This is a genomic window from Massilia niabensis (assembly GCF_042655085.1).
In the GTDB taxonomy this organism is placed as follows: Bacteria; Pseudomonadota; Gammaproteobacteria; order Burkholderiales; family Burkholderiaceae_D; genus Telluria; species Telluria niabensis.
In genome coordinates, this window is record NZ_JBHSMU010000013.1 from 173,883 (window position 1) to 231,553 (window position 57,671).

The 57,671-nt window shown below is 65.8% G+C and carries 46 protein-coding genes (2 of these 46 cut by a window edge); 16 read left to right on the forward strand and 30 right to left on the reverse strand.

The window, feature by feature from the left end:
• Both ACFPN5_RS12680 and ACFPN5_RS12685 read right to left on the reverse strand, forming a co-directional pair.
• Positions 1-891, reverse strand: partial view of a sensor domain-containing protein gene (locus ACFPN5_RS12680; RefSeq protein WP_379783728.1) — the 5' portion only. It extends 1,515 nt beyond the left edge of the window; 891 of the gene's 2,406 nt are visible here — the first part of the coding sequence; the start codon lies at positions 889-891; its stop codon lies off the left edge, out of view.
• A gap of 109 nt (positions 892-1,000) precedes the next feature.
• Complete coding sequence (locus ACFPN5_RS12685; protein WP_379783730.1) at positions 1,001-3,409, reverse strand: penicillin-binding protein 1A; 2,409 nt, start codon at positions 3,407-3,409, stop codon at positions 1,001-1,003.
• Between the two features lie 142 nt (positions 3,410-3,551).
• Between ACFPN5_RS12685 and ACFPN5_RS12690 the strand changes: the two genes are divergently transcribed.
• The gene (locus tag ACFPN5_RS12690) at positions 3,552-5,834 is read left to right on the forward strand and encodes an OPT family oligopeptide transporter (protein WP_379783732.1); all 2,283 of its coding nucleotides are present in this window, start codon (positions 3,552-3,554) and stop codon (positions 5,832-5,834) included.
• A 55-nt stretch (positions 5,835-5,889) separates the two neighbouring features.
• Here the strand turns inward: ACFPN5_RS12690 and ACFPN5_RS12695 are convergent, their stop codons facing one another.
• From ACFPN5_RS12695 to ACFPN5_RS12705, 3 genes are all read right to left on the reverse strand, one after another.
• Positions 5,890-6,366 carry an Hsp20/alpha crystallin family protein gene (locus ACFPN5_RS12695; RefSeq protein ID WP_379783734.1) on the reverse strand — a complete coding sequence of 159 codons (477 nt, stop codon included), beginning with the start codon at positions 6,364-6,366 and terminating at the stop codon, positions 5,890-5,892.
• Between the two features lie 33 nt (positions 6,367-6,399).
• Positions 6,400-6,837, reverse strand: coding sequence for an Hsp20/alpha crystallin family protein (locus tag ACFPN5_RS12700; protein WP_379783736.1), 438 nt, complete (start codon positions 6,835-6,837; stop codon positions 6,400-6,402).
• 190 nt (positions 6,838-7,027) lie between these two features.
• Positions 7,028-8,533, reverse strand: coding sequence for a peptide MFS transporter (locus tag ACFPN5_RS12705; protein ID WP_379783738.1), 1,506 nt, complete (start codon positions 8,531-8,533; stop codon positions 7,028-7,030).
• A gap of 282 nt (positions 8,534-8,815) precedes the next feature.
• Between ACFPN5_RS12705 and ppnN the strand changes: the two genes are divergently transcribed.
• A complete protein-coding gene (gene ppnN / locus ACFPN5_RS12710) occupies positions 8,816-10,186 on the forward strand; it encodes a nucleotide 5'-monophosphate nucleosidase PpnN (RefSeq protein WP_379783740.1) in 1,371 nt (456 codons plus the stop codon).
• 57 nt (positions 10,187-10,243) lie between these two features.
• Here ppnN and lysS read toward each other — a convergent pair whose 3' ends face one another.
• The 3 genes from lysS to prfB form a co-directional block, all read right to left on the reverse strand.
• Positions 10,244-11,800 (reverse strand): lysine--tRNA ligase, encoded by a 1,557-nt coding sequence (lysS, locus tag ACFPN5_RS12715; protein ID WP_379783742.1) that lies wholly within the window; start codon positions 11,798-11,800, stop codon positions 10,244-10,246.
• Positions 11,801-11,825: 25 nt separating this feature from the next.
• Complete coding sequence (locus ACFPN5_RS12720; protein WP_379783744.1) at positions 11,826-12,500, reverse strand: HAD family hydrolase; 675 nt, start codon at positions 12,498-12,500, stop codon at positions 11,826-11,828.
• A protein-coding gene (gene prfB, locus ACFPN5_RS12725) for a peptide chain release factor 2 (protein WP_379783746.1) occupies positions 12,497-13,604 on the reverse strand; the annotation gives its coding sequence in 2 pieces (ribosomal slippage) (positions 12,497-13,522 and positions 13,524-13,604; 1,107 coding nt in all). Before prfB ends, ACFPN5_RS12720 begins: the two co-directional genes overlap by 4 nt.
• Before the next feature lie 120 nt (positions 13,605-13,724).
• Here prfB and ACFPN5_RS12730 point away from each other — a divergent pair.
• Both ACFPN5_RS12730 and ACFPN5_RS12735 read left to right on the forward strand, forming a co-directional pair.
• Positions 13,725-15,731: a bifunctional 2',3'-cyclic-nucleotide 2'-phosphodiesterase/3'-nucleotidase gene (locus ACFPN5_RS12730; protein ID WP_379783748.1), complete on the forward strand. Its 2,007-nt coding sequence runs from the start codon at positions 13,725-13,727 to the stop codon at positions 15,729-15,731.
• Complete coding sequence (locus ACFPN5_RS12735) at positions 15,728-16,123, forward strand: tetratricopeptide repeat protein (RefSeq protein WP_379783750.1); 396 nt, start codon at positions 15,728-15,730, stop codon at positions 16,121-16,123. Before ACFPN5_RS12730 ends, ACFPN5_RS12735 begins: the two co-directional genes overlap by 4 nt.
• A 72-nt stretch (positions 16,124-16,195) precedes the next feature.
• Here the strand turns inward: ACFPN5_RS12735 and ACFPN5_RS12740 are convergent, their stop codons facing one another.
• The 5 genes from ACFPN5_RS12740 to ACFPN5_RS12760 form a co-directional block, all read right to left on the reverse strand.
• Positions 16,196-16,939 (reverse strand): GAF domain-containing protein, encoded by a 744-nt coding sequence (locus ACFPN5_RS12740; protein WP_379783752.1) that lies wholly within the window; start codon positions 16,937-16,939, stop codon positions 16,196-16,198.
• 220 nt (positions 16,940-17,159) lie between these two features.
• Positions 17,160-18,785, reverse strand: a complete 1,626-nt coding sequence (locus ACFPN5_RS12745) for a methyl-accepting chemotaxis protein (protein ID WP_379783754.1) — start codon at positions 18,783-18,785, stop codon at positions 17,160-17,162.
• A gap of 190 nt (positions 18,786-18,975) precedes the next feature.
• Entirely contained in the window at positions 18,976-19,296 is a 321-nt protein-coding gene (locus ACFPN5_RS12750; protein WP_379783756.1) for a DUF2288 domain-containing protein, read from the reverse strand.
• 16 nt (positions 19,297-19,312) lie between these two features.
• A complete protein-coding gene (locus ACFPN5_RS12755; protein ID WP_379783758.1) occupies positions 19,313-19,996 on the reverse strand; it encodes an RES family NAD+ phosphorylase in 684 nt (227 codons plus the stop codon).
• Between the two features lie 2 nt (positions 19,997-19,998).
• The gene (locus ACFPN5_RS12760; protein ID WP_379783760.1) at positions 19,999-20,448 is read right to left on the reverse strand and encodes an antitoxin Xre/MbcA/ParS toxin-binding domain-containing protein; all 450 of its coding nucleotides are present in this window, start codon (positions 20,446-20,448) and stop codon (positions 19,999-20,001) included.
• 109 nt (positions 20,449-20,557) lie between these two features.
• Here ACFPN5_RS12760 and ACFPN5_RS12765 point away from each other — a divergent pair, with 109 nt between their 5' ends.
• Positions 20,558-21,040: a YybH family protein gene (locus ACFPN5_RS12765; RefSeq protein WP_379783762.1), complete on the forward strand. Its 483-nt coding sequence runs from the start codon at positions 20,558-20,560 to the stop codon at positions 21,038-21,040.
• Between the two features lie 26 nt (positions 21,041-21,066).
• Here ACFPN5_RS12765 and recJ read toward each other — a convergent pair whose 3' ends face one another.
• Complete coding sequence (gene recJ / locus ACFPN5_RS12770) at positions 21,067-22,761, reverse strand: single-stranded-DNA-specific exonuclease RecJ (protein ID WP_379783916.1); 1,695 nt, start codon at positions 22,759-22,761, stop codon at positions 21,067-21,069.
• The gene (locus ACFPN5_RS12775; RefSeq protein ID WP_379783764.1) at positions 22,761-23,810 is read right to left on the reverse strand and encodes a hypothetical protein; all 1,050 of its coding nucleotides are present in this window, start codon (positions 23,808-23,810) and stop codon (positions 22,761-22,763) included. The genes recJ and ACFPN5_RS12775 overlap by 1 nt, the downstream gene beginning before the upstream one ends.
• A 187-nt stretch (positions 23,811-23,997) precedes the next feature.
• Between ACFPN5_RS12775 and ACFPN5_RS12780 the strand changes: the two genes are divergently transcribed.
• The 8 genes from ACFPN5_RS12780 (at position 23,998) to ACFPN5_RS12815 (ending at position 36,941) form a co-directional block, all read left to right on the forward strand.
• Entirely contained in the window at positions 23,998-25,293 is a 1,296-nt protein-coding gene (locus tag ACFPN5_RS12780) for a lipoprotein-releasing ABC transporter permease subunit (RefSeq protein WP_379783766.1), read from the forward strand.
• A gap of 7 nt (positions 25,294-25,300) precedes the next feature.
• A complete protein-coding gene (locus tag ACFPN5_RS12785) occupies positions 25,301-26,566 on the forward strand; it encodes a lipoprotein-releasing ABC transporter permease subunit (protein ID WP_379783768.1) in 1,266 nt (421 codons plus the stop codon).
• Positions 26,559-27,272, forward strand: coding sequence for a lipoprotein-releasing ABC transporter ATP-binding protein LolD (gene lolD, locus ACFPN5_RS12790; RefSeq protein WP_379783770.1), 714 nt, complete (start codon positions 26,559-26,561; stop codon positions 27,270-27,272). Before ACFPN5_RS12785 ends, lolD begins: the two co-directional genes overlap by 8 nt.
• Before the next feature lie 5 nt (positions 27,273-27,277).
• Entirely contained in the window at positions 27,278-28,078 is an 801-nt protein-coding gene (locus ACFPN5_RS12795) for a TatD family hydrolase (protein WP_379783772.1), read from the forward strand.
• A gap of 173 nt (positions 28,079-28,251) precedes the next feature.
• Positions 28,252-31,053: a type VI secretion system Vgr family protein gene (locus ACFPN5_RS12800; RefSeq protein ID WP_379783774.1), complete on the forward strand. Its 2,802-nt coding sequence runs from the start codon at positions 28,252-28,254 to the stop codon at positions 31,051-31,053.
• Positions 31,054-31,076: 23 nt separating this feature from the next.
• Complete coding sequence (locus ACFPN5_RS12805; protein WP_379783776.1) at positions 31,077-32,816, forward strand: esterase/lipase family protein; 1,740 nt, start codon at positions 31,077-31,079, stop codon at positions 32,814-32,816.
• Complete coding sequence (locus ACFPN5_RS12810; protein WP_379783778.1) at positions 32,813-34,546, forward strand: T6SS immunity protein Tli4 family protein; 1,734 nt, start codon at positions 32,813-32,815, stop codon at positions 34,544-34,546. The genes ACFPN5_RS12805 and ACFPN5_RS12810 overlap by 4 nt, the downstream gene beginning before the upstream one ends.
• 49 nt (positions 34,547-34,595) lie before the next feature.
• Positions 34,596-36,941, forward strand: a complete 2,346-nt coding sequence (locus ACFPN5_RS12815; protein ID WP_379783780.1) for a DNA internalization-related competence protein ComEC/Rec2 — start codon at positions 34,596-34,598, stop codon at positions 36,939-36,941.
• 13 nt (positions 36,942-36,954) lie between these two features.
• Here ACFPN5_RS12815 and ACFPN5_RS12820 read toward each other — a convergent pair whose 3' ends face one another.
• Positions 36,955-38,475, reverse strand: coding sequence for a sensor histidine kinase (locus ACFPN5_RS12820; protein WP_379783782.1), 1,521 nt, complete (start codon positions 38,473-38,475; stop codon positions 36,955-36,957).
• A 2-nt stretch (positions 38,476-38,477) separates the two neighbouring features.
• Positions 38,478-39,173: a response regulator gene (locus tag ACFPN5_RS12825; RefSeq protein ID WP_379783784.1), complete on the reverse strand. Its 696-nt coding sequence runs from the start codon at positions 39,171-39,173 to the stop codon at positions 38,478-38,480.
• Positions 39,174-39,356: 183 nt separating this feature from the next.
• Between ACFPN5_RS12825 and ACFPN5_RS12830 the strand changes: the two genes are divergently transcribed.
• The 3 genes from ACFPN5_RS12830 to ACFPN5_RS12840 all read left to right on the forward strand — a co-directional run bounded on the left by ACFPN5_RS12830 (position 39,357) and on the right by ACFPN5_RS12840 (position 41,563).
• Positions 39,357-40,187, forward strand: coding sequence for an alpha/beta hydrolase (locus ACFPN5_RS12830; RefSeq protein WP_379783786.1), 831 nt, complete (start codon positions 39,357-39,359; stop codon positions 40,185-40,187).
• A gap of 95 nt (positions 40,188-40,282) precedes the next feature.
• A complete protein-coding gene (gene dcd / locus ACFPN5_RS12835; RefSeq protein WP_379783788.1) occupies positions 40,283-40,849 on the forward strand; it encodes a dCTP deaminase in 567 nt (188 codons plus the stop codon).
• Between the two features lie 54 nt (positions 40,850-40,903).
• Entirely contained in the window at positions 40,904-41,563 is a 660-nt protein-coding gene (locus tag ACFPN5_RS12840; RefSeq protein ID WP_379783790.1) for a cation efflux transmembrane domain-containing protein, read from the forward strand.
• A gap of 165 nt (positions 41,564-41,728) precedes the next feature.
• Here the strand turns inward: ACFPN5_RS12840 and ACFPN5_RS12845 are convergent, their stop codons facing one another.
• The 13 genes from ACFPN5_RS12845 to wrbA all read right to left on the reverse strand — a co-directional run.
• Positions 41,729-43,984, reverse strand: coding sequence for an Orn/Lys/Arg family decarboxylase (locus tag ACFPN5_RS12845; protein WP_379783792.1), 2,256 nt, complete (start codon positions 43,982-43,984; stop codon positions 41,729-41,731).
• A 368-nt stretch (positions 43,985-44,352) separates the two neighbouring features.
• A complete protein-coding gene (locus tag ACFPN5_RS12850) occupies positions 44,353-44,838 on the reverse strand; it encodes a dihydrofolate reductase (protein ID WP_379783794.1) in 486 nt (161 codons plus the stop codon).
• A gap of 118 nt (positions 44,839-44,956) precedes the next feature.
• Positions 44,957-45,631 (reverse strand): MOSC domain-containing protein, encoded by a 675-nt coding sequence (locus ACFPN5_RS12855; protein WP_379783796.1) that lies wholly within the window; start codon positions 45,629-45,631, stop codon positions 44,957-44,959.
• 29 nt (positions 45,632-45,660) lie between these two features.
• Entirely contained in the window at positions 45,661-46,455 is a 795-nt protein-coding gene (gene thyA / locus ACFPN5_RS12860; RefSeq protein WP_379783798.1) for a thymidylate synthase, read from the reverse strand.
• Positions 46,456-46,488: 33 nt separating this feature from the next.
• Positions 46,489-47,571, reverse strand: a complete 1,083-nt coding sequence (locus ACFPN5_RS12865; protein WP_379783800.1) for a threonine aldolase family protein — start codon at positions 47,569-47,571, stop codon at positions 46,489-46,491.
• Positions 47,572-47,667: 96 nt separating this feature from the next.
• Entirely contained in the window at positions 47,668-49,695 is a 2,028-nt protein-coding gene (locus ACFPN5_RS12870) for a methyl-accepting chemotaxis protein (RefSeq protein WP_379783802.1), read from the reverse strand.
• An 89-nt stretch (positions 49,696-49,784) separates the two neighbouring features.
• Positions 49,785-51,644, reverse strand: coding sequence for an ABC transporter transmembrane domain-containing protein (locus ACFPN5_RS12875; RefSeq protein WP_379783804.1), 1,860 nt, complete (start codon positions 51,642-51,644; stop codon positions 49,785-49,787).
• A gap of 40 nt (positions 51,645-51,684) precedes the next feature.
• The gene (locus tag ACFPN5_RS12880) at positions 51,685-52,767 is read right to left on the reverse strand and encodes a lipocalin-like domain-containing protein (protein ID WP_379783918.1); all 1,083 of its coding nucleotides are present in this window, start codon (positions 52,765-52,767) and stop codon (positions 51,685-51,687) included.
• Between the two features lie 5 nt (positions 52,768-52,772).
• Positions 52,773-55,334, reverse strand: coding sequence for an FtsX-like permease family protein (locus ACFPN5_RS12885; protein ID WP_379783806.1), 2,562 nt, complete (start codon positions 55,332-55,334; stop codon positions 52,773-52,775).
• On the reverse strand, positions 55,322-55,765 hold the full coding sequence (locus ACFPN5_RS12890; protein WP_379783808.1) for a DUF4124 domain-containing protein: 444 nt from the start codon (positions 55,763-55,765) through the stop codon (positions 55,322-55,324). The genes ACFPN5_RS12885 and ACFPN5_RS12890 overlap by 13 nt, the downstream gene beginning before the upstream one ends.
• 13 nt (positions 55,766-55,778) lie before the next feature.
• Positions 55,779-57,188, reverse strand: coding sequence for an FAD-binding oxidoreductase (locus tag ACFPN5_RS12895; RefSeq protein ID WP_379783810.1), 1,410 nt, complete (start codon positions 57,186-57,188; stop codon positions 55,779-55,781).
• A gap of 6 nt (positions 57,189-57,194) precedes the next feature.
• On the reverse strand, positions 57,195-57,593 hold the full coding sequence (locus ACFPN5_RS12900; RefSeq protein WP_379783812.1) for a DUF2069 domain-containing protein: 399 nt from the start codon (positions 57,591-57,593) through the stop codon (positions 57,195-57,197).
• Positions 57,593-57,671, reverse strand: the end of a protein-coding gene (gene wrbA, locus ACFPN5_RS12905) for an NAD(P)H:quinone oxidoreductase (protein ID WP_379783814.1). Its footprint extends 554 nt past the window's final position; only the last 79 of its 633 coding nucleotides appear in the window; the start codon falls outside the window, past its right edge; its stop codon occupies positions 57,593-57,595. The genes ACFPN5_RS12900 and wrbA overlap by 1 nt, the downstream gene beginning before the upstream one ends.

Consider the following 57,671-nt stretch of genomic DNA (forward strand, 5'->3'; position numbering starts at 1 on the left):
CGCGGGGCGCCTGTTGAGCCACTCGCCCGCCTTAGCGTTCATGTAGGTGCAATTCCACCCCCGGTCGAGCGAAAAACATCCTTCGGTAATGCTGCCGAGGATGGAAGCTACCTGGGCATTGGCACGGGCGGCCTCGCGTTGCGCCACCTGCTTTGCGGTGATGTCACGGCCGACGAGCAACAAGTGGTCCTTTGCTTCGGTTCGGGTTGCGGTCCACTCGATCGTGATCCTGTCGCCAGCCCTGCACGTATATTCGGCGTTAAACCTGCTTGGCTCGTTTTGCAATAGCAGCGTCCGGAACTGCATTCGGGCGTCGGCGAGACGCTCGGGCGGGATAAGCATGACGGCGTTTTTCCCGACCAGCTCAGCAGCCGACCATCCGGATATGGCCTCGAAAGCACCGTTGACCTGGACGATTGTCAGGTCGGCGGCGACCTTGAGATACACATCGGGAGACGTGTCGATAAAAGCCTGCTTTTCCTTCAGCGCATGAACAAATTCCGTCTCGGCCGTGACCTCGTGCTGGATACCCACGAAATGGGTAATGTCACCGCGGGAATCGGTCACCGGAAACATGTAGATGCGTATCCAAAACATCTGGCCATCTTTCCGGTAGTTGCGAAGCAGCGCATCGCATGAGGTGCCGGTGCGCACGGCGTTCGCGATGACCGTGCGTCCGGGCTGCTGCCGGTCATCGTTCTGAAGAAGCCGGCAATTGCGTCCAAGCACCTCCTCGGCACGATATCCCGTTGCGCGCTCGAATGCAGGGTTCACGAGGATGATGGGATTGTCTCGCGCTTTCGCATCGGTAATCAGGATCGGAGAATTGCTGAGCTGTAGCATCGTACGAAAAAATCTTTCGCTATCGTTGCCTATGGCACTAAGGTCCATCTGTCAGCTCCTCCCTTGTCTTTACGCCATATTACTGGTCAGCGCAGTTCGTTGTCGCACTTGACACAGCTCAACGGACTGAAACGCGGGGCGCGGACCCCGGCCGCGCTTACTGCGCCGGGATAAAGACGGGGTTGGCTGGGTGGGCCGCGGGCTGCACGATGCTGTCCGCACGCGGGTGGAATTCACCCTCCGCCTCCGGCTCCGGCTCGTCTTCTTCCGGCATTGGTGCCGCCGGCAGCGCCGCCACGTCGACGTCGATCGTCCGCAACTGCGGCATCTCCGCGAACTCGGCATAGATCCAGTCGTCGTTCTCGCGCAGCATGCCTTCCGGCTCGGGACGCTCGGTTTCCGGGCGCTTGGCCAGCGCCACCTGCATGTAGTCGAGCCAGATGGGCAGTGCCAGCGTGGCGCCGAACTCGCGGCCGCCGAGCGAGCGCGGCTCGTCGTAGCCCATCCAGGCCACCCCGACCACGTTCGCGCCATAGCCGGCGAACCAGCCGTCGACGGCGTCGTTGGTGGTGCCGGTCTTGCCGGCGATGTCGCTGCGGCCCAGGCGCTTGGTCGCAGCCGCGCCGGTGCCGTACCGTGTGACGTCGCGCAGCATCGAGTCCGTGATCCAGGCGTTGCGGGCGTCCAGCACGCGCGCGCTTTCCTGGCGCGGCGTCGGCGGTTCGGCGCGGAACAATACAGTGCCGTCGCCGTCCTCGATCTTCGCGATCAGGTAGGGCTTGACCGCAAAGCCGCCGTTGGCGAACACCGCGTAGGCGCTCGCCATCTGTTCCGGCGTGACGGCGCCGGTGCCGAGCGCCATGGTGAAGTTTTGCGGATGGCGTGCGCCGTCGAAGCCGAACTTGCCCAGGTAGTCGTGGGCGTAGGGGACTTCGATTGCGCGCAGCAGGCGCACGGTCGGCACGTTCTTCGAGTGCGCCAGCGAGTAGCGCATCGTGATCGGGCCGCTGAACACGCCGTCGTCGTTTTGCGGCGACCAGGTGGCGCCGGCGTTCTCGCCTTCCATGTCGAGCGGCGCATCGAGGATCAGGGCGCCCGGCGAATAGCCTTTCGCCACCGCCGCCGAGTACACGAAGGGCTTGATCGCGGAACCCGGCTGGCGCCAGGCCTGGGTGACGTGGTTGAACTTTTGCAGGTTGTAGTCGAAGCCGCCGACCAGTGCCTGGTAGGCGCCGGTGTCGGCGTCGAGCGCCACGAAAGCGGCGGCGACCTGCGGCACTTGCGTGATGCTCCATTCCGCCTTGGCGACGGTTTTGCCATTTTTCGTGATGCGCACGATCGCGCCGGGCGCGATGCGTTGCGATTCCTTCGCCTTGCCCGACAAGCCTGCGGCGGCAAATTTCAGCCCCGCGCCGCTGATCGTGATGCTGTCGTCGTCGAGCGTGGCGACCTTCACCGACTTACTGGAGCTCGACAGCACCATGGCCGGAATCAGGCCGTCGCTCGACGGACGCTTTTGCAGCGCTTCGACGATGGCTTCCTCGCGCTCCGTCTCGTCGCCCGGCAGTTCAATCCGGGCTTCCGGGCCACGGTAGCCGTGGCGCGCGTCGTAGGCCAGCACGTTGCGGCGCACCGAGTCGTAGGCCGCTTCCTGGTCGGCCGACACGATGGTGGTCGTGACCTTGATCCCGCGCGTGTACGACTCTTCGGCGTACTGGGCGAATACCGCCTGGCGCGCCAGCTCCGCCACGTACTGGGCGTGGGTGCCGAATTCCTTCGGGCGTGTGTGCACGCGCATGGTCTCGCCGACCGCCTGCGCGTACTGCGTCTCGTCGATGTGGCCGAGGTCGCGCAGGCGGCGCAGCACCTGTTCCTGGCGCGCCTTGGCGCGCTTCATGTTCACCGCCGGGTTGTTGCGCGACGGGTTTTGCGGCAGCCCGGCCAGCATCGCCGTTTCCGCAATCGTCAGCTCGCCCAGCTTCTTGCCGAAGTAGCTGCGCGCGGCGCTGGCGAAACCGTAGGAGCGCTGGCCGAGGAAAATCTGGTTCATGTAGAGCTCGAGGATCTGGTCCTTGGTCAGCGCGTCCTCGATCTTCTTGGCCAGCAGCACTTCGTTGAACTTGCGCGAGACCGATTTTTCGCGCGACAGGAAGAAGTTGCGCGCCACCTGCATCGTGATGGTCGAGGCGCCGCCGGAGCCGAAGCCGCCGCGCACGTTCGACACCACTGCCCGCGCCGCGCCCATCCAGTCAACACCCTTGTGCTCGTAGAAGCGTGCGTCCTCGATCGCCAGCACGGCGTTTTTCATCATCGGCGGGACCTGCGCGATCGGCACGAAGTCGCGGTGCTCTTCGCCGAATTCGCCGATCAGGACGTTGTCGCTGGTATAGACGCGCAGCGGGATCTTCGGCTTGTAGTCGGTGACGGCATCGATCGAGGGCACATTCGGCAGGATCGCGAACAGGAACCAGACGCCGACTGCGGCAATCGCCAGGACAATACCGGCGACGATGAAAAAGATGAAACCGCCTTGCGGTTTCGGAGGGCTGCGGCGGGGCGTGATCAAGACGATTCTCCTGCTGTGGCCCACGCAAAAAGGCGAGCCGGGCGGGGCATTATAATCCGCTTTTCTTCCCGTCAAGCGTATGCCATAGTCTCGCCTCAGCCACGCTTAAGTTGCCCCGACAGTTGCCCCGACAGGAACCCCGATGCCCTACGATCCGAATCCCGCCGTTGTGAAACCCTACATCCCGGCCAACGCACAGCTGCCCGAGATGACGATCCGAGCCCTGGTGATGGGCGTCGTGCTGGGCATGATCTTCGGCGCCTCCTCGCTCTACCTGGTATTGAAAGTCGGCCTGACGGTGAGCGCCTCGATTCCGGTGGCGGTCATCGCGATCACCCTGTTCGGCGTGTTCAAGAAGATGGGCGGGCGCGAATCGAGCATCCTGGAGAACAGCATCACCCAGACCGCCGGTTCCGCCGGCGAATCGCTGGCCTTCGGCCTTGGCGTCACGATGCCGGCGATCATGATCCTCGGCTTCGACCTGGAAATTTCGCGCGTGATGCTGGTCGGGGTGCTGGGCGGCCTGCTCGGCATCCTGATGATGATCCCGATGCGCCGCACCATGATCGTCGAGCAGCACCGCGAACTGAAATACCCGGAAGGCACGGCCTGCGCCGAAGTGCTGAAGGCTGCCGCCACCGAAACCTCCCGCGCCGCCGCCGGCGAAGTACGCGAAGCCGGATCAAGCGCCGCACGCGACGCCAAACGGCGCGCCGCCATCATCTTCGCCGGTTTCGGCATCGGCCTGCTGTACAAGGTGGCCAACGTGTCGCTCAAGGGCTGGAAGGATGTCGCCAATTTCGAGTTCGGCGCACCCCTGAAAGCCGGGTCGGCCGGTGCGGAAGTGTCGCCGGAGCTGGTCGGCGTCGGCTATATCATCGGCCCGCGCATCGCCTTCACGATGGCGGCGGGCGGCGTGCTGTCCTATCTGATGCTGATCCCGATGATCAAGTTTTTCGGCGAACTGCTGACCGTGCCGGTCTCGCCGGGGACCATGCTCATCAAGGACATGTCGCCCGACGACATCCGCGACGCCTATGTGCTCTACATCGGCGCCGGCGCCGTCGCGGCGGGCGGCCTGATTTCGCTTGTGCGCTCGCTGCCCTCGATCTGGAATGGCCTGAAGGGTGGGCTGGCGGGCATGGGTAAAGGCAAAACTGCAGCGGCGGGCACCACTTCAGTTACTTCTCCTTTGCGCACCGACCAGGACATTCCTTTCAAATGGGTCGCGATCGGCTGCCTGGCGATCATCGCCATCATCACCTTCGCCACGCCCCTGCACATGAACCTGCTGGGCGCCTTGTTGATCCTCGTGTTCGGCTTCCTGTTCGCGACCGTCTCCTCGCGCCTGACCGGCGAGGTCGGCTCTTCCTCGAACCCGATTTCCGGCATGGCCGTGGCCACGCTGCTGTTCACCTGCCTGATCTTCCTCGCGCTCGGCTGGACCGGCGGCCAGTACTACGTGACGGCGCTGTCGGTCGGCGCCATCGTCTGCATCGCGGCCAGCAACGCCGGCACCACCTCGCAGGACCTGAAGACGGGCTTCCTGGTCGGCTCCACCCCGCGCCTGCAGCAGTACGCGATCCTGTGCGGCGCGTTTGCCTCGGCCCTGATCCTCGGGCCGATCCTGCTGAAATTGAACGACGCCGGCACCGTGTATGTGCCGGCCGCCCAGGTGGCGCCGGGGCTGGTGGTCGATGCGTCGAAACTGGTCGAAACCGACCGGCTGCAGGGTCCACAGGCCGAGGGCGACAACAAGACCTATAAGGTGTGGCGCAAGCCGGACACGGTCGGCGGCCCGGCGGGCAAATACCTGGTCGGCGACGATGGCCGCCTGGTTTACCTGGTCGACCCGGGCATCAACGGCAAGTACGACAAGCGCCCGGACGGCACCGAAGTCAAGAAGTACGATGCGCCGAAAGCGGTGCTGATGTCCTACATCATCAAGGGCATCCTCGACCAGCAGCTGCCGTGGAGCCTGGTGCTGTTCGGCGTGATGATCTCGGTCGTACTGGAACTGGCCGGCATCCAGGCGCTGGCGTTCTCGGTGGGCGTCTACCTGCCGCTGGTGTCGACGCTGCCGATCGCCGTCGGCGGCGCGGTGCGCTGGCTGGCCGACCGCCGCAACAACGGGTTGCCGCAGTACGCCAAACTCAACGCCGAGGAACGCACCGCCGCGGGCGACCGCAGCTCGGGCACCTTGCTGGCCTCCGGCTATATCGCCGGCGGCGCCCTGGCCGGCATTGTGATTGCGATCACGGCCGGCGTAATGACCAATTTCGACAGCATGATGGCGAAATGGGCCGAGGGGGCGAATCCCTTCGTGTCGGGGCCGAATGCGGACTTGCTGTCGCTGATTCCCTATGCGGTGATCATCCTGCTGCTGTACTGGGTGGCGCGCGAGAAGGCGGCGGCGCCGAACTAGGGCGGTGTTCACCGGGCAGCCGGGCCGCAGCCGGCCCGGCTGTGCCCGAACGGCACTAAGCGACGGTGATCTCGATTTTCCTTGGCTGTGCATGCTGCGCTTTTGGAATCCGCAGCTTCAATACGCCATTTTTGAGCTCGGCGCTGGTCTGCTCGCCGTCGAGTTCGTTCGACAATGCAAATACCCGGCGATAGCGCTCCAGCCTGACCTCGGCAAAGTTCGACTGCATTTCCTGCGGCATGTCGAGCACAACGCGGCCCTCGATGGTGAGCCGGTCGCGCTCGAGCTGCAGCGACAGGTTTTCCTTGGGTACACCGGGCAGGTCGGCATACAGCGTGATGCCGCCGGTGTCTTCGATGACATCGACTGGCGGCACCAGTGCCGGCTCATCCTGGCCGGCGTCGCCCTGGCCGGAGGCTTCGGCCGGAACATTGCCCGCGCCGGAGGCGGCATTGCTCCCTGCAGCGACAACGCTACCGTCCTGCGCGGCGCCCGTGTCCTGTCCGGTGTCCTGGCCAGTTTGTGTGGCCATATTGCTTTCGTCTCCCATGTTGCTCTCCCTTGATTACTGGACGCTGATGCGGCGACGCTGCGCTTCCTGGCGCCGCTTGACGCTGATATGCAGCAAGCCATCCCGGCACTGGGCCGTGACCCCGTCCGGATCGATGTCGTCGGACAGGCTGATCACCTTGCGGAACCGCCCGGAGAAGCGCTCGTTGACATGCACGTTGTATTGCTCAGCTGCACCGGCGAATTCCGGCTGCCGTTCCCCGGACAAGGTCAGCACACCGCGCTCGAGGTTGACGTCGATGGTATTCGGGTCAATGCCGGGTATGAACGCATACATTTCGATGGATTGTGGCGTGCTGCCGATGTTCATGGTCGGAAAACCGCCGCGTACGAGACCCCGGATGTCGGGCTCCATTCCAAACACCTGCTGCATCTCTCGCTGCAGCCTGTCCATTTGCGAAAACAGGTCGCCGCGTAACATCGATGGAATCATGGCTATCCCTCCTTCTATCGTCTGGCCCAAGAGATTGGACGCGTATGCCCAGCATGGTTCGGGAGGAAGCGGTGTTTATAAACAGTAGGTCTGATGTAAATCATGCATGTTGCGACTGAACCTGGAGGCGACTCAGGCATAAAAAAAGGCAGCCGAAGCTGCCGTTTTTCTGTTGAGGCGAAGAAGCGGTTTACTTCACGCCGTGCATCAGCTTCTGGATCAGCGGTGCCAACAGGAACAGCAGCACGCCGCCCGCCATCAGCGACCAGAAGCCGAAGGTGTAGCCGTCCAGCGCCGAAGCGATCGACATGCCCGACTCGCCCGACACGTGCGACGCGAAGATGCCGGACAGGTTGTTGCCGATACCGGTCGACAGGAACCAGCCGCCCATGCCCAGGCCGACCAGGCGCACCGGGGCGAGCTTGGTGACCATCGACAGGCCGATCGGCGACAGGCACAGCTCACCGACCGACTGGATGAAGTAGACCGTGAACAGGGTCCAGAACGGGATCTTGTTGTCCATGTCCACCAGGCTGCCCAGCGCGAACATCAGCAGGCCGAAGGCGAGGGCGTTGAAGATCAGGCCGAGGCCGAACTTGCGCGGGATCGACGGGTTGGCGTTGCGGCGGCCCAGCATCACCCAGATGGCGGCGATGATCGGTGCGAACAGGATGATGGCGACCGAGTTCACGCTCTGGAACCAGGCGACCGGGAAGATCCAGCCGTTCAGGTCGCGGTCGACGATCTGGTCGGCCAGGAAGGTGAACGAGCTGCCTGCCTGCTCGAAGAACATCCAGAACAGGATGTTGAAGGCGAAGATGATCATCATGGCGATGGTCTTGTCGCGCGCGACCTTGCCGTTGCGGATACCTTCGATCATCAGCATTGCCGCCAGGGCGACGAACAGCACGGTCAGGATGACCTGCAGGGTGCCGGCGCCCAGTTTCAGCAGCAGGTACACGCCCGGGATCACCACGATGCTGCCGAGGATGACGGCGATCGAGCGGCCGCGGCCCTGGGCCTGCGGCTCGGGGGCGCCAATGCCGGCCAGGGTCTTGCGGCCGATGTAGAACCACACCAGGCTGATCAGCATGCCGATGCCGGACACGAAGAACACGACCTTGTAGGCCGGAGTCGTGCCGTCGCCGAATTCCTGGGCCAGGATCTGGGTCAGGATCGGAGCGATGAACGCGCCGGCATTGATGCCCATGTAGAAGATGGTGAAGCCCGAATCGCGGCGGGTGTCGTTCAGCGCATACAGCTTGCCGACCATGGTCGAGATGTTCGGCTTGAACATGCCGTTGCCGACGATGATGGTGGCCAGGCCGAGCTTGAAGATGTCCTGGTCGGGCAGGGTAATCATGAACAGGCCGGCCGCCATGAAGACGGCGCCGATCAGGATCGAGCGCTGGTAGCCGATGACGCGGTCGGCGATCAGGCCGCCGAAGACGGCGCCGGCATACACCAGCGCAAGGTAGGACCCGTAGGTCAGGTTGGCGTCGGCCTGGCCGACGGCGGCGCCGCCGTAGAACTGGGCGACGATGTAGAGCACGAGGGCCCAACGGATACCGTAGAAAGCGAAGCGCTCCCAGAATTCCGTCATGAACAGCATCCACAGCGGTGCCGGGTGGCCCATGATCTGCTTGAATTCTGGAATGGCAACTTCTTTGCCAGGTGTTACAGCTGCACCGCTCATGCGGGTCCTCCCGAAATGGTGTTTTGAGAATAACTGTTTTGATGGAACGCAGGTTTTGCCCGAATTTCCAGTTGGGACGCATTTTAGTGGAAATTGCTAACTGCAAGAAAATTTTTTGCCAATGTGCTAGACATTGCGCGCAGTGGTGGTCTGTAGTTGCTTTGTGGTTCTTGCGCATCCGGGCAAGCATGTCCCTGCCACTTGTCGTATATTGGTGAAACAGCCAGTTTCGTTGCCGGGCGCTACCTCGCCCCGGCGCACTAGAAGAAAGGGAATCCCCGCATGAACTATGAAGTCGTCGATACGCTCATTTCCCCGGAAGGCCGGCTTGAAGTATTGTCGAAGGCCGAAGTGGCCAAACTCCTCGACACCAGCAAAGGTGGCCTGTACAACATTTTCCGCAAGTGCGCGCTCGCCGTGCTCAACTGCGGCAGCTCGATCGACGATGGCAAGGAACTGCTCGAGCGCTACAGCAGTTTCGACATCAAGGTGATCCAGCGCGAACGCGGCATCAAACTCGACATCCGCGGCGCGCCCGCGATGGCTTTCGTCGACGGCAAGATGATCAAGGGCATCCACGAACACCTGTTCGCCGTGCTGCGCGACATCGTCTACGTCCACTTCGAAGTCACCGAGAACCCGAAATTCAACCTCGCGAGCCCGGAAGACATCACGGACGCGGTGTTCCACATCCTGCGCAACGCCAACGTGCTGCAGCCGCAGCGCAACCCGAACTTGGTCGTCTGCTGGGGCGGGCACTCGATCAACCGCATCGAGTACAACTATTCGAAAGAAGTCGGCTACGCGCTCGGCCTGCGTGAACTCGACATCTGCACCGGCTGCGGCCCGGGTGCGATGAAGGGGCCGATGAAGGGCGCCGCGATCGGCCACTCGAAGCAGCGCCGCGACGGCGGGCGTTACCTCGGCATCTCCGAGCCGGGCATTATCGCCGCCGAATCGCCGAACCCGATCGTCAACGACCTGGTCATCATGCCGGACATCGAAAAGCGCCTCGAGGCCTTCGTGCGTACCGGTCACGGCATCTGCGTGTTCCCGGGCGGCGCCGGCACCGCCGAAGAGATCCTGTATATCCTCGGCATCCTGCTCCATCCGGACAACGCCGAGATGCCGTTCCCGCTGATCTTCACCGGCCCGGCCACGGCGAGCGAATACTTTGAGCAGATCGACGGTTTCATCGCCCAGACCCTGGGACCGCGCGCGCAGGCGCGCTACAAGGTCATCATCGACGACCCGGACGCGGTCGCCAAAGAGATGCAGGCCGGGATCAAGCAGGTGCGCGAATTCCGCAAGGCGCGCAGCGATGCCTACTACTTCAACTGGCTGCTCCGGATCGACCCGGAATTCCAGAAGCCGTTCAAGCCGACCCACGAAAACGTGCGCAACCTGAAGCTGCACAAGAACCAGGACACGCACCTGCTGGCAGCGAACCTGCGCCGCGCATTTTCGGCCGTGGTGGCCGGGAACGTGAAGGAAGAGGGCATCCGCGCGATCGAGGAATTCGGCAAGTACGAGATCCAGGGCGAAAGCGAGATCATGGGCCCGATGGACGCGCTGCTGGCGTCGTTCGTCGAGCAGAGCCGGATGAAGTTGCCGGGCAAGGCGTATGTGCCTTGTTATACGATCGTGAAATAAGACAGGCATGGACAAAAAAACGGGGCGCCTTATTGTTAATTTGGGCGCCCCGTTTTTTTAGTCTTCTTTCCGCAAGTGCGGGAACAGCAGCACGTCGCGAATGTTCGGCGAGTCCGTCAGGATCATGATCAAACGGTCGATGCCGATGCCGCAGCCGCCGGCCGGCGGCATGCCGTATTCCAGCGCGCGGATATAGTCGGCGTCGTAGTACATCGCCTCCTCGTCGCCCGCGTCCTTGGCTTCGACCTGCGACAGGAAACGCGCCGCCTGGTCTTCCGGATCGTTCAGCTCCGAGAAGCCGTTGGCGATTTCGCGGCCCACCATGAACAGCTCGAAGCGCTCGGTGATGCCGGCACGGGTGTCCGATGCGCGCGCCAGCGGCGACACTTCTACGGGATAGTCGATGATATAGGTCGGTTCCCACAGTTGCGACTCGGCCGTCTCTTCGAACAGCGCCAGTTGCAGCGCGCCCAGGCCGGCGGTGGCGAACGGCTTCACGCCGAACTTCTTCAGTTCAGCCTTGATGAATTCCGCATCCTCCAGCTGCTCAGGGGTGTAACCCGGCGCATACTTGTTGATGGCGTCGACGATGGTCAGGCGCTGGAAGGGCTTCGACAGGTCTAGCTCGCGCCCACCGTACGACAGCACGGCCGTGCCCTGGGCGTCGACCGCCGCCTGGCGAATGATCGCCTCGGTGAAGTCCATCAGCCAGGTGTAGTTCGTGTAGGCCGCGTAGAACTCCATCATCGTGAATTCAGGGTTGTGACGGATCGACACGCCCTCGTTGCGGAAGTTGCGGTTCACTTCGAACACGCGATCGAAGCCGCCGACCACCAGGCGTTTCAGGTACAGCTCGGGCGCGATACGCAGGAACATCTGCATGTCGAGCGCGTTGTGGTGGGTGGTGAACGGTTTCGCAGCGGCGCCGCCCGGGATCGGGTGCAGCATCGGCGTTTCGACTTCCATGAAGTCGTTCTTTTCCATGAAGCGGCGCATCGACGACAGGGCGGCAGTACGCGCCTTGAAGGTGCGGCGCGTCTCTTCGTTCATGATCAGGTCGACGTAACGCTGGCGGTATTTCGTTTCCTGGTCGGCCAGGCCGTGGAACTTGTCCGGCAGCGGGCGCAGCGACTTGGTGATCAGGCGCAGCGTGGTGACCTTGATGGTCAGCTCGTCGACCTTGGTCTTGAACAGGGTGCCTTCGACGCCCAGGATGTCGCCCAGGTCGTACGTGCGGAAGTCTTCCATCGCTTGCGCGCCGGTCGCGTCGAGCGTGACGTAGATCTGGATGCGGCCGTCGGCGCGTACGCCCGAAGCGTCCTGCAGGGTCGCAAAAGCGGCCTTCTTGCCGGCTTCGCGCTTGAGCATCATGCGGCCGGCCAGCACCACGGGGATGGCTTTTTCTTCCAGCTCTTCGCGGGTCAGGGCGCCAAACTGCTCGATCAGCTCGGCAGCCTTGTGCTGCGGCTTGAAGTCGTTCGGAAAGGCGACGCCTTTTTCGCGGATCGCGGCCAGCTTGGCGCGACGCTCGGTCATGATCTTGTTTTCGTCGGCCGCCGCAGTTGCAGTTGCCACTGCCGGCGCCGACGTGTTCTCTTGGTTTTCCGTAGTCATGGTGAATCCAGTTTTTTTGATTTGATCAGGCGAACAGTGCGTCCAGCGACAACTCCGAGAAATCGGAGACGATGGCGATCACGTTGTCGAATTCGGCAAAGGCCTCGGCGGGCAGGGTGGTCGTGATGACTACGGTGCGCATGCCGGCGCGGCGCGCTGCTTCCACGCCCAGCGGCGCGTCTTCGAACACGATGCAATCCCCAGGCGCGGCGCCGCAGCGGCGCGCCGCTTCCATGAATACGTCCGGATGCGGCTTGCCGCGCGCAACATCGGTGGCGCCGACGACGGTGTCGAAATGGTGGCGCAGGTCGAGGCCGCCCAGGGTGAACTCGACGTTCGCCGGCGGCGCGGCGGTGCCGACCGCCAGCGCGATGCCCTGGGTGCGCGCATCGGCGATCAGGTCCTCGAAGCCGGCGACGCTTTTCAGGTGCGGCGCATACAGCTCGCGGTAGACCGCTTCCTTTTCGTGGTTGAGCACGGCGACTTCGTCGTCAGCCAGGTGCTCGCCCATGTGCGAACGGATGATCTCCTTGCCCTGGCGGCCGGCCGTCGTGCGGAAGAATTCGTCCGCATCGATGTCGCGCCCGCGCCGCTCGAAGAAGGTGACCCACGACTGCGTGTGGAAGGCCATGTTGTCGACGATGGTACCGTCCATGTCGAAGATCAGTGCGCGTTTAGCCGGGTTCAAAAACTGCGTCATGCCACGCCCTGCTTCAGGGAGGCCGAAATGAACTCGTCCAGGTCGCCATCGAGCACGTTCTTGGTGTTGCCGGTCTCGAAGCCGGTACGCAAGTCCTTGATGCGCGACTGGTCGAGCACGTACGAGCGGATCTGGTGGCCCCAGCCGACGTCGGTCTTCGAGTCTTCCAGCTTCTGCTGCTCGCTCATGCGCTTGCGCATTTCCAGCTCGAACAGCTTCGCGCGCAGCATGTCGAAGGCCTCGGCCTTGTTGCGGTGCTGCGAACGGTCGTTCTGGCACTGCACGACGATGCCCGACGGCGCGTGCGTCAGGCGCACCGCGGAGTCGGTCTTGTTGATGTGCTGGCCGCCCGCGCCGGATGCGCGGTAGGTGTCGATGCGCACGTCGGCCGGGTTGATCTCGACCTCAAAGGACTCGTCCACTTCCGGGTACACGAACAGCGAGGTGAACGAGGTGTGGCGGCCGTTGGCCGAGTCGAACGGCGACTTGCGCACGAGGCGGTGCACGCCGGTTTCGGTGCGCAGGTGGCCATAGGCGTACTCGCCCTCGACCTTGATGGTCGCGGTCTTGATGCCGGCGACCTCGCCGTCGGACTGCTCCAGGATTTCGGCCTTGAAGCCCTTGCGTTCGCAATAGCGCAGGTACTGGCGCAGCAGCATCGAGGCCCAGTCCTGGGCTTCGGTGCCGCCGGCGCCGGCCTGGATGTCGATGAAGCAGCTGGCGTGGTCCATCGGGTTGCTGAACATGCGGCGAAATTCCATGCCCTCGATGACGGCCTTGATGCCCTCGAGGTCGGCGGCGACCGCTTCCATCGTGTCCTCGTCGCCTTCTTCGCGGCCCATCTCGAACAGGTCGGCGGCGTCCGCGAGGTCGGCTTTCGCTTTCTCGAGCGTCAGCACGACGCCTTCCAGCGCTTTTTTCTCTTTACCGAGATCCAGCGCCCGTTTCTGGACGTTCCAGACGGTCGGATCTTCGAGTTCTTCGTTGACCTGCTCTAGTTTCTCTGACTTCCGATCGAAGTCAAAGATACCTCCGAAGTTCGGCCTCACGACCGGTCAGGTCGTTCAGCAGGGCGGAGATGGCGTTGATGCGTTCAGCTTCCATGATCTTGGCATTTTGAGTGAGTTGAATCGAACCTTCGATTATACCCCAGTCGCCCAAAGCTTCTTGCCCCCGTTCCGGCCGCTGCCGTATCATCGCGCGGTTCCCATCCCGAGATCCCGCATGCGCCCTTCATTCCCTTGCCAGCTTGGCATCGTCCTCATCGCCCTCGGCGCGCCTGCGCTTGCCGCCCCTTCCGCACCGAAGGGCGCGAGCGCCGTGCTGGCCGTGCTCGAAACCACCGACCTGCATTCGAACGTGGTCGGCTACGACTATTTCAAGCTGGCCCCCGAGCCATCGATCGGCCTGGACCGCACGGCCAGCCTGATCGCCCAGGCGCGCGCCGAATTTCCAAATACGGTCCTCTTCGACAATGGCGACACCATCCAGGGCAATGCGCTGGCCGACTATCAGGCGCTCGTGAAGCCGCTGCGCTGCGACCAGACGCTCGGCATCTACAAGGTGATGAACGCGCTCAAGTACGACGGCTCCTCGATCGGTAACCATGAGTTCAACTACGGCCTCGCATTCCTGAGCCAGGTGACGGGGCGGCGTTTGCAGGTTGCCGGCGTAGACCAACCCCGGCGTTGCGCCGGGCCGGCCTTCCCGCAGGTGCTGGCCAACGTCTACAGCGTCAAGACCAAAAAGCCGCTGTTCGAGCCCTACCGCATCATCGAAAAGCGGGTCACGGCGCAGGATGCGAACGGCCGCCCGGTCACGGCGACGGTCAGGGTAGGCATCATCGGTTTCACGCCGCCGGCCATCATGTCCTGGGACAAGCGCCACCTGGAGGGCAAGCTGACCACGACGGGTGTGGTGGAAGCGGCACGCAAGTACGTGCCCGAGATGCGGCGCAAGGGCGCCGATATCGTGGTCGCGATCTCGCACGGGGGCCTGGACGCCAGCCCCTACACGGCGCAGATGGAAAACGCGAACTGGTACCTGGCGCAAGTGCCGGGTGTCGATGCGATGCTGCTCGGGCACTCGCACCAGCTGTTCCCGAACGCCGCCAGCACTGCGCCGCAGTTCGCCTTGCCCGGCGTGGACAAGGCGAAGGGCCTGGTGCATGGCGTGCCGACCGTAATGGCCAACCTGTGGGGCAAGCACCTGGGCCTCATCGCGCTGCATCTGCGCGCGGACGGGCGCCGCTGGCGCATCGACAAGGACAAGACGGTGGTCGAGGCGCGCAGTGCGCAGAACGTGGACAAGAGTTTCGTGGCCGCCGACCCGAAGGTGCTGGACCTCATCCGCGAAGAGCACGAGGCGACGATCCGGTATGTGAAGACCCCGGTCGGCAGCAGCGACTTTCGCATGACGACCTATTTTGCCGACGTGGGCGATACCTCTGCCATCGCGGTGGTCAACGCCGCGCAAACACGCTATGTGAAAAAATACGTGGAGGCCAATCTGCCGCAGTACGCGAAGCTCCCGGTGCTGTCGATGTCGGCGCCGTTCAAGAGCGGCTCGGCCGGCGCCTTCGACTTCACCGATGTCCCGGCCGGCAAGCTGGCGCTGAACAACGCGGCCGACCTCTACCTGTATCCGAACGCGCTGTATGCGGTGAAGGTCGACGGCGCGGACCTGAAGGCCTGGCTGGAGACCTCGGCGCGGCGCTTCAACACCATCGACCCGGCGAAAACCGAACCGCAGGAGCTGGTCAACCCGACGGTCCCGAGCTACAACTTCGATACCCTGACGTCCACCGAGATCAGCTACGAGATCGACGTCACCCAGCCGCCGGGTCAGCGCATCCGCGGGCTTGCCCTGCGCGGGGTGCCGGTGACGCCGCAGCAGGAATTCATCGTCGCGACGAACAACTACCGTGCCAGCGGCGGCGGCAACTTCCCCGGGCTCGACGGCAGCAAGACCGTGCTCGCCTCGCCGGACACCAGCCGCGACGTGCTGATCGGGTATATCCGCGACGTGAAGAAGCTCACGCGCAGCGAGCATGGCGCGGTGCGCAGCTGGCGCTTCGCGAAGGTGGCAACCAAGGGGCGGGTGGTCTTCCATTCGGCACCCGGCATGCTGGACCTGGCGCACCAGGCGGGGCTGGACAATGTCAGCCTGCTGCGTGCAGACGATGGCCTCGGCAAGGGGTTTGCGCTGTACGCGGTCGACCTGTCGAAATGATGCGGGCGGTGCTGTTGCTGGTGGCGGCCCTCCTGGGCGGGCCGGTTGCGGCCCAGCCGCAGCTCGATGCCAGGGAGGCCTACCGGTTGGGGCTGATGCACCGCAATGGGGCGGGTGTGCCGAAGGACGCAGTGCTTGCCGCTTCCTTGATCGGGATTGCGGCGCAGGGGCAGGTGCCGGCGGCGATGTTTACGCTGTCGAACTTGCTGGCTGCGGGGGAGGGCGTGGCGCGCGACGCGCTTGCTGCGCGGCGCTGGCTGGAAACGGCTGCGGCGCTGGGTTATCCGGCGGCGCTGCAGCAACTGGCCTTGACGGAGCCGGATCCGCGCAAGGCAGAGCTGCTGATGCGACAGGCGGGGCATGCGCTGCAGCACACGGTGCCAGGCCAGTAAAGCGTGAGCTTGACCCGTAGGGTCTGTGCGTCGCTATCGACGGGTTCGGAGCATGGATGCCGCTTACCCGCCCTAGGCAGGCGTCGACATCTCATCCGCCGCAATCGCCGCCAGATCCACCAGCGCCTGCAGCTCGGCCGCACGCAGCTTGCGCGGCTCGCGGTCGATCACGCACAGGGTACCCATGGCCATGCCCGAGCTGTCGCGCAGCGGCACGCCCGCGTAGAAACGGATGTGTGGGTCGGCCAGCACCAGCGGATTGCCGGAGAAGCGGGCGTCGGCCATCGCGTCTTCGACGACGAAAGGCGCATCGTTCAGGATCGCGTGCGAGCAGAAGGCCCATTCGCGCGGCGTCTGCTGGGCTGCCAGGCCGATGCGCGCCTTGAACCACTGACGCTTCGAGGTCAGCAGCGAAATGAGCGCGATCGGCGAATCGGTCACCATCGAGGCGAGGCGCACGATCCGGTCGAAGCGTTCTTCCCCCGGACTGTCGACCATGTTCGAGGCCGCCAGGGCGGCCAGGCGCTGCGCCTCGTTCGCCGGCGAAGGGTAGGACGCATCGGCCAGTGGCAGGTATTCGGGATCCGTGGGCGTCGGCGGCGCGCGCCGCTCGTCGCCCCCGGCCTGTCCGCTCACCTTGTTCATCAAGGCACGAATGTGGCTCTGACGCGTGCGGCGATGGCCACCCGGCGTTTTCCACGACTCGATGGCGCCGCTTTCCATCCAGAGCTGGACCGTACTGGTCGCCACGCCAAGCATGCGCGCGGCCTCGCTCGTGGTCAGGATCGGGTCCTCTTCTATGAAATTGCTGTTCATCAATATTCCTACGGTTTCTCGGAGTATAGCTGATTTGATGAATGTAACTAAAACTCGATGCTTACGGACAGAAAGTCATGTGAATATCGGCGAATGGCTCAATTTTAATTGCAATCTATAAAGAGTATTCCGTGTTTAGTTAGCGATTTTGTCAAATATTGCTATTAGTCATGTTCCATATTAAAGAGCAGTCCCGGACAGGCCGGGGTTGCCGACTCGATCAGGCGCCCGCCAGCGCCAGGCGCGTGGCCGCGGCCTGGCTGGTTGCCGCTTGCCGCGTGCCGCCGGCGCGCGCCGCCGCGTTCACGTCGTCGAGCTTGAAGGTGCTGACCACCTCGGCCAGGCGCTCGGCCTGCTCCTGCATCGATTCGGCGGCGGCTGCCGCTTCCTCGACCAACGCGGCGTTCTGCTGCGTGACCCGGTCCATGTCGACGATGGCGCTGTTGACCTGCTCGATGCCGGCGCTCTGTTCCTCGCTGGCGTTGGCGATGTCGGCCATGATGGTGGTGACGTGCTCGATGCTGCGCACGATCTCGTTCATGGTGGCGCCCGCGCGGTCGACCTGCTTCGCGCCGGCGGCGACGTTGTTCACCGAGTCGTCGATGAGCGTCTTGATTTCCTTCGCCGCGGCGGCCGAGCGCTGCGCCAGGTTGCGCACTTCGCCGGCGACGACCGCAAAGCCGCGGCCCTGTTCGCCCGCGCGCGCCGCTTCCACGGCAGCGTTCAGCGCCAGGATGTTGGTCTGGAAGGCGATGCCGTCGATGACGCTGATGATGTCGACAATCTTGCGCGAGGAGTCGTTGATCGAGCCCATCGTGGTGACGACTTCGGCGACCACCGCGCCGCCCTGGCCGGCAATGGCGGCGGCGCTCTGCGCCAGCCGGTTCGCTTCGCGCGCATTGTCGGCGTTCTGGCGGACGGTCGAGGTCAGTTCTTCCATCGAGGAGGCGGTTTCTTCGAGCGAGCCGGCCTGCTGCTCGGTACGGACGGACAAATCCGCGTTGCCGCTGGCGATTTCGTTGGCCGCCATGCCGATCGAGCCGGTCCCTGTGCGTACGTGGCCGACGATTCCGGCCAGCGCCTGCGTCATGCTGGCCAGCGCGCGCAGCAGGTCGCCAGTTTCGTCGCGCGACTCTTGCGCCGCGCGGCTGGTGAGGTCGCCGCGCGCCACGCGCTGGGCGAAGCCGACGGCCTGGCGCAGCGGCACGGTGATCGAGCGGGTGATGAACCAGGCGCAGGCAACGCCCAGCAGCAGGGCGACGACGCCCAGGCTGATCAGGAGCGCGCGGGTATCGTCGTAAGAGGCGAGGATGCCGGCGGCGACGCCATCGGCGGCCTCGATCTGCATCGCGGCCAGCTTGTTCATCTCGGCCAGGAAAACGGTGCTGTTCGGCAGCAACTGCTCGTTGTAGATCCTTTCGACGCCTTCGACGTCGCCTTCATTCTTGGCCTTGAACAGCGCCGCGCGGGCAGCCAGGTACGGATCGCGTCTGGCTTTGACGACCTTGAACTGCTCCACCACGGCCGGGTTGCGCAGCGAGGCCTCGATGGCGTTCTGCAGTTCGGTCGAACGGGCTGAAATCTGCTTCATGCGGGCTTCAACAGTCTGGATGACCGCGGTGTCGGACGAGACATACACCGTCTGGAGCATGGCACTGTTCACCTCGACCAGCTTGCCCCACTCGGCGACGTTGCGCTGGTTCTTGATGCTGGTATCGACCAGGCGGTGCGTCAGGTCGCCGGCGGCCTGCATGCGCACGATCGCGGTGACGGTCACGGCCAGCAGCAGCGCCAGGACGATGGAAAATCCGATGCCGAGGCGGGCACCGATCTTGAGGTTCTTCACGTGGGTTTCCTTCCGGGTGGCGGGGCGGCGCCTCGCACTTGACTAGGGATGCGCCTGGGTGACAGTCACGGCGGCAGCGATACCCGGAGTATAGCAGCGGGGAGACTTAAAAAAATGCCATGCGGCAAATATGCAACATTCATGCGTTATGAATCTTGCAATGCCCGCCCACCAGCGGAAGAGGACTGCTTCAGTGCAGCTGTTTCTTCTCCGGCTGCACCAGGATGAACGGGTGCACCACCGAGGCCCACAGGGCGATGTCGCCGACGGCCCAGGTCTCGGCTTGCAGGTCCGACACCTTCGCCACCTTGCCCTCGCGCATCCAGCGCGCGATGCTCTCCTTGTCGTCGTGCGAAATGCGCATGGCGACATCGATCAGGTCGAGCTCTTCGCTGACATAGATCACGTTGCCTTGCGCGAAGTGGCGCTCCAGCTCATCCCAGCGGATACGGCCGGTTTCGCGGTTGATCTTGTCGTGCAGTTCGGTGTCGTTCTCGGGCTTCGTTTTCATGCTTTTTCAATGTGGTTCAGATGAGGTCGACCGTCGGGACGGGCGAACCCGCCCATGTTAACCGATAGGCCGGACCCTTGCGCACGTTACCTACCAGCGCCGGGCGGAAGCAGGCGAGGTTGGTGCCCTCGGGCCGCCGCACGCTCGGGTAGATGATGCCCATCGAGCCGGCCTCCAGCAGCTCGGCCGCCAGCGACTGGGACGCCACATAGCTGCCCGGATCGAGGCATTTGGCGAGCCCGCGCACGCCGCGGATGTCATGGAAGCTGCCGTTGAAGTCGGCCAGCATCGTCTGGTAGGTGACGCTGTCGTCGAAGCGCTTGATTTCCTGGTATTCGACCGCCTTGTGGAAGCACACCTCGGCCAGTGCCGTCTCGGCCTCGAAAGCGCAATACCAGGCGCCGCGCTCGCCGTCGTTGAAGCGGCTGCCTTCCGGACGCGCATAGGTGTAGGCGGCATTGATGATCCGGAACTGCGGGACACCGAAGACGAGTTCGTCCATGCCGATGCCGGGCAGCAGGTCTGCCTCGCCGCGCAGGCGCTCGTTGGTGGCGTTATCGAGGTCGAACAGGTCGCGCAGGGTGGCGTCGTCGTCGGCCAGGGGTGCCAGCACCGAATCCTCGAGGTCGGCGAAGCGCGACGGGATCAGGCGGCAGGTGTCGAACTGGCGCAGGCTGGTGAGTTTTGGAGCGGCCGGCAAGGTCAGAGGCCTCCGCGGCGCGCGTCCAGCAGCTTGCGCACCGTTTGCATGGCCAGCAGCCCGCCGCCCAGCATGCAGGCGAGCGGCGTGCGGCCGCCGAAAATCACGTTGCTGTTGGGGAGCATCACCCATTCGTCGGCGAGCTTGTCGTCGTACAGGATATGCAGGGCCTTGTAGATGCCGAGCAGGTAGGAAATGCGCGTGATGCGGTCGACTTCGAGGACCCGGTCCGGGTTCTTTTTCCAGTCGTAGTAGCTCGATGCCGACAGGCCGCCGAGCAGCTCGCGCGCATCGTCGTCGCGCAGCTGCCAGGCAGCGGCCAGCTTGAAAAAGCCGGTCAGGGCCGCTTTCGACAGGCGCTCGCGCTCGACGCGGGAATTCAGGTCTACCAGGACCGCGGGCTCGAAGCGGCTTTTCGGGTAGGAGTAGGCAAGATTCGTAGCGTGGCTCATGGAGTCCTCCGTTTCTGGAGTATTTATACTCCGTTTCCGTATCCGATGCAATTGATATTCGCGCTACTAGTTGTCAAGGCTGCGGGCGCATGCCAGAATCGGTGCCGAATTGCTAAAAGGAAAAGGTTATTCCATGCGTTGGCACTCGGTGGGTCTTGTTCTGGTAGGGGCGATGGTCGTCGGCGCCGCGGCGCTCGGGCTTGCGCGCGGCTCGCGCGTCGGCCCGGTCGAGCTGCGCCAGCAGGTGATGCAGGCCGAACGGGCCTTCGCCGCGACCATGGCGGCGCGCGACTTCGAGGCCTTCACGGGCTTCCTCTCGCGCGAGGCCGTGTTCATGAACCCGGCGGGACCGCAGCGCGGCAAGGACGCGGTGGCCTCGGGTTGGCGTGCTTACTTCGACAAGCCGGCGGCACCGTTTTCGTGGGAGCCGGATGAAGTCGAGGTGCTGGCATCGGGCACGCTGGCCTACAGCAGCGGGCCGGTGAAGGATGCGGCGGGCAAGCAGGTCGGGCGGTTCAATTCGGTGTGGCGGCTGGAAGGGCCGGGAACGTGGCGGGTGGTGTTCGATCGCGGCTGCGATTGCGGGAGGTAGCACCGCACACCACATCACGCCGCGCATCAGATTGGTTCCGCGTGCTCCACCAGCAATTGCACCTTCGTCACGCCGTTGTATTCGTTCGCATCCAGCCGGAACGCCACCCGGGCCCGGTCGCCGAGCCCATCGGTATGCCCGAACCAGATCGCGTCGTAGCGCCGGCCGTTCTTCTCCAGCAGCAGCTTGAGGTGCTTTTCCTTCAGGATACGCTGGCTCAGCACCCGGAATTCGTCGCAGAACACGGGCGGCGCGAAGCCCTGGCCCCACACCTGGCCATCCATCAGCTCGATGAAGCTGGTGCAGTAGAACTCGTCTTCGAGCGGGCCGTCGGTTTCGACCACGCGTTCCAGCTGCGCCTGGGTCAGCCAGGCGCGCCCGACCGCCTCGAAGGCCTGCGAGAACGCGTCGAACGATTCCGCCTTGATGGTCAGGCCGGCCGCCATCGCGTGGCCGCCGAACTTGTCGATCAGGCCCGGCACGCGTTTCGACACCAGGTCGAGCGCGTCGCGCATGTGAAAGCCCGGGATCGAGCGTCCCGAACCCTTGATCAGGCCCAGCCCGCCCGGCGCGAACGTGATCGTGGGCCGGAAGAATTTTTCTTTCAGGCGCGACGCGACGATGCCGATCACACCCTGGTGCCAGCCTTCGTCGAACACGGCAATGGTGCTGCTGTCGGTGGGCTCGAAGGCGTCCAGGTGCAGCAGCGCCGTGTCCTGCATCTCGGCTTCGATCTCGCGCCGTTTCAAATTGATCTCGTTGAGCTGCTGGGCGATGGCCCAGGCGCGGCCCTCGTCGTCGGTGGTCAAGCATTCGATCCCGAGCGACATGTCTTCCAGTCGCCCCGCCGCATTCAGGCGCGGGCCGACGGCAAAGCCCAGGTCGAAGGGCGAGGCGCAGCGCGCTTCGCGCCCGGCGACCCGGAACAGCGCCGCCACGCCGGCATGCATGCGGCCGGCGCGCATGCGCTTGATGCCCTGGGCGACCAGGATGCGGTTGTTGGCGTCGAGCTTCACCACGTCGGCCACCGTGCCCAGCGCCACCAGGTCGAGCAGGTTGTCCAGCTTCGGCTGGGTGGCGGCGTCGAACACGCCGCGCCGGCGCAATTCGGCGCGCAGCGCCAGCAGCACGTAGAACACGACGCCGACGCCGGCCAGGTTCTTGCTCGGGAAGCCGCACTCGGGCTGGTTCGGGTTGACGATCACGCGCGCAGGCGGCAGCGCGTCGCCGGGCAGGTGGTGGTCGGTGACGACGACTTCGATCCCGCGCCGGTTAGCCTCCAGCACACCGTCGATGCTGGCGATGCCGTTGTCGACGGTGATGATGATGTCGGGTGCCTTTTCGCGCGCCGTCAGTTCGACGATCTCGGGCGTGAGGCCATAGCCGTATTCGAAACGGTTCGGCACGATGTAGTCGACCTGCGCGCCCATCGCCCGCAGGCCACGCAAGGCGACCGCACAGGCGGTGGCGCCGTCGCAGTCGTAATCGGCGACGATGGTCATCTTCTTGCCGGCGCCAATCGAATCGGCGAGGAACACGGCGGCGGCGTCGATGTGGCGCAGGCCGCTCGGCGGGACCAGCGCCGACAGCTCGCTGGCGAGTTCGCGCGCGTCAATCAGGCCGCGCGAGGCATAGATGCGGGCCAGGACGGGGTGCACGCCGCCCTGGCGCAGCATTTCGGACTGGCGGAACGGGCAGGGGCGGGTGGAAATACGCGTAATCAAAGCAGTCGGTCCAGGGTAGGGCGGCGCCAGAACTTGCGCTGGGCCAGGGCATTGGTGGTGCAGGCGGCGTGCGCGTCGCGGTGGCTCAGCACCAGGCTCACTGACCGCACGCGGTTGTCAAGCAAGGCTTTCAAGATGGGTGCGAACAGCGCAGCTTCAAGCTGTCCCATCTGCGCAATCCAGATGCCCCAGTCGGCGCCGATGGCGCTCGCCGCGGCACTGCCGCACACCAGGATGGTATCGCGGTCCAGGCCGGCCACGAAAGCCGGCAGGTCGGTCACTGGCGTGTCCGCCAGCGCATCGACCCAGGGGGCGGCGTCAAAGGCGGCAAGGGCAGGCGCTCGCGGAGCACGGCTACGGGCCGCATCGGCAGCGCCCCACAGCCAGAACGCATTCACCGGCGGCAGGCGGCGCGCCTCGCGCTCGGCGTTGACCGGATGCGAATGCCACAGGATCTGCACTTCGTTCTGCAGGCGCCGGAAGGCCGCGGCGTGGGCGCCTGCCGGCATCCAGTCGGTCAGGTCCATGCCGACGGCGGCGTCGGGCGTGGCCGTATCCAGGGCCGCCCAGTCGTCGGCGCGCATGAACCAGGTCTGGGCGTCGCCCCAGGCCAGCGCGTGGCCGGCTTCCTCGAAGTAGGGCCGGGCCGACTCGAACAGCGCGCGGCTGTCCGGTTCGCTCAGGCGGATGTTGCGCAGGTCGGCCATCAGCAGGTGGGTGCGGGCGATCTCGATGTGCGCCGGGTTGACGATGAACCAGGTGCCCCCATCCGGCTCGATGCCGCGCCCGCGCATGGCGGCGGCGGCCAGCGCCGGGCGGCCAGCCTCGAGTAAACCAAGCGCCCGGGCCAGCCACTGCTCGTGCGGCAGCGCGCGCACCGTGTCGTCGACGGCCACCCGCGCGTAGCTGCTGGTGCGCGACAGCAGGGCGCCCAGCGCCGGCGCATTCGGGGCAAGGGCGCGCACCAGGTCGGGGGCAAATTCGGGAATCGGAAGCGCGAAGGGCAGGACGAGCGTGATGTGGGCCATACCGTGATTGTAGGGCATCCGGGCACCCCATGCGTGCTGGATGCGCCACACCAGGTGCCACACATGCCGGGACGAGCTCGCCCTGGTCAGCGCTCAGTTAGCCGCATTCGGCCGCCCGCACGGCCGAGGTGTTAGAATTTTGCAAAATTCGCATCGTGGCGGTTGCCTGATCCGCCACGGCACCATCGTTTGCAACCGGAGCTTCATGAGTATTGTCCATACCTTGCCGTTCGAATGGCTGGTCGGCCTGCGCTATACGCGCGCCGGCAAGCGCAGCGGACGCAACCGTTTCATCTCCTTCATTTCGCTCATTTCCGTGGCCGGCATCGCGCTCGGCGTGGCGGCGCTGATCGTCGTGCTGTCGGTGATGAACGGCTTCCAGAAAGAAGTCACCGACCGCATGCTGTCGGTGCTGGCCCACGTCGAGATCTTCGACGTGCGCGGCAGCATGCCCGACTGGCGCGCGGTCGAGCGTGAAGCCGCGCGTAACCCGGAAGTGGTCGCCGCCGCGCCCTTCGTGGAAGCGCAGGGCATGCTGCTGCGCGACGGCGTGATGAAGCCGGTGCTGATGCGCGGCGTGCTGCCCGCGCTTGAGGCGAAAGTCTCCGACGTGGCGGGCCAGATGAAACAGGGCAGCCTGGACTCGCTCACGCCCGGCTCGATGAACGTCGTGCTGGGGAGTGCGCTGGCCGCCGCGCTCGACGTCAAGGTGGGCGACCGCCTGGCCATGCTGATGGCGGGGGGCGACCCCGGGGCCAACGCCGCGGCGGCCTCCGGCAACGCGATGCCGCGCACCCAGTCCTTCGTCGTGTCGGGCATTTTCGAGGCCGGCCACTATGAATTCGATTCCGCGCTCGTCTTTGCGCACCTGGACGATGCGGCGCAAGCGGCCCAGGCCAGCGGCCCGGCGGGGCTGCGCCTGCGCCTGCGCGACCTGCACCAGGCGCCGCGCGTGGCCTCGGAACTGCGCCGTGACATGGCTGGTGCCACGGCGGGCGAACTCGTGATGCGCGACTGGTCGCAGGTGAACACGATCTGGTTCGCCGCCGTGCAGTCGCAAAAGCGCATGATGTTCATCATCCTGACCCTGATCATCGCGGTCGCCGCCTTCAACCTCGTCTCGACCCTCGTCATGACGGTAAAGGACAAGCAGGCCGACATCGCGATCCTGCGCACGCTGGGCGCCGCGCCGCGCTCGATCATGAAGATCTTCATGGTGCAGGGCACGCTGGTCGGGGTGCTCGGCGCCGCGCTGGGCGTGGCGCTGGGCGTGGCGGTGGCGCTCAACGTCGACGTGATCGTGCCGGCCATCGAGCGCCTGCTCGGGGTGCAGTTCCTCTCCAAGGAAATCTACCTGATCAGCGAGATCCCGTCCGACCTGCGCTGGGTGGATGTGGCAAGCATCGGCGGCGTCGCCGTGCTGCTGGCCTTTTTCTCCACCATCTACCCGAGCTGGGCAGCGGCGCGCGTGAAGCCGGCCGAAGCACTCCGTTACGAGTAACATCATTATGAGCATCATCCACAAACTGCCCTTCGAATGGCTGGTCGGCCTGCGCTACACGCGCGCAGGCAAGGGCAGCGGCCGCAGCGGCTTCATTTCCTTCATTTCGCTCATTTCGGTGGCGGGGATCGGCCTTGGGGTCGCGGCCCTGATCATCGTGCTGTCGGTCATGAACGGCTTCCAGAAGCAGGTCACCGACCGCATGCTGTCGGTGCTGGCCCATATCGAAGTGTTCGACGCGCGCGGCGACATGCCCCAGTGGCGCGCCGCCGAACAGGAAGCCTTGCGCAATCCAGCCGTGCTGGGCGTCGCGCCCTTTGTCGAGTCGCAGGGGCTGCTGCAGAAGAACGGCGCCATGCGCCCGGTCACGATCCGCGGCGTGCTTCCGAGCGCCGAGCGCAAGGTGTCGAAGGTGGCCAATACCATGCGCCAGGGGAGCTTCGATTCGCTCGCGCCGAATACCTTCAACATCGTGCTCGGCTACGCGCTGGCCAGCGGGCTCGGCGTGGAGGTGGGCGACAAGGTGACCATGCTGCTGGCCCAGGCCCAGACCACGCCGGCCGGCATGCTGCCGCGCATGCGCTCGTTCACCGTCTCGGGCATCTTCGAATCGGGCCACATGGAGTTCGACGCCGGCATGGCCTTTATCGGCATCGAGGACGCGCAAAAGATGGAGCGCCTGTCCGCGCCCGCCGGCCTGCGCCTGCGCGTGGCCGACATGCACGCCGCCCCCCAGGTGGCGGCCGAGCTGGAAAAATCCATGTCGGGCGAGCTCGTGATGCGCGACTGGTCGAAGCTCAACGCCGTCTGGTTCGGCGCCGTACAGACCGAGAAGAAGATGATGTTCATCATCCTGACGCTGATCGTCACCGTGGCCGCCTTCAACCTCGTCTCGACGCTGGTGATGACGGTGACCGACAAGCAGCCCGACATCGCCATCCTGCGCACGCTGGGCGCCTCGCCGCGCTCGATCATGAAGATCTTCATGGTGCAGGGCGCGGTGGCGGGCCTGCTCGGCACCGCGCTGGGCGTGGGCGGCGGCGTGCTGGTCGCGCTGAACATCGAAACCATCGTTCCATTTATCGAAAACCTGTTGGGAGTGCAGTTCTTGTCCAAGGATATTTACCAATTCAGCGCCGTGCCCTCGGATTTGCGCTGGCCGGACGTCGCAAAAATCGGCAGCGTCGCCGTGCTGCTGGCCTTTGCCGCCACGCTCTACCCGAGCTGGTCGGCCTCGCGCGTAAAACCTGCGGAGGCGCTGCGCTATGAGTGACGCATTAAAAGCTGATGCCATCAACTCCCCGGTGCTGAGCTGCCGAGGCCTCGGCAAGACTTTCAAGCAGGGCGACTACCAGGTCCAGGTGCTGGAGCAGATCGACTTCGCCATCTCGCGCGGCGAGCGGGTGGCCATCGTCGGCGCCTCGGGTTCCGGCAAGTCGACGCTGCTGCACCTGCTCGGCGGGCTCGATACGCCCAGCACCGGCTCGGTGACCCTGCTCGGCGAAGACTTCGCGACCCTGTCGGAAACCCGCCGCGGCGACCTGCGCAACTCCTCGCTCGGCTTCGTCTACCAGTTCCACCACCTGCTGCCCGAGTTCTCGGCGCTCGACAACGTCGCCATGCCGCTCATGATCCGGCGCGAAAAGCATGCGGCCGCCAGCGTGAAGGCGCAGGCAATCCTCGAGCGCGTCGGTCTTGGCAAGCGCGTCGTCCACCGCCCGGGCGAGCTGTCGGGCGGCGAGCGTCAGCGTGTGGCGCTGGCGCGGGCGCTCGTCACGCAGCCGGCCTGCGTGCTGGCCGACGAGCCGACCGGTAACCTCGACCACACGACGGCGCTCACCATCTTCGACCTGATGCTCGAACTCTCGCGCACCCTGGGCACGGCCTTCGTCATCGTCACCCACGACATGGAACTGGCCCGCCGTTGCGACCGCGCGCTGCGCCTGACCGAACACGGCCTGCAACCGATGGAGGCGTAAGGCCCATGTGGATCGACACCCACTGCCACCTGGACGCCCACGAATTCGGCGCCCAGGCGCTCGACGTCGCTGCGCGGGCCGGCGGACTCGGGGTGTCGATGATCGTGATCCCGGCGGTCGAGCGCGGCAATTTCAAGGCTGTCGCGGACCTGGCGCACGGCGCGCCGAACGCAAGTTATGCGCTGGGCATCCATCCGATCTGCGTACCGCAGGCGCAGGACGAAGACCTGCTCGCGCTGCGCGCCGCGGTGGAGCGCGCGATGAGCGATCCGCGTTTCGTGGCCATCGGCGAGATCGGCCTCGATTTCTTCATTCCGCTGCTGTGCGAGCCCGCGATGCGCGAGAAGCAGGAGCGCTTCTTCAGGGAGCAGCTGCGCATCGCGCGCGACTTCGGCCTGCCGGTGCTGACCCATGTGCGCCGCTCGCAGGACCAGGTGCTCAAGCACCTGCGCCAGGTTACGCCGCCCGGCGGCATCGCGCATGCCTTCAACGGCAGCGAGCAGCAGGCGAATACCTTTATCAAGCTAGGCATGCACCTCGGGTTCGGCGGCGCCATGACCTTTACGCGCGCGCTCCAGATCCGGCGGCTGGCGAGCACGCTGCCGCTGGACCGGATCGTGCTTGAGACCGATGCGCCGGACATCTCGCCGGCCTGGATCCACCCGGCGCGCAACAGCCCGGAGCAGCTGCCGGCGATCGGTGCGGCGCTGGCCGGCCTGCGTGGGATCGGCGAGCCGGAAGTGTGCACCGCCGCCTGGCGCAGTTCGATCGAGGCCATCCCGCGGCTGGCCGCATTGCTGGCGTAATCGACAAGCGCGGCGGAACCTTTCGCCACTGACGGCCTCAACTGTGTATGCATACAGCCGATATGCCCTTGCGGCGTAAAGTTCAGCTCGTTTGGCCTTGTGCACGATGATGGTACGCAACTTGGTAATGTCGGGTTCGTGCGACCATGGCTTTTTCGGCCTGGGAGACGAAATTGGACAGCGCGAGCGAGTTCCTCCGCGTACTGCAGCACGAGCGGTCACTGAGCACCGCGCATCGCGTCCTGCGTCTGCGACTCGCCCACGCCGAAGGCCTCCTTGATGATGTCCTTCTCCCGCAGCGCATCACCGGCACCGAATCGATTTGCGGCGGACTCGAATACCGGGTCGCCTGCGTCGCCAGCGACCCGGCGCTGCCCCTGAAGGAACTGATCGCGCTGCCGGCCGAAGTGCAGGTCGTCCTCGACCGCGGCGGCCTGCGCAGCATCTGCGGCATCGTCACCGAAGCGCGCTCCGGCGACAGCGACGGCGGCCTCGCCACTTACCAGCTGGTGCTGCGCGACGCGCTGTCGATCATGGAAAAGCGCGTCAACAGCCGCATTTTCCGCCAGATGAACGAACTCGACATCGTGCAGGTACTGTTCGACGAGTGGCGCCATGCGAACACCACCCTGGCCGGCGCCTTCGAGTACGAATTCGATCCGCTGCTCGAGGCCGAACGCTATCCCCGGCGCGAGCAGACGATGCAGTACAACGAATCGGATGCCGCTTTTGTCCGCCGCCTGCTGCGCCGCCGCGGCATTTCGTGGCTGGTGCGCGCCGGACGCAGCCGCACCAGCACCGTCGACGCCCGCATTGACTCCGCCTACGACCGCATCCCCGCGCATACGCTGGTGCTGTTCGCCGATGCGGTCAACCTGCCGGAAAACGCCGCCGGCACCGTGCGCTACCACCGCGACGACGCGACCGGGCAGCGCGACACCATCACCTCCTGGAGCGGCGCCCGCTCGCTGCAGCCGGGCAGCACCACGCGCCACAGCTGGGACTACAAGAATCCGGGCGGCGCCCACTTCATGGCCGCCACCACGCGCGCCGGCAGCGACCAGGGCGGGTGGGGCAGCGGCTTTGCCGCCAGCCTCGACGACTACCTGGTCGAAGCGCCCCATGCCGGCAACGACTTCGAGGACCACTGGCGCCTCGGCCAGTTGCGCATGCAGCGCCACGAGTTCGAAGCGAAATGCTTCCATGGCGAAGGCAGCGTGCGCGATTTCTGCGCTGGGCAGTACTTCACGTTGGCCGGCCATCCCGAGATCGATACCCATCCCGCTGCGGAGCGCCAGTTCGTCATCACCGAGCTGCACGCAACCGTCTGCAACAACCTGCCGGGCGACCTGTCCGCGCGCATCGACCGTTTGCTGGCCCGCAGCGGCTGGCAACTGCCTGCCGCCTCGACCGGTGACGGCAGCGCGGCACACGTGCACGTGCGCTTCACGGCCGTGCGCCGCGGAGTGCCCTTCGTGCCGGCCTTCGACCCGCGGGTCGACCTGCCGCATCCGCAGCTGCAAAGCGCGATCGTGGTCGGACCGGAAAACGAAGAGGTGCACTGCGACGCGCTGGGACGGGTGAAGATCCGCTTTCCCGGCATGCGCCCGGCCGACCATGGCCATGCGAACGGCGCCGGGGTCTCCGGCGCACCGGCCGATTCGGCCTGGGTACGGGTCGCCTCGAACTGGGCCGGCAACGGGCCAGGCAGCCACCAGCAGTGCGGCGCGCTCGGCCTGCCGCGCGTCGGCACCGAAGTGCTGGTCGCCTTCCTCGGCGGCGACCCGGACCGGCCGATCGTTCTGTCGCAACTGTTCAACAGCCGCGCCACGCCGCCGGCGCTCAGCCCGGACGGCGAATTGCCGGGCAACCGCTACCTGGCGGGCCTGCGCAGCCGCGAGATCGGCGGCCAGCGTGGCAACGTCCTGCGCTTCGACGACACGCGCGGCGAAATCAGCGCGCAGCTGGCGAGCGACCATGGCACCTCGCAGCTGAACCTGGGCTGGCTGACGCGTCCGCGCGCCAATGGCGCGGCCGAGCCCAGGGGCGAGGGCGCGGAGCTGCGCAGCGAGCGCGCCGTCGCCATCCGCGGCCGCGAAGGCGTGCTGGTGAGCGCCGAGGCCTCGCCCGCCGGCGCCGGAGAGCAGCTGGCCCGCGCCGGACTGGTCGGCCTCGCAGCGCTGATGCAGAGCGTGGCCGACGAAATGGCCAAACTGGCCGAGCAGCACGCTGGCGACGAGCCGGGCAACGCGCGCCTGGCGGAACTGGTCGACAAGCTCAAGGCCTGGGATGCGGGCACCAACGTCGCGCCAGGCGCAGCGGCTGCCGCCGGGGCCGCGGCGATGGTCGCTGTCACCGCGCCGGCCGGGATCGTGCTGGCCAGCCAGGACAACGTGGCGCTCGCCTCCGAAAAAAAGATCGACGTGGTCAGCGGCGGCGACGCCGAGGTCTGCGCCGGCGGCAACGTGTTCGTGCGCGCAGCGCGTTCGATCAGCGCGTTCGCCCATGCGCTGGGCATCAAGCTCGTGGCCGGGCGCGGCAACGTGGCCATCGAGGCCCATCAGGGCAGCGTCGAGATCAAGTCGTCCGGCCGGATCAGCCTGATCTCCTCGGAAGCGATCCACATCGAGGCGCCGCTGGTGCGCATTGTCTCGAAGGGTGCGCAAACGGAATGGGCGGACGGCGGCATCACCCAGCAAAGCGCCGGCCCGCACATCTTCAAGGCCACTGAAATCAGGCGCGCCGGTGCGGGTGGAGGCAGCCCGCAAACGCTCGATTTCGCCTCCTCCAAAATACGGACCGACGAGCGCCTCGTCCTGCGCCACCTGCAAACGCGCGAACCGATTCCCAACCAGCGCTACATCGCCCACCTGGAGGACGGCAGCACGATCGACGGCGTTAGCGACGAAGACGGACGCACGGCGCTGGTCCAGGGCGCCACGCTGGGGCCGGTGCGTTTCGAGCTGCTTCCTTGACGCGCTGAAGAGCCATCAGCCCCATGAGTGAAAAGACCAGGCCGTTACCGCCCCCTGTTCCCTTGTCTAACGGGGGCTGGGAGGTCAATTCCTTCATGTCCTCCGAGGATTACACCCTGCGTGGACTGGCCCTCATGCCGTCGAATAGTATCGTGCCGGTTATCGTTGTACCCGGCATTATGGGAACGAATCTCAGGGCCAAGCGTTTGCCGGGGCCCGAAACAAAAGACGCTGAAAGAAATCAGAGAGCGCGACCTGGGGACCCGGTTTGGCGCCCCCCAAATGGCAAGAGCGAGGGATTGCGTGCCGCTGATCGATGGGACGGCTTTACGCCCACGGACCGGCAACTCCTGTTCGACTCGCCGACCTTGGAGGTTGACGACAGTGGTCCTGTTGGTCTTCCAAACTCGGATGACGGCTACGTTCTGAAAGAAGAGGATGTGCGCGAGCGAGGTTGGGGAGAGGTGCATGCTGAATCGTACGGTCCCCTGCTTTACGCCCTGGAGACGCGCCTGAACCAGACATTTTGGTACGACGCGCCAAAGAAGAAGCACCTTATTAAACAGCATTGGCAAGATGTGATGGCCTGCGATCCGAAGAAATGGGGCCTGCGCGACTTCGCGCCGCTGACCGAAGGGGAGCTCAAAAAACACGCCCAGCATTATTTTCCGGTGTATTCGCTCGGCTATTGCTGGCTCGAGGACTGTCAAACGTCGTCGTTGGTCCTGGAGAAGCGCATCCTTGAAATCATTGCATTTTGGCGAAATGCGAACCGGCGCTGTGACAAGGTTATCCTCGTAACCCACTCCATGGGCGGATTGGTAGCGAGAGCATGCGCGAAGCGTATTTCCGACAAGATCGCCGGGGTGATTCACGGCGTAATGCCTGCACTGGGAGCACCGGTCGCCTACCGCCGGATCGCTTGCGGAACGGAGGCGTCGAGTCCAGGCAATGGGCCTTTGGAAAATTTCGAAGCGTCAAGGGCTGCGATGATTCTGGGACGGACAACTGACAAGACAACCCCCGTGCTGGCGACGTCGCCAGGGGCCCTTGAACTGTTGCCGAATCACCTTTACCCACAGCCGTGGCTGCATGTGCGGGTCATCAAGTCGTTTGGCCCACCTCGAGGCGCAGGCTATGGCGCAAAGGATGACGTCGTCCGGCTAAGCGAGACCTCGGCGGATTATTTGCATTTGCCCAGCGCACGGGCGCCTAATCCCTATGATCTGTACCGGAACTTGACGTGTTGGTACCGCCTCATTAATCCGGCGCTCGCCGACCCAGCCGGGAAGTACACAAAAAAACCTGGAGGCGTCGAATTGCAAATCAGGTCAGCTATTGCGACTGCCGAACAGTTCCACCGCTCTTTAGGTGATTATTACCATCCAAATACATACGCCTTTTATGGCGATGACCAAAATGAACTGTCATACGGTCGCGTCAGTTGGGTCGCGCGGCAGGGGGCCGGTTCTGCTTGCGCCTTGACGACGGCGAACGTGGCAGATGCGACCTTCCTTGGCCACAGGCCAAATGGTCAGAGGCGCGTTCTCGTCGAGGGCAAAGCCGAGCTGCATTTCGAGCCCGAGCCGCAAGATGTCCGTGGCGACGGGACCGTTCCTCGTCAATCCGGCGCTGGTGTGGCCGGCCATGTGAAGCAGGTGTTCCCAACGCAAGGCTACGATCACCAAGGATCGTATAACAACGACGACATGCTCAAGCTAACGCTTCGCTTGATTGTGAAGATCGCCCAGGAGCTGTCGTGAAGCACTGGATCCATAACAAGCTGGCAAAAGTGCCGGCCGGGATCGTTATCGCGGCTTTGGCGACAGCCTGGGCTCTAGGCGCGGTCCTGAACGAACACGGGATGGCGCGTCAGGACAGACACGAGGTAGTGCGAATGACCGAGAAAATGAAAACGGTGTGCGTCGGGCGATTTTTGCTTGATTTGCCGAAAGAGGCGCAGATTACATTCAGCACCCCTCGTATTGACGGATTCACCGTCGTGATATTCCCCGAAACTCTGGATGAGTTCCAGACTCGCCTTGCAGAGCGCGAAGCGCTCATCAAGGCCAAGCCCGATCGGCTGGGCGGGGACCGGAATCTGGAAGTGGCGAAAGAGGTGAGGGGCGACGGCGGGATGACCGGAAAACTTTTGGTCCATAGCCGAGCAGTGAAGGAGGGCACGGCATCAAACGGCTTGGAGATCGAGCGCTACCGCCATGAAGGTGTTGCAGTCGAGGCCCTCATGCACGGCAACGGTGTCAGTGTCAATTTGGCGTCGGATTTTTACTTCCCTGACATGGTCGGCAATGTTCTGAAACTTGCTGTCAAGCTAGTGCCGAATCCCGAAAATAAAGTCCCCGCGGAGCCTGGTTTCTGTATGGACGGCGCCTATCTTCGGGACCCGCTCACGGCCGATCAACTGGAACAGATCACGATGTTCGCGCGGCTCCCAAGCAACCCCGATATCCGCTTCCTGCTGATTCTTGCCGCTGGCCTCCAGCCGGATAAGGACGGGCTGATAGAACGGGACGCTGCGACAAAATCACAATTTTCGCCGACCGAGAGGATGCGCTTTTCCAGGCTACGGGCGGCGCCTCGGACAATTGGGGGCATCTATGGGGAGGAAGTGGTCAAACGTGTTCATGAGCTGAACGACTCGATCGTCTACAGCTTCTGGTGGGAGGTCGCTGGAACGACCGACAACATTTTCGTACCCCATATCGTATTTCAGATGGATACCGGCGAGGGCGACCATGGCCCTGTTCCGTCCTCGCTGTCGGAGGGCGCGGCAATGGGTATGTGGGACAGGATTTCGTCCAGCATCCGCGTGCGCCCTACCCAGCCACCCGAACGTGTCGCAGCCGAATCGCCGCCAACTCCGCTCGGCAGCTACGCCTGGGCCGGCGAGCGTTGCCCGGAAAGCGGCTGGTGGCAATGCAGCGACGGCGGCAACGGCATCGGTGTGCTGGGTGGGCAGCGCCAGTACATCCGGAAGGGCGAGCGTATGCCGCAGGCCTTGCTGCTGCCGCCGCAGACCTTGTGGGAGAAGCTCAGAGGCGTTCAGCCGAGCTTCGAATCGAAGACCCAGACTTCCTGGAAACTCGTCGACAAGCGCAGCCGCAAGCGGGTGCCGTCGCCGCTGCCGCTTGCCCAGGCGACCCCTGTGGCGGCTGCCGGCATCACTTCCGCCGGCACGGGGCCCAGCGTGATGGAGCAACAGGGCGTAGCGGTTGGCAGTTTCGCCGCCACTGGATTGCCGTGTCCGGCCAGCGGTTGGTGGCTGTGCGATGACCCTCGTGCGCTGGACGGTACGCGCTGGTTCGCGCGGGGGAGTCTGCTGCCGCCTGCAACCTTCGCGCTCCCGCCCGGCGGCTTCAGCCGCTCGGCAAACTCGGCCAAGTCGATCGAACGACGCGGAGCGTGGCGACTGGTGCGACTGGCCGATGCGCCGGAGCAGGCCGCGAGCGACGACAATGGAAAGCTTGCGTGACGCGGCCGATCCAGTCCTGACGCCGCGGCCCGCCTAGCCTGCGCCTCCCATGCGCTCCGCCATCCTCGGCTTCGTCGCCGGCGCCGCCGTCCTGCAAACAGCCGCCACCTTGCCCGATGCCTGGCGCATCCTCGCCTGCGCCCTGGCCGCGCTCGTGCTCCTGCAGGTCTCCCGCAGACCTCCATGCGCCGCCGTCGCCGGCGCGCTGCTCGGCTTCTGCTGGGCCGCCTGCCTGGCGCACGCCGTCCTCGCCCGGCAGCTCGACAAGGCCGACGAAGGGCGCGACATCGACGTGGTCGGCACCGTCGACAAGCTGCCGCACGATTTCGGCCAGGGCGTGCGCTTCCAGTTCGCGGTCGAGAGCGTGCTGGCGCCGGCCACCAGCATTCCGCCGAAGCTGGCGCTGTCGTGGTACCGCGGCGCCGATGACGCCATGACGGTCCGCCCTGGCCAGCGCTGGCGCCTGACGGTGCGCCTGCAGCGCCCGCACGGGAATGCGAACCCGCATGGCTTCGACTACGAAGCCTGGCTGCTGGGGCAGGGCGTGCGCGCCACCGGCTATGTGCGCGCGGCAAGCGGCAACCGCCGCATGGACGATTTCGTCCCGACCGCCGGGCATTTCGTCGAGCGCGGCCGCGACCTGCTGCGCGAGCGCATTTCGAAGGCGCTGGAAGGCAAGCCCTATGCCGGCGTGATCGTTGCGCTGGTCGTCGGCGACCAGCGCGGTATCGAACAGTCGGACTGGGACGTGTTCAACCGCACCGGCGTCAGTCACCTGGTTGCGATCTCCGGGCTGCACATCACGATGATCGCCGGTCTGGCGGCACTGCTCGCCTCCAGCCTGTGGCGCCGCTCCTTTTTTACCTCCGGCGCCTGGCCACTGGTCCTGCCGGCGCAAAAGGTTGCGGCGCTTGCCGGCGCGGGCGTGGCGCTGCTGTACGTGCTGCTGGCCGGCTTCGGCGTGCCGGCCCAGCGCACCCTGTACATGCTGGCGGTGGTCGCGCTGGCACTGTGGACGGGGCGCCTCACCAGCGTGTCGCACATCCTGTGCCTGGCGCTCGGCCTGGTGGTGTTGCTCGATCCCTGGGCCGTGCTCTGGCCGGGCTTCTGGCTGTCGTTCTTTGCGGTGGCGACCATCCTGTACGCCGGCCTGGGACGCGCTGGTGGCAACAAGAAAGGCCTGCGCGGCACACTAATTCTAGCGGCGCGCACCCAATATGCGGTGACGCTCGGCCTGGTGCCGCTGACGCTGCTGCTGTTTTCGCAGGTCTCCATCGTGGGTCCCCTCGCCAATGCCGTCGCGATCCCCGTCGTGAGTTTTATCGTGACGCCGCTGGCGCTGCTGGGCAGCCTGCTTCCGGCGCCGTTGTCAGATCCCGTGCTCTGGACCGCCCAGTTCGCGGTCGAGTCCCTGGCGAAGGTGCTGGCGTGGCTGGCCGAGCTGCCGGTCGCCGTCTGGAGTGCGCCGGCGCCGCCGCCGTGGCTGTTCGCGCTGGCGCTGGCCGGCACGGCGTGGATGCTGGCGCCGCGCGGCTGGCCGCACCGATGGACGGGCGCCGCCGCCTGGCTGCCCCTGTTCACGCTCTTGCCTACCCATCCGGAGCCGGGCCGGTTGGTCGTCACCGCCTTCGACGTCGGCCAGGGCATGGCGCTGCTGGTCGAAACGCACAAGCATCGGCTGCTCTACGATACCGGCCCGCAGTACGCGCCCGGCCAGGACGGCGGCACGCGCGTGATCCTTCCCTACCTGCGCGCGCGCGGTATCCACCGGCTCGACGGGCTGGTCGTCACGCACAGCGACCTCGATCACGTCGGCGGCGCCGCGAGCGTGCTCGAAGCGCTTCCAGTGGCGTGGGTGGCCAGTTCGCTGGGCCCGGCGCACCCGGTGGTGGCCGCCGCAAAACTGCACCGGCGTTGCGAAGCCGGCCAGCGCTGGGAGTGGGACGGCGTCCTGTTCGAGATGGTGCAGCCGGACAGCGCGAGTTACGACGATCCAGGCCTGAAACCGAATGCGCGCAGCTGCGTGCTGCGGATATCGAACCGTGGCCGCGCGATCCTGCTGGCCGCCGACATCGAAGCGGCGCAGGAAGCCCGGCTGGTGCAGTCCTCGCCTGCGGCGCTGCGCGCCGACGTGCTGCTCGCGCCGCACCACGGCAGCGGCACCTCGTCGACGCCGGCCTTCCTCGCCGCCGTGCAGCCGTCGATCGGCGTGTTCCAGGTGGGGCACCGTAATCGTTACCGGCACCCGAAACGCGAAGTCTACGAGCGCTACGGCCAGCTCGGCATCCGCCGTTTGCGCACCGACGAATCCGGTGCGCTCATCTTCGAATTCGGCCGCGCGATCACGGTGCGCGAATACCGCCGCGAGCACCCGCGCTACTGGCACGGCAGGTAAGGCAGCTCATTAACTAGCGCGCCAGCGGCAGGGTGATCGTCACCTGCAGCCCGCCCCCGGCCCGGTTCGCCACCGTGATGCTGCCGCCATGCGCGCGGATCACGCGCTCGGCGATCGCAAGCCCGAGGCCGTGGCCATCGACGTTGTTGGTCGCTGGATTCGAGCGGAAGAAGGGCTGGAAGATGGTCGGCAGGTCCGCCTCGAGAATGCCGGGGCCGCGGTCGACCACGTCGATGCAGACCGCGCGCGCCACGGTGCGCAGCTTGAGCTCGACCACGCCGCCGGCGCCGCCGTGCTTCATCGCGTTGCGCACGACGTTCTCGATCGCGCGCCACAGCAGGTCCGGCGCGCCGCGCACCTGGGCGGGGAGGGCGAGGTCGATATCGACGCCGACATCGATGGCGGCGCCCTGCGTTTCGGCTTCGAAGCGGGCGTCGAGCGCGATCGCGTCCACCAGTTCCTGCATGTCGACCAGTTCGTCCTTCGGCAGGTCGGGATCGGCCTCCAGACGCGACAGGGTCAGCAGCTCGCCCACCAGTTTGTCCATGCGCTCGCTTTCGCGTTCGATGCGCGCCAGGGAAGTGGCAATCTTGTCGGGCTGCTGGTGCGCGAGGCCGATCGCCGCCTGCAGGCGCGCCAGCGGCGAGCGTAATTCGTGCGAGACGTCGTGCAGCAGGCGGCGCTGGCCATCCATCAGGGCACGCAGCCGGCCGCTCATGCGGTCGAAGTCGCGTCCCAGGTCGTTCAGTTCGTCCCCGCCGGCCGCGCTGCTGCCGAAGCGCGGGGCGAGGTCGCCGGCGGCGGCCGCCTCGAAGGCGGTGCGCAGCGCGCGGATCGGGCGCGAGAAATACCAGGCCAGGAGGAAGGCGAACAGCAGGCTGACGAGCAAGCTGGCCAGCACGAACATTGGCGTTCCCACCCCCCAGCCGGGACCGAAGGGTCCGCGCGGACCACGGGGGCCGCCGAAGCCCGGGGGAGGAGGCGCTCCAGGTGCGCCTGGCTGGGCGCGGGCAGCGGCGGCCAGCGCGCCAGGTGCATCTCTTGCGTCCGGCGGCAGGGCATCGGCCATGTCCTTGCCGCCGCTGCCGGCATGGTTCCGGCGCGCGGGCACGAAAGCGAGCCACTGGCCGCCGTCACGCGCGCTCAGGATGCGCACCGGATGGTAGTGGCGCTCGGCCTTCAGTTCGCGCCGCGCCTGGGCGCGCATGGCGGGCGTGACTTCGCGGCCGAGCAGGTCGCGCCCGCCGGCGTCGACGACATACACGGTATGCCTGTGCATGTGCCCGATGAGTTCGCGCAACGCCGGCAGGTCGCCGTACTTCAGGGCGACGGCCGCCGAGTCGATCAGGAAGGCCGCCGGCGGGCCGGTTTCGATGGCCTGCGTGCGGCTGGACAGGCGCGCCTGCTCGCGCAGCCAGAACACACCGCCGATACCGGCGGCGGCGGCCACCTGCGCCAGCAGGATCGACAGGAAGAATTTCCAGAACAGCTTCCCGGTCACGGTTCCCGCAGCGGGGCCACCTGCGCGTGCCATCGCTAGTCGCGGATCAGCTGGTAGCCGAGCCGGTACACGGTTTGCAGGGGAGAGCGGCCGTCCTCGAGCAAGCCGAGCTTGTGGCGCAAACTGCTCAGGTGGACGTCGATGTTGCGGTCGAAACGCGCCAGCGGCCGGCCCAGCCCCTGTTCGGACAGTTCTCCCTTGCTGACCGGGCGGCCCGCATGGCGCGCGAGGACTTCCAGCAGGTTGAACTCGGTGCTGGTCAGTTCCAGCGTGGCGCCGTCCCAGGTCGCGCGGCGCTGCTCGGGGAGCACGGTCAGCTTGCCGACGGCGTGCACCACGGCGCCGGCGTTCGCGCCGGCGGGCTGGGCATCGTGGGTGCGGCGCAGGATGGCGCGCACGCGCGCCGTCAGTTCGCGCGGGGTGCAGGGCTTGGTGACGTAGTCGTCGGCGCCGAGTTCCAGGCCGAGAATGCGGTCGGCGTCGTCGCCGCGCCCGGTCAGCATCAGGATCGGGATCCGGCTCTGCGCGCGGATGCGCCGCAGCGTGTCGATGCCGTTCAGGGCCGGCATCATGACGTCGAGGACGGCGATCGCAAAGCGTCCGCTCAGCGCCTCGCGGGCGCCCGCCGCGCCGTCGTGGGCGCAGCCGACGGCAAAGCCTTCCTGTTCAAGGTATTCGGACAACATTCCGACGAGTTCGGTGTCGTCGTCGATCAGCAGGACGTGGTTCATGCCGCGATCATAACAAAGGGGTTTCGCAGCGCGCTGCCGGGCGGGCGCTTTTTACCCATCTTTACAAGCGGCCCGACAATGTCCCTGACTATAGGCGTTTCCTTCTAAACAAGTGACGCGCCCGGCACGCTCCTTACATTCCGCGATTACAATCGAAGCCCGTCTTCAATCGTCCCGCGCCACATGCCCAAGCCCCTGCTGCACTTCTGCCACGGTAACAGTTTCCCGTCTGGTACCTATCGCCAATTGCTCGACGGCTTGCGGGCGCACTACGACGTCCACACCACCGACATGATCGGCCACGACCCGCGCTTCCCCGTCGGCGATGGCTGGGACGGCCTGGTGGACGAGCTGATCGCCGGGATCGAAGGCTACGGCCGGCCGGCGATCCTGGTCGGCCATTCGCTCGGCGGCATGCTCAGCACTATGGTGGCCGCGCGCCGCCCGGAGCTGGCGCACAGCGTCGTGATGCTCGACTCGCCCGTGGTGGCGGGCTGGCGCGCCGTGGCCTGGCGGCTCGTGAAACTGCTGGGCAAGGCCTCGCGCTTTTCCCCGGCGCGTTTTTCCGAACGGCGCCGCAGCGTCTGGCCGGACCGCGCGACGGCCTACCAGCATTTCATTTCGAAAGACATTTTCGCCGCCTGGGCGCCGGGCGTACTGGACGACTATCTCGACGTCGGCCTGATCCCGCATCCGGAGGGCCTGCAGCTGCGTTTCAAACGCGACGTCGAAACCCTGATCTACAACTCGCTGCCGCACCACCTCGGCGACATCATCCGCCGCGACTTCCCGGTGCCGGTCGGCTTCATCGGCGCAACCCGCTCGGAAGAGCTGCGCCAGGCGGGCCTCGCCGGCACCCGCAAGCTGGTGCGGGAAAACTTCGTCATGACCGAAGGCTCGCATCTGTACCCGATGGAGTACCCGGCGCGCGCCGCCCAGCTGACGCATGAGATGATCACGCGCCTGGCTGTCCAGCGGCCGTTGCCCCGGCGCCGCCAGACAGCATCGGCTTGACTGCGTGTCTGACGCAGCAGCATCGACTTCGGGGTGTCGGGCCGCTTTTCGCGTAAAATTGCAGGATTGCCAGCTTTACATGAGAGAACCCAGCGATGAGCATCAAAAGCGATAATTGGATCCGCCGCATGGCGCAGGAAACCGGCATGATCGAACCGTTCGCGCCCGGCCAGGTGCGCGAACAGGAAGGGCGGCGCATCATTTCCTACGGCACCTCGTCGTACGGATATGACATCCGCTGTGCCGACGAATTCAAGATTTTTACCAACATCAACAGCACCATTGTCGACCCGAAGAATTTCGATGAGAAATCCTTCGTCGACGTGAAAAGCGATGTCTGCATCATCCCGCCGAACTCGTTCGCGCTGGCGCGCACCATGGAATACTTCCGCATCCCGCGCAATGTCCTGACGATTTGCCTCGGCAAATCGACCTATGCGCGCTGCGGCATCATCGTCAACGTGACCCCGTTCGAGCCGGAATGGGAAGGCTATGTGACGCTCGAGTTCTCGAACACGACCCCGTTGCCGGCGAAAATCTACGCGGGCGAGGGCTGCGCCCAGGTGCTGTTCTTCGAGAGCGACGAAGTGTGCGAGACTTCGTACAAGGACCGTGGCGGCAAGTACCAGGGCCAGCACGGCGTGACGCTGCCGAAAACCTGATACGGTTTCGGGCGGCAGGCTTCATGGGTTGAATTATTTCTAGCGGAGGCTGTCATGGCCGATTGCTGCAGCGGCGGCTGTTCATCCGACAAGCCGCCCGTTGATCCGGCGTACCGGCGCGTCCTCTGGATCGCCCTCGGCGTCAACGCCCTCATGTTCTTCGTGGAGCTGGTCGGCGGCTGGGCCTCCGGTTCAGTCTCGCTCCTGGCCGACGCGGTGGACTTTTTCGGCGACGCCGCCAACTATGGCATCTCCCTGTTCGTCCTCGGCATGGCGCCGATCTGGCGCTCGCGCACCGCGCTGGTGAAGGGCGCGACCATGGGCGCCTACGGCGTGTTCGTGATTGGCACGGCGCTCTGGCACCTGGCCGCAGGCACCGTGCCGAAAGCGACGACGATGGGCGCCATCGGCTTTGCCGCGCTAGCCGCCAACGGCCTGGTTGCGGTGCTGCTGTTCGCCTACCGCAACGGCGACTCGAACATGCGCTCGGTCTGGCTGTGCACGCGCAACGATGCGATCGGGAACGTGGCGGTGATGCTGGCGGCGCTTGGGGTTTTCAAGACCGGCAGCGGGCTGCCCGACCTGTTCGTCGCTGGGGTGATGGGCGTGCTTGGGCTGACGGCGGCGAGGAGCGTGATCGTGCAGGCGCGAGCAGAGATGAATGCGAAGCCGGTTGCAGCGCCCGCGCCAATTGTAGAGCTCAAGCGCAGGTGACCGTAGGGTGGACGGGTTCCCCGTCCACGCGTTCGATAGAAGCTTGAACTATCGCACTTAATGCGGGCACTATTTGAACGCGTGGACGGGAGACCCGCCCACCCTACGACCCCATAAACAAAAAGAGGAGCCAGCGGCTCCTCTTTTCACATCAGCGACAGCCAATCAATCCTGGCGCACGCAATCCACGAAGTAATCGCGCTTGCCATTCACCTCGCGCTTGACCAGGCCGTGCACGTCGGTCTCGAAGCCCGGGAAGCGTTCGTTGAAGTCGCGCGCGAAGCGCAGGTAATCGACGATGATCTTGTTGAAGCGCTCGCCCGGGATCAGCAGTGGAATGCCCGGCGGGTAAGGCGTCAGCAGGATCGCCGTGGTGCGGCCTTCCAGCTCTTCAATCGCCACGCGCTCGATGTCCTTGCGCGCCATCTTGGCAAATGCATCCGACGGCTTCATCGCCGGGACCATGTCCGACAAATACATCTCGGTCGTCAGGCGCGCCACGTCGTACTGCTTGTAGAAGGTGTGGATCGAGGTGCACAGATCGCGCAGCCCGCTGTTTTCGTAACGCGGGTTGGCGGCGGCGAACTGCGGCATCACCTGCCACATCTGCTTGTTGCGGTCGTAGTCGTCCTTGAACTGCTGCAGCGCAGTCACCAGCGTGTTCCAGCGGCCCTTGGTGATGCCGATCGTGAACATGATGAAGAACGAGTACAGCCCGCACTTCTCGATGATCACGCCGTGCTCGGCCAGGTACTTGGTCACGATCGAGGCCGGGATGCCGGTCTCGCCGAACTTGCCGTCCAGCGACAGGCCAGGCGTCACGACGGTGGACTTGATCGGGTCGAGCATGTTGAAGCCCGGCGCCAGGTTGCCGAAGCCGTGCCAGTCGTCCTCGGCGCGGATCATCCAGTCATCCTGGGTGCCGATGCCTTCTTCCGATTCGACTTCCGGGCCCCAGACCTTGAACCACCAGTCGTTGCCGAACTCCTGGTCCACCTTCTTCATTGCGCGGCGGAAGTCGAGCGCCTCGAGGATCGATTCTTCCACCAGCGCGGTGCCGCCCGGCGCTTCCATCATGGCCGCGGCGACGTCGCAGGAGGCGATGATCGAGTACTGCGGCGAGGTCGAGGTGTGCATCAGGAAGGCCTCGTTGAAGGCGTCCTGGTCGAGCTTCACCGTTTCCGATTCGCGCACCAGCACCTGCGAGGCCTGCGACAGGCCGGCCAAGAGCTTGTGCGTCGACTGGGTCGAGAAGATCATCGACTGCTTGGCGCGCGGGCGGTCGCGGCCGATCGCGTGCATGTTCTTGTAGAAGTCGTGGAAGGTCGCGTGCGGCAGCCAGGCTTCGTCGAAGTGCAGGGTCTCGATTTTCCCGTCCAGCATTTCGCGCAGGGTCTCGACGTTGTAGACCACGCCGTCATAGGTCGACTGGGTGATGGTCAGGATGCGCGGCTTCTTGTCCTTCGCCACGCGCGCGAACGGGTTCGCTTCGATCTTGCGTGCGATCGACTCTTCGGTGAACTCTTCCAGCGGGATCGGTCCGATGATGCCAAGGTTGTTCCGGGTCGGCATCAGGAACACGGGAATCGCGCCGCACATGATGATCGAGTGCAGGATCGACTTGTGGCAGTTGCGGTCGACGACGACGATGTCGCCCGGCGCAACGGTACTGTGCCAGACCATCTTGTTCGACGTCGAGGTGCCGTTGGTGACGAAATAGCAGTGGTCGGCGCCGTAGATGCGCGCGGCATTGCGCTCGGACTTCGCGACCGGGCCGGTGTGGTCCAGCAGCTGGCCCAGCTCCTCGACCGCGTTGCAGACGTCGGCGCGCAGCATGTTTTCGCCGAAGAACTGGTGGAACATCTGGCCGACGGGCGACTTCAGGAAGGCGACGCCGCCGGAGTGGCCCGGGCAGTGCCACGAGTAGGAGCCGTCGTAGGCGTAGTTCACCAGCGCGCGGAAGAAGGGCGGCGCCAGGCTGTCGAGGTAGGCTTTCGCTTCGCGGATGATGTGGCGCGCGACGAATTCCGGCGTGTCCTCGAACATGTGGATGAAGCCGTGCAGCTCCTTCAGGATGTCGTTCGGGATGTGGCGCGAGGTGCGCGTTTCGCCGTAGATGTAGATCGGGATGTTCGAGTTCTTGTGGCGGATCTCTTGCACGAAGGCGCGCAGGCGGGTCAGCGCATGGTCGGTTTCCTCGTCCGAGCCGCCGCCGAATTCCTCATCGTCGATCGACAGCACGAAGGCCGAGGCGCGCGACTGCTGCTGCGCGAACTGCGACAGGTCGCCATAGCTGGTATGGCCGAGCACTTCCATGCCTTCCTGTTCCATCGCGGCGGCCAGGGCGCGGATGCCCAGTCCCGAGGTGTTCTCGGACCGGAAGTCCTCGTCAATAATGATGATGGGGAAACGAAATTTCATTGACAGCTCCAATGCGAAGCGCCGTGGGAGCAGGTCCGCCCAGGTTGGACGGCCCGCCACGCACGGCACCGAAAAATAAGAAGCGGATTTTCGCAGAAATTCCGCTGTCCGGTGAACATTTTTTATCAGGGTAACGGGATGCGGCCGAGCATGGCGCACACCAGCAGGCGTAGGGTGTGCGGCTACACCCTGAACGATGCGTCCACGAGGCCCTAGCGCCGCCCACGCGTTCAACCGGCGGGCGAGACCTCGCGACAGATCACGGGCTGGTTGAACGCGTGGGCGGCGTTCAGGCAAGCGGCTCCTCACCCATCCGGGTCGAGCCGCGCCACCTTACAGGTCTATGCATGTATCTCGACGAAAATAGTTCAGCCCCTGCGCACGTAGGTCACGTACGCATAATCAAAGCCGTTCGTTTCCGAACGATGCCGTTCGCGCGCGGCCTCCCTCCACACGGCCGGGTCGATCGCCGGAAAGAAGGTATCGCACGCGAACGTATGGTCGATCTCGGTCACGATCATGCGGTCGGCCAGGGGCAGCGCCGCCTCGAACACCTGGGCGCCGCCGATGATGCTCGCTTCCTCCTCGCCGACCATGGCAATGGCCGCCTCCAGCGAGGTCACCGCCTCGACGCCCTCGTGGCGCCAGTCGGCGTTGCGGGTGACGACGATATTGCGCCGCCCCGGCAATGGACGCCCGATCGAATCGAAGGTCTTGCGGCCCATGATCATCGGCCGCCCCAGCGTGACGCGCTTGAAGTGCGCCAGGTCTTCGGGCAGGTGCCAGGGCAGTTTGTTGTCGACGCCGATGCCGCGCTGGGCATCGATCGCCACGACGAGAGTCAGTTGCGTCATCGGGCGCCTCGCACGCGGTGAAAGAGAATCGGGGTAGGGAAGCGCATGCCGGTGGTCCTTGTACTGTGAAGTCGGCAGATGGTGTCGCTCGCAGCCGTCCCTGTCAAGTTCAGACCCGCTAAAAAAGATCGAACAGGCCCGCGCCATCCCACCGCGGCAGGGTGCTGGCCGACTGCGAGGTGACGGCTTTGCCGGCATACCGAGGCCCCAGCCCGACGATCACGCGCGGGAAGGCGCGGCAGTAGGACGACTGGATGCCGGCCAGGCGCGCCAGCTGCCTGTATTCGATCGCCGAGCCTGGCGGCACGGCATCGAGCACCAGCGCGACCCGGGCACGCCAGTCCTCCGGCCAGGGCGGCATCCCGCTGTCGAGCGCGCGTATCGTGTCGCCGCGCCCGATGCGTCCGCCGCAGAGCACGCGTGCCAGCATGCCGCGGCTTGCGCCAATGGCTCGTGACAGTCCCGGCCGCTGCGTGTCGAGCCCACCGCAGGCTTCGCACTGGAACATCAGCCGGATCGTGGCCTTGCTGCCGACCTGCAGGACCGTTCCGGAAGCGAGGCGGGAGGTGTCGATGTCGACCAGCAGGTTCTCGCGCAAGGCGTGCGGCGGCAGCGCCAATGACGCATACACGTGGCTACTGGCGAATAACAGCTGGCGCGGCGACAGGGCGTGGGCATGCATGTCGCCCTGCAGGCCGGTGCCGGCGAGCGCCTGTACCTGCTCGACCGGAATGGGCGCGGACGTGCCCAGGGGACGTACGGCGAGGGCCTGGACCGACCCGAGGATACTCATGGCGCCGGCCGCGCTGGCTGACAGCAGGGTTACACCGCCACCGGCGCCTTGATCGCCGGATGCGACTGGTAATCGACAAACTCGAAGTCCTCGAAGCGGTAGTCGAACAGCGACTCTGGCTTGCGCTTGATGACCAGCTTCGGCAGCGGCAGCGGCTCGCGCGAGAGCTGCAGGTCGGTCTGCTCGAGGTGGTTCGAATACAGGTGGCTGTCGCCGCCGGTCCAGACGAAGTCGCCCACTTCCAGGCCTGCCTGCTGCGCCATCATGTGGGTCAGCAGTGCGTAGGAGGCGATGTTGAAGGGCACGCCGAGGAAGATATCGGCGCTGCGCTGGTACAGCTGGCAGGACAGCTTGCCGTCCGCGACATAAAACTGGAACAGCGCGTGGCAGGGCGGCAGCTTCATCTGCGGCACGTCGGCCACGTTCCAGGCCGAGACGATCATGCGGCGCGAGTCGGGCGTGTTCCTGATCTGGTCAAGCACCTGGCTGATCTGGTCGATGTGCGCGCCCGACGGGGTCGGCCAATTGCGCCACTGGTAGCCGTAGATCGGACCCAGCTCGCCCTCGGCATCGGCCCACTCGTCCCAGATCGAGACGCCGTTGTCATTCAGGTAGGCGATGTTGGTCGAGCCCTGCAGGAACCAGATCAGTTCATGGATGATCGATTTGAGGTGGACCTTCTTGGTGGTCACCAGCGGAAACCCGTCCTGCAGGTTGAAGCGCATCTGGTGGCCGAACACGGACAGGGTGCCGGTGCCGGTGCGGTCGGTTTTGAGCGCGCCATGCTCTTTCACATGGCGCATGAAGTCGAGATATTGGCGCATTGCTAGCCTTCAGGGGAAACCCGGCATTGTATCTTATGTCAACGCTCGGGCGAAGATCGCCAGGGCTTCCCGCAGGCGGTCGTCCGGCATGTCCAGCAAATTATCGCCCACATACAGCTCGAAGTAGCTCGTATCGGGCAGCACGCCATTCGACACTCGGTTGAACAGCCAGATGCCGTGCCGTTCGGCCAGCTCCGCGCGGATCGCCAGTGCGCGCTCGCGGCTCACCGGCAAATGCAGGTGCAGCATGTTGGCGGCCGGGGTGGCCGGGTTGACGCGGATGAGCGGGTGATCGCGCAGCGCCTCATGCAAAAACTGGGTGCGCCGGAAATAATCGGGCATGGCGGCCAGGCGCGCGTCGAACTGCATGCTTGCTGCGACCACATATGGCGAGCGGTGCACGACATTGCCGCCCTGGCGCCGGAACCACTCGGCGGCGCGCTCGACAAACTCGCGGCTTCCCGCCAGCATGGCGCCGCCCAGGCCGCCGATGCCCTTGTACAGCGACACGTAGACCGAATCGAAACCGGCTGCAATCTCGGCAACGCTGCGGCCATAGCCCGCCGCCGCTTCCCACAGCCGCGCGCCATCCATGTGCAGGTGTGCGCCGCGGCTTCTGGCGTGCAGCTTGATGGCCTCCAGCTCTTCCCAGCTCGCCACCTGGCCGCCGATCTCGCGCATCGGGATTTCGATGCCGATGGCGGCCAGCCTGTCCGGCACCGCCTCGAGGTCGGCCACGTCCCATGGGCGATTGCGGTCGCCCACCTGCAGGGCGTCGAAGTGGCCGAGCAACTGGTAGTTCGAGCGCTCGTGGACGAAAATGTGGGAAGTCGGGTGCAGCGCGGCGGGCCTGCCGCCACGGTCCTCGCAGGCCAGGCGCAGCGCCGTGACCTGGGCCATGGTGCCGCTGATGCAGAACACGGCGGCCGGGAAGCCGAGCAGGGCGGCGACCTTGTCTTCGAAGCTTTCGATGAGGTCGCCGTTGCCGTAGACGTCGTGCTGGACGCCGTTCTGTTCGCACCAGGCTGCCATGGCGGCGAAGGTCTCGGCGGGCGTGCGGGCGCGGTGGCCGGGGAAGACGGTGTGGCAGCGGCGGATCAGTTCGGCATCAAGCAAGGTCGGCTCCTGGGGTGGGGCTGTTACTCTACACCGAAGCGGGGGCGGCTGTCATTGCATCTCCCCTACGTCCCGGCGGCAGAGAGCGCGGCTCGATCAGCCGTGGCTGAGCGCCTCCCTACGCACGGGCTGCGCCAGCGCCGGGGCGCCGGCCGCCTCGTCCAGCCTGAACAGCCGCACGGCGCGCGCCAGCTCGGCGGCCTGGTCCTGCATCGCCTGGGCGGCGGCGCTGGCCTGTTCGACCAGCGCGGCATTGTGCTGGGTCGATTCGTCCATCTCGCCGATCGCGCGGTTGACCTGCTCGATGCCGCTGCTTTGTTCAAGGCTGGCGGCGGTGATGTCGGCCATGATGCTGGTGACCCTGCCCACGCCCGCCAGCAGGTCGTTCATCGTCACGCCGGTTTGCGTGACCAGCTTGCTGCCGGTGTCGACATCCAGACTGGACGCGGCGATCAGCGCCTTGATTTCCTTGGCTGCCGCCGCGCTGCGCTGGGCCAGGTTGCGCACTTCGGTGGCGACGACCGCGAAGCCGCGCCCCTGTTCGCCGGCGCGCGCCGCTTCGACGGCGGCGTTCAGGGCCAGGATGTTGGTCTGGAAGGCGATGCCGTCGATGACGCCGGTGATCTCCGAAATCTTGCGCGAGGACTGCTGGATCGATTCCATCGTGTCGACCACCTGCGCGACCATGCTGCCGCCTTTCTGCGCAATGCCGGAGGCGCTGACTGCCAGCTCGTTGGCCTGGCGCGCGTGCTCGGCGTTCTGGCGTACGGTCGTCGTCAGCTCGTCCATCGAGGAGGCGGTGCTGGCCAGGCTGCCGGCCTGCTGCTCGGTGCGGGCGCACAGGTCCAGGTTGCCGGAGGAGATTTCGTCGGACGCGGTCGCGATCTGCTCGGCGCCGACCCGCACCTTGCCCACCACCATGGAGAGGTTGCGGCTGATGCCGTTCATGGCGTCGGCCAAGCGGCCGATCTCGTCGTTGCGGCGGCGTTCGACCTGCACCGTCAGGTCGCCGTCGGCGATGCGGACGGCGGCGTCGCGGGCGGCGACCAGCGGACGGGTGACCGAGACGCGCACGAATGCGTACAGGGCGGCGGCAAAGGTGGCCAGCGCGACCAGACCGAACAGGAAGTAGCGGTTGCGCAGGGCGCGCGCCTGCGCCGTGATTTCGTCGCGGTAGGTACCGCCGGCGACCACCCAGTTCCACTGCTTGAACGGGGCAAACGCGACCACTTTCTCGCGTGGCGCCGTCTCACCCGGGTTTTGCCACTCGTAGGAGGCCGTGCCGGATTTCTTTTCCAGGATCTCCTTCACAAAAGCACGGCCGTCGGCGGCGCGGCTGTCGAGGATGTTCTCGCCTTCGCGCGCCGGGTGCACCACCAGGTCGCCGTATTGCTTGCCCGGCGCCGAATTGAGCACGTAGAAGTAACCGGTCTCGCCGACCTTGATGGCGCGGATGCGTTCCTTGAGCAGCGCCAGGTCGGCGCTGATGTCGACCCCGACGTAGAGGGCGCCGACGATCTTGCCGGCAGCATCCAGCACCGGTTCGTACTGGGTAATGAACTGCTTGCCGAACAGGCTGGTCATGCCGACGAAGGTTTTGCCTTCGCGCAGGAGCGCATAGGCCGGGCTTGCGCGGTCGAGCTGGGTGCCGACAGCACGCTCGCCGTTCTCTTTTTTCACCGAAGTGCTCACGCGCACGAAGTCGTCGCCCATGGCGGCGAAGATGGTCGCGTTGCCGCCGGTCTCGGCGCTGAATTTGTCCGGCGCGCTGAAGTCGAGGTTAAGCGACTGGCCGTCCTGCTTGAGCGCAGGCACGCTCTTGCCGCCGATGTTGACCGTGTTTACCTCGTCGAGCTCGAAGCTGCTGCCGAAATCGGCCCGGAAGATCTTTCCAAAGCTCACCGCTTCGCTCGACACCGTCTTGTTGAACAGCTCGACGGTGTTGATGACGCCGTGCAGCTCGTTCTGCATGTTCTGCGTCGCACGCTCTTCCAGCAGCGCGGCGGTGGTGATGCTGATCGTCAGGACCAGCGCGGCAATGATGGCGCCGACCAGGGCAAACGAGAAGGCACTGATCTTCGTGCCCACGCTCCAGTTGGCAGGGTGATATTTATTGTTCGACATGACATGCGAAGAGGATGGGGATGGCACCCATCATAGTCGTATCTTGCCGTGCATCAACAAAAAAATAACAAGATGTTCACCGAACTGTGTCAGTTTGCAACGTTCGATGCGGGGTGTTCAACATGAACGTTATGGAACTGTAAAGCCGCCAATTTGGCATAGATGCCGCCCATGGCCACCAGCGAGGCATGGGTGCCGGATTCGACCACGCGCCCGTCTTCCATCACCACGATGCGGTCGGCGCGCTGCACGGTCGCGAGGCGGTGGGCGATGACGACGGTCGTGCGGCCGACCATCGCCGCCTCGAGCGCGCCCTGCACCAGGCGTTCGGATTCGGCGTCGAGCGCGCTGGTGGCTTCGTCGAGCAGCAGCAACGGCGGGTTCTTCAGCAGGGCGCGCGCGATCGCAATGCGCTGGCGCTGGCCGCCCGAGAGGCGCACGCCGCGTTCGCCGAGGAAGGAGCGGTAGCCCTGCGGCAGGCGCTCGATGAACTCGTGTGCCGCGGCCATTTTCGCCACCGCGATGACCTCGTCATCGCTCGCTTCGGGACGGCCGTAGCGGATATTTTCCATCGCATCGGCCGAGAAGATCACCGTGTCTTGGGGGACGATGCCGATCGCCCCGCGCAGCGTGTGCAGGTCGAGGTCGCGGATGTCGACGCCGTCGAGCGTGATCGCGCCCGCCTGCGGATCGTAATAGCGCAGCAGCAGCTGGAACAGGGTGGTCTTGCCGGCGCCCGAGGGGCCGACCACGGCCACCGTTTCGCCGGGGCGGATCGAGAGCGACACGTGCATCAGGGCTGCCGTGTCCTGGCGCGACGGGTAGGCGAAGGTCACGTCCTGCAGGGCGAGCGCGGCGCCATTCGAGGAACGCTTTGGTAATGCTTTCGGATGCGCCGGGTTGCGGATGTCGGCCCGGGCCGAGAGCAGTTCCAGCAGGCGCTCGGTGGCGCCGGCGGCGCGCTGCGCTTCGCCCATCACCTCCGACAGGGCGCCGATGGAGCCGGCCACGATCGCCGCATACAGGATGAACTGGCCAAGGTCGCCGCTGGTCATCTCGCCGCGCAGGACGGCATGCGCGCCCAGCCACAGCACGAAGACGATGGTGCCGAAGACCAGCACGATGGCCAGCATGGTCAATAGTGAACGGGCGCGGATGCGCTGCATCGCCGCCCCGAACGCGCCCTCGACCGTGGCGCCGAAGCGCTCGGCCTCGATCGACTCGTGGGTATAGGCCTGCACGGTCGGCATGGCGTTCAGGATTTCGCCGGCCAGGGCCGAGGCGTCGGCGATGCGGTCCTGCGAATCGCGCGAAAGCTTGCGCACGCGGCGCCCGAACAGCACGATCGGCACGATCACGGCCACCAGCAGGCCCAGGATGATGGCGGTGAGCTTGGCGCTGGTGACGAACAGCATCGCCAGGCCGCCCAGGAACAGCAGCGTGTTGCGCAGCGCGAGCGAGATGCTGGTGCCGACCACGGTCTGGATCAGGGTGGTGTCGGTGGTCAGGCGCGACAGCACTTCGCCGGTTTGCGTGGTCTCGAAAAATTCGGGACTCTGGTGGACCACGTGGCGGTACACGGCGCTGCGGATGTCGGCCGTCACGCGCTCGCCCAGCCACGACACCATGTAGAAGCGTGCGGCCGTGGCCAGGCCCAGCACGGTGGCGACGCCGAACAGGGCCAGGAAGGCGCTGTCGATGTGACGGATGCCGGCGCTGCTGGCACCATCAGCCGTACTGCCAAACCCGAGGTCGATCATCTGCTTGAAGGCGGCAGGAATCGCCAGCGTGGCGCCGGCCGCGAACAGCAGGGCGATGCCGGCGAGGACGAACTGGCGGCGGTAGGGTTTCAGGAAGGGCAGCAGGCCCTTGAATGCCGCGAGGCTGCCTTTGGCCGGGGCGGGCGCCGAGGCGGAAGATGGGGTAGTGCTGGGGGAACGCTTCGTCATCGTGTCGCTTGTTGTTGTTCTGTTCTGTTTCTGTATTGGTTCAAAGTTTCATCGGCCGCACATAGCCCGTCATCTCGAGGTAGCCGCGCCCGGCCGGCACGCCATCGCGCGCCACCGTCACCGCGCCCTCCCAGTAGACGGCGCCGGTCGAGCGGCGCGAGTCCAGCTCCTGGTCGTTCTGCAGGGGGGCGATTTGCCAGCGCGTGGCGCCCGTTGCGATGATGGTCGCGACCGGGTACTCGGCATTCGTGCGCGGCGACTTCCACCGCGCCTTCGGCGTGAAACTGACCTGCTCCGGCGCGTAACGCGTCACTTTCCCGCCGCGGTCGCGCACCGTCGCGTGCGCCCATAGTTTATCACCGTCCTGTTTATTACCCTTCTTGCGGATCTGGAAAGCCATCAGCGCCGAGCCGTCGTCGAGGTTGGCGCCAACCCAGTCCCAGCCGCTTGCCTCGGGCTGCAGCGCTTCGCTCGACCATTCGTGATCGAGCCAGGCGCTGCCGGTGACCGGTCCGGCGGCGCCGGCGCGGCCGGCCGTGCCCGCGACCTTCAGGTGCGGCTGGCTGTAGTAGTAGCTCGCGTGCTGCGGCGCCGGGCCCTTGCGCGAGTAGCCGTTTTCGCCCTGCACCAGGGTCGGCTGGGTCGGCGCCAGCGTCAGCTCGAGCGTGAGCTCGCTTGACTTTACGCTGACGCGGTAGCTGCCGTCCGGCGCGCGCGTCATGCGCCAGTCGTCGAGCTTCAGGTCGGTGTCGCCGGCCTTGGCCCAGGCCAGCCCGAAGCCCTCGCGCGCGCTGCGCTCGGCGTGCACGAGGCGCCCGTGCGCCGGGTCGGACACCGCAGCGTGGCCGATCACCAGCTGGTGCGGCGCAAAGGCGCTCGGGTTGGCCGGGTCGTGTTCGGTGCGGCTGCGAAAGAAAGTCACCTGGAAGCCGAGCGGCTTGCCGGCGGCGGTGTTCAGCCAGCCCGTGACATACCACCACTCGGTGCGAAATTCCGGATGGGCGCCGAAGTCGGCCGGAAAATTCAGGGCGCGCACCGGTTTCACCGGGGCAAACGCCGGCGGCGCGGCAAGACACCCGTTGGTCAACAACAGCAGCAAAACGGCGAATAGCCGCAGTTTCATCATCATCACCAGTCCTCCCTGACGGCACGCACCGGCCCGCCGGATAATGCAAAGCGTCCCGAGACCAGGGCGGTGGCGACCGACGCGGCAACCAGCACGAAGGCCACTGTGCCGAGCAGCCCCCAGGGCAGGTGCAGCCCCATGGTCCAGTGGAACGACTGCGGGTTGACGACAAAAACCAGGATCAGGCTGATCACCAGCCCGAGCGCGAAGCCGCAGGCCACGCCCAGCAGGGTGAGCAGGCCGCCCTCGCAGGCCAGGATGCCCAGCACCTGGCGTCGCGTGACGCCGACGTGGCGCAGCATGCCGAACTCTTTCGCGCGGGCCAGCGTCTGCGCCGAGAAGGTCGCCGCCACGCCCGACAGGCCGATGACGATCGCGATCGCCTCCAGCAAGTAGGTCACCGCGAAGCTGCGGTCGAAAATCTGCAGGCTCATCGCGCGGATTTCGCCGGGACGGGCCAACTGCAGCGCGGGGCCGAACGGGAGTTTGCGCAATGCCCCTTCGATGGTGTCGGTGGCCGCCTCGCTGCCGGCGTAGATCGCGGCGTCGGTGACCTCGTCGGCGCCGGTCAGCGCGCGGTAGTCCGCCAGGCGTACCACGACCGAGCCGGACTGGTTGGCATAGTCGCGCCACACGCCAGCGACAAAAAATGGCGCGGGCCTGCCGCCGAGTGGCAGCAACAGGGTCTGGCCGACCTGCGCGCCGTACAGGTCGAGCATGGCCTCGGACACCCAGGCCGGCCGTGCGCCTGGCGGTACGGGACGCGATTCGCCGACCAGGAACAGCAGGCGACCGGGGTCGGCGGCATCGATGTCGCGCGCGATCAGCACCACGTCCGGGCGGTTCGATGCCAGCGAGATCGGCCGCGTGCGCAGGAACTGCACGGGGTTGCCGCCGGCCGCGCGCAGGATCGCTTCCTGTTCGGGTTTGCCGAAGAAGCCGGAGCTGCCGCCGGAGGCCGTGCGCACGTACAGGTCGGCCGGCAGGATGTGGCGCATCCAGTCGTCCACCGAAATGCGGAAACTCGCCACCATGATCCCCATCGCGACCATCAGGCTGAAGCTGGCCAGCACGCCGCCCAGGGCGATCGAGGCCTGGCCCGGGGAATTGGCCAGGCGCGCCAGCGTCAGCGCCAGCACCGGTGGAGCCTTCGGGTGGCGTAACAGCGGACGGTTCAGCAGGCGGAAGGTGGAAGACGCCAGGCGCGGCATCAGGCCGATCCCGCCGACCAGCAGCAGGGCAATCGCAACATAGCCGAACAGCGGCAACTCGAACACGGGCGGCGCCAATGAGAACGCGCCCGCCAGCAGCAGGCAGGCCAGCGAGGGCCAGACGCGCGACAGCCGTGACAGTGCGGCTTCGTCGTTGCCGGACTTCAGGGCCACGGCCGGGCGGGCGCGCGCCGCTTCCAGTGCCGGCGCCAGGCAGCCGAGCAGGGCCACGCCCAGGCCCAGGGCGAAGAAGACGGCGGCTGCGACCGGCGTGAACACGACCTGCGGTTTGATGCCGGGGAAGTAGCCGGCGCCGAGGTCGCCGCCGAACAGGCGCAGGGCGGTGGCGGCGAGCGCGTAGCCGGCGGCCACGCCCAGCGCGGCGCCGATCACGCCCAGGCTCGCGCCTTCCACTAGCACCTGGCGCAGCAACTGGCGGCGCTCGACGCCCAGCACGCGCAGCAGGGCGAACTGGCTGCGCCGGCGCATCACCGACAGGGCCTGGGTGGAGAACACCAGAAAGGCGCCGGTGAACAGGGCGACCAGGGCCAGCACGGTGAGGTTGACGCGGTAGGCGCGGCTCAGGTTGTTGTTGCGGCTTTCCTGGTCGCTGTCGTTCGGTTGCTGGATGCGGAAGCGCCCGGGGAACTGGCGCTCGAGGTCGGCCGTCAGTTTCTGCTCGAACGCGGCCCGGTTGGCGCCGTCGCGCAGTCTCAGGTCGACCCGCGACAGGCGCCCGAGCTGGCCAAAGCGCCATTGCAGGGCGCCGATGTCCATCACGCCGAAGCGCTGGCCGGGCCGTGCGCGCGCCACCGGGCCGGCGACGCGCAGCGAAAAGTCCGTGGTGCCGGCGCGCAGGGTGAGATTGTTACCCGGTGGCGCCTCCTTGCCCAGGTTCAGCCAGCTTTGCGCCGCCGGCGACAGGAAGATGGTGGCGTCGCCCAGCACGTCGCTGCCGCGTCCCTCGGCGGGCACGCCGAGCAGGTCGGGCGCAATGTAGCCGGCGCGCAGCGGATCGATGCCGACCAGGCGCAGCGAGCCTTTGGCCGCGGGCACGGCGGCCTGCAGCTCGAGCACGGGGGAGGCCAGCGCCACCCCCTCGTACTGGGCCAGCACCGGGTAGATCGATTCGTCGAAGGTGGCTTCGCGCCCCAGCACCTGGATGTCGGCCTGGCCGGACAGGCTCTTGATCGCCGCAGAAAATTCATTAAAGGCGGCCGCGTTGATCAGGTGGATGGCAAAGCCCATCGCCACGCCGACGGCGATCGCCGCCACCGCCAGCACGGCGCGCACCGGGTGGGCACGCCACTCGCCGAGCAGCAGCCAGCGCGAAAGGACGCTCAGGCCGGACATTCCACCGCCAGCGCCTCCGCCTGCCGTTTTGCCTTCAGCCGCGCCGCGTGCGCGGCCTCGCGCCCGGCGCGCGCCAGGTCCTCGTTCAGCCACCTGGCTTTCAGGCGCAGGCGCTCGCATTTCTGGCGCTGGGTTGCCGCGGCCCGGGCCGCGCGTTCCCGTTCGCGGTCCTCCAGCACCGCGCGTGCATGGCGTCCCTTTTCCAGTTCCGCCAGCCTTGCCTTGTCGCGTTCAAGTTTTGCGGCGGCCTTGCCGGCATCGGCCGGCGCCGGTGGCACGCTGAGGACGGTGGCCGTGCCATGCGCGCACGGTTGATCTGCGTAGCTGACCTTGCCGCCAACCGTACATTTGTACACCGGCTGTGCTCCTGCACCGCCTGCCACTCCCGATGCCAATAAGCACGCCGCCATCACCGCCATGATGCGTCCCATTTTCTCTCCCGGTTCATAGGATTTTGCCGGGGTTCATGATGCCGAGCGGGTCGAGGGCGGCTTTGATGGCACGCATCATGTTCAGCTCGACCGGGTCCTTGTAGCGTTTCAGGTCGTCGACCTTGAGCGCGCCGATGCCGTGCTCGGCCGAGATCGAGCCGTCGAAGGCAACCACGCTGTCGTGGACGATGCGGTTGATCGCCTCCTGGTTGGCCAGGAAAGCCTCGTGCGCCACGCCTTCCATCGGCGCCACGTTGTAGTGCAGGTTGCCGTCGCCCAGGTGGCCGAAGCAGACCACCTGGCAGCCGGGAAAGGCCTCGGCCAGCCGCGCGTCGGTGGTGGCGATGAAGTCGGCGATGCGCGAGATCGGCAGCGACACGTCATGCTTGATGTTCTTGCCGGCGGCCGCTTGCGCCAATGAAATGTGCTCGCGCACTTGCCACAGACCGCCCGACTGGGCCGTCGACATCGCCACCACGGCATCGATCGCCAGCCCGCCCTCGAGGGCCGCCTCGATGCCGGACTCGAGCAACCGGATGGCGTGTTCTTCCGATTCGCTGCTCGACACTTCCAGCAGCGCGTACTGGGCGTGCGTGGCCGCAAACGGGCGCGGCAGGTGCGGGAAATGGTGGGCGACCAGGCGCAGGCAGAAGTCGGACATCAGCTCGTAGGCCGTGAGGCTCGGGCCGCACACGTCCTGCATCAGCGACAGCAGGGACAGGGCGCGCGCCGGCGAATCCATTGCCACCAGCGCGGTCGTGGACGCCTTCGGCTGCGGGTAGAGCTTCAGCACGGCCGCCGTGATGATGCCGAGCGTGCCTTCGGCACCCACGAACAGTTCGCGCAGCGCGTAGCCGGTATTGTCCTTGCGCAGGGCGCGCAGGCCGTCCCACACTTCGCCGCGGGGCGTGACGACTTCCAGGCCCAGGCAGAGTTCGCGGGTATTGCCGTAACGAAGTACCGCGGTGCCGCCGGCATTCGTCGACAGGTTGCCGCCGATCGTGCAACTGCCCTCGGCTGCCAGCGAGAGGGGAAACAGCAGGCCGGCATTGCTGGCCGCGTCCTGGATCTCCTGCAGGATGGCGCCTGCCTGCACCAGGATGGTGCGGTTGGTCGGATCGACCTCGAGGATGCGGTTCATGCGCCGCAGCGACAGCACGACCGCCTCGCCGCTGGCATCGGGCACGCTGCCCAGCACCAGCCCGGTGCGCCCGCCCTGGGGCACGATCGGCACCCGCGCCGCTGCGCATGCGGCGACCAGTTGCGCCACCTCCTGCGTGTCGGCTGGCAGCAGCACCGCCCTGGCACGGCCCGTGAAGCGGCCGCGCCAGTCGGTGAGGTAGGGCGCCATTGCCGGCGCGTCCGCCAGCACCCAGGGCGCGCCGACAATGCTGCGGCAGCGCCCGACGAATTCGTCCGTCATGCGTCCTCAGTCATGCGGCACTTTCACCTTGTCGAGCAATTCCTTGGCCAGCTTTTGCGCGGCCTTCTTGTAGGGGCGCAGGTAGAGCAGGGCGCAGGCAAAATACACGCACACCAGCACCACTTCGCCCATGGCCATGAAGCGCGAGACTTCGTTCGTATCGCTCCAGGCGCGCACCGCGCCTTCGGCGAAATACACGAGGATGACCATCGACGACCATTGCAGCGTGTACAGGTCGCGCCTGATGACGCCGCGCAGGGGAACGAGCAGCGGCAGGGCTTTGAGCGCGAGCAGCGAGCCGCCCGGGTGCAGCGGGGCGACCCACATTTCCCAGGCCACCAGCCAGCCGATCAGCCATACCAGGCTGGCGATGGCGCCGGCGAGAAAAAGCTTAGGGGTTTGCATCAGCGTGGTCCGTACAGTTGTGGTTGCAAAGGAGCTTGCAACCTGGCGCCAGCCTCGGCCAGGCGGCGCCCGAGTGCG

What these genes read in the sequence shown, in the direction of transcription:
- ACFPN5_RS12880 (WP_379783918.1), bottom strand. Translation starts at nt 52,767, where the DNA reads ATGAAACTGCGGCTATTCGCCGTTTTGCTGCTGTTGTTGACCAACGGG.
- ACFPN5_RS12875 (WP_379783804.1), bottom strand. Translation starts at nt 51,644, where the DNA reads ATGACGAAGCGTTCCCCCAGCACTACCCCATCTTCCGCCTCGGCGCCC.
- ACFPN5_RS12895 (WP_379783810.1), bottom strand. Translation starts at nt 57,188, where the DNA reads ATGACGGACGAATTCGTCGGGCGCTGCCGCAGCATTGTCGGCGCGCCC.
- ACFPN5_RS12815 (WP_379783780.1), top strand. Translation starts at nt 34,596, where the DNA reads ATGCGCTCCGCCATCCTCGGCTTCGTCGCCGGCGCCGCCGTCCTGCAA.
- ACFPN5_RS12870 (WP_379783802.1), bottom strand. Translation starts at nt 49,695, where the DNA reads ATGTCGAACAATAAATATCACCCTGCCAACTGGAGCGTGGGCACGAAG.
- ACFPN5_RS12695 (WP_379783734.1), bottom strand. Translation starts at nt 6,366, where the DNA reads ATGGCCACACAAACTGGCCAGGACACCGGACAGGACACGGGCGCCGCG.
- ACFPN5_RS12775 (WP_379783764.1), bottom strand. Translation starts at nt 23,810, where the DNA reads ATGCCCTACAATCACGGTATGGCCCACATCACGCTCGTCCTGCCCTTC.
- ACFPN5_RS12700 (WP_379783736.1), bottom strand. Translation starts at nt 6,837, where the DNA reads ATGATTCCATCGATGTTACGCGGCGACCTGTTTTCGCAAATGGACAGG.
- ACFPN5_RS12730 (WP_379783748.1), top strand. Translation starts at nt 13,725, where the DNA reads ATGCGCCCTTCATTCCCTTGCCAGCTTGGCATCGTCCTCATCGCCCTC.
- ACFPN5_RS12885 (WP_379783806.1), bottom strand. Translation starts at nt 55,334, where the DNA reads ATGTCCGGCCTGAGCGTCCTTTCGCGCTGGCTGCTGCTCGGCGAGTGG.
- ACFPN5_RS12855 (WP_379783796.1), bottom strand. Translation starts at nt 45,631, where the DNA reads ATGAGTATCCTCGGGTCGGTCCAGGCCCTCGCCGTACGTCCCCTGGGC.
- dcd (WP_379783788.1), top strand. Translation starts at nt 40,283, where the DNA reads ATGAGCATCAAAAGCGATAATTGGATCCGCCGCATGGCGCAGGAAACC.
- ACFPN5_RS12900 (WP_379783812.1), bottom strand. Translation starts at nt 57,593, where the DNA reads ATGCAAACCCCTAAGCTTTTTCTCGCCGGCGCCATCGCCAGCCTGGTA.
- lysS (WP_379783742.1), bottom strand. Translation starts at nt 11,800, where the DNA reads ATGACTACGGAAAACCAAGAGAACACGTCGGCGCCGGCAGTGGCAACT.
- ACFPN5_RS12840 (WP_379783790.1), top strand. Translation starts at nt 40,904, where the DNA reads ATGGCCGATTGCTGCAGCGGCGGCTGTTCATCCGACAAGCCGCCCGTT.
- ACFPN5_RS12805 (WP_379783776.1), top strand. Translation starts at nt 31,077, where the DNA reads ATGAGTGAAAAGACCAGGCCGTTACCGCCCCCTGTTCCCTTGTCTAAC.
- ACFPN5_RS12735 (WP_379783750.1), top strand. Translation starts at nt 15,728, where the DNA reads ATGATGCGGGCGGTGCTGTTGCTGGTGGCGGCCCTCCTGGGCGGGCCG.
- ACFPN5_RS12780 (WP_379783766.1), top strand. Translation starts at nt 23,998, where the DNA reads ATGAGTATTGTCCATACCTTGCCGTTCGAATGGCTGGTCGGCCTGCGC.
- ACFPN5_RS12690 (WP_379783732.1), top strand. Translation starts at nt 3,552, where the DNA reads ATGCCCTACGATCCGAATCCCGCCGTTGTGAAACCCTACATCCCGGCC.
- ACFPN5_RS12820 (WP_379783782.1), bottom strand. Translation starts at nt 38,475, where the DNA reads ATGGCACGCGCAGGTGGCCCCGCTGCGGGAACCGTGACCGGGAAGCTG.
- ppnN (WP_379783740.1), top strand. Translation starts at nt 8,816, where the DNA reads ATGAACTATGAAGTCGTCGATACGCTCATTTCCCCGGAAGGCCGGCTT.
- ACFPN5_RS12760 (WP_379783760.1), bottom strand. Translation starts at nt 20,448, where the DNA reads ATGAGCCACGCTACGAATCTTGCCTACTCCTACCCGAAAAGCCGCTTC.
- ACFPN5_RS12890 (WP_379783808.1), bottom strand. Translation starts at nt 55,765, where the DNA reads ATGGGACGCATCATGGCGGTGATGGCGGCGTGCTTATTGGCATCGGGA.
- ACFPN5_RS12740 (WP_379783752.1), bottom strand. Translation starts at nt 16,939, where the DNA reads ATGAACAGCAATTTCATAGAAGAGGACCCGATCCTGACCACGAGCGAG.
- ACFPN5_RS12830 (WP_379783786.1), top strand. Translation starts at nt 39,357, where the DNA reads ATGCCCAAGCCCCTGCTGCACTTCTGCCACGGTAACAGTTTCCCGTCT.
- ACFPN5_RS12705 (WP_379783738.1), bottom strand. Translation starts at nt 8,533, where the DNA reads ATGAGCGGTGCAGCTGTAACACCTGGCAAAGAAGTTGCCATTCCAGAA.
- ACFPN5_RS12850 (WP_379783794.1), bottom strand. Translation starts at nt 44,838, where the DNA reads ATGACGCAACTGACTCTCGTCGTGGCGATCGATGCCCAGCGCGGCATC.
- ACFPN5_RS12720 (WP_379783744.1), bottom strand. Translation starts at nt 12,500, where the DNA reads ATGACGCAGTTTTTGAACCCGGCTAAACGCGCACTGATCTTCGACATG.
- ACFPN5_RS12825 (WP_379783784.1), bottom strand. Translation starts at nt 39,173, where the DNA reads ATGAACCACGTCCTGCTGATCGACGACGACACCGAACTCGTCGGAATG.
- ACFPN5_RS12795 (WP_379783772.1), top strand. Translation starts at nt 27,278, where the DNA reads ATGTGGATCGACACCCACTGCCACCTGGACGCCCACGAATTCGGCGCC.
- ACFPN5_RS12785 (WP_379783768.1), top strand. Translation starts at nt 25,301, where the DNA reads ATGAGCATCATCCACAAACTGCCCTTCGAATGGCTGGTCGGCCTGCGC.
- lolD (WP_379783770.1), top strand. Translation starts at nt 26,559, where the DNA reads ATGAGTGACGCATTAAAAGCTGATGCCATCAACTCCCCGGTGCTGAGC.
- ACFPN5_RS12750 (WP_379783756.1), bottom strand. Translation starts at nt 19,296, where the DNA reads ATGAAAACGAAGCCCGAGAACGACACCGAACTGCACGACAAGATCAAC.
- thyA (WP_379783798.1), bottom strand. Translation starts at nt 46,455, where the DNA reads ATGCGCCAATATCTCGACTTCATGCGCCATGTGAAAGAGCATGGCGCG.
- ACFPN5_RS12845 (WP_379783792.1), bottom strand. Translation starts at nt 43,984, where the DNA reads ATGAAATTTCGTTTCCCCATCATCATTATTGACGAGGACTTCCGGTCC.